We start from the raw sequence: 57671 nt of genomic DNA on the forward strand, positions 1-57671 counted from the left end.
GAAATTACAGGGATTGGCTATGAACCATGGCATTTTCGTTATGTCGGTCTGCCTCATAGTCAAATCATCGCCAGTCAACAGTGGACCTTGGAAGAATACCATCAATACCTTGAACAAACTGCGAGGCAGTTCGCATGAAGAAGAATCAAGGAATCGAGCAATTCCGGGTGATTTTGGCGATGATGGTGGTGGCGATCCACTGTCTGCCTCTTCACCGCTTATGGCCTGACGGCGATATCCTGATCACGTTGACGTTCTTCAGAATTGCCGTTCCCTTCTTTTTTATGATCAGCGGATATTACGTGTTCAGCGACTTAGCCACCCAAAACAGCTATCCTGCCAGACAGCGTGTCTGGCAGTTTATTAAAAAGCAGCTGCAAGTCTACCTCATAGCCACACTGCTCTTTTTGCCGCTTGCTTGGTACAGCGGCATGCTTGGGTTGAACATGCCGCTGGGCACCTTTATCCAAACATTGTTGGTCACTGGCATTCTTTACCATCTTTGGTATTTTCCTGCGATCATTACCGGCAGTCTACTAGTGATGGGCCTCTTGACACGGCTTTCTTTCAAGCAAGTGTTTTTCATTGCTGTCGGTTTGTATGTGGTTGGTTTAGGTGGGGACAGTTGGTCTGGCCTGGCTGCACAAACACCCATTACGCCACTCTATTCACTGATTTTCCAACTATTGGATGGAACTCGCAACGGCATTTTTTTTGCTCCTTTGTTTTTGATCTTAGGGGTACTAGCCAGAAGATTTTCCAAGAAACCAGTTTCTCCCCATCGCTATAGTTATCTGCTGATCAGTCTGATTTGCTTGCTTTTGGAAAGTTACCTTTTGCATCACTTTACCACGCCGAAACATGACAGCATGTATGTTTTTTTGCCCTTCGTCCTGTTGTTTTTATTTCCGATCATCCAGCAATGGCAAGCACCCATAATCTGGAAACAAGCGGGTCGACTGTCCGTTTGGCTCTATTTGCTCCATCCTTATACCATTGCAGTGACCCATTTTCTTAGTCAAAAGCTGCCCTTGCTGCAAAACAATCTGATCAATTTCTTCGTGGTCTTAGGACTGACCATTGGGGTGGTGCAAGGTCTCTTTGCTTTGCAAAAGCTGTTCCCGTTTTCGAAAAAAACGCCGCTTCACTTGCAGCGAGCAGCCAAAGAATTTTCCGCCCCCGCTTTGTTGCACAACTTGCAGGAAATCAAGCGATTGATCCCAGCAACAACAAAAGTGATGGCGGTGGTTAAAGCGGATGCTTATGGTTGTGATGCGAAGACGGTCGCCAGTATCCTAGAAAGAGCCGGCGTCGATTTCTTTGCCGTTGCTACCCTTGAAGAAGCCATTGAATTACGGCGAGCTGGCATCAAAAGTCGCTTACTGATTTTAGGGTACACTTCTGCCCAACGTGCCAAAGAGCTGAAACAATATTCCTTGATTCAAACCATCGTTAGCGAGGCCCATGGGCATGCTTTAGCCCAAACAAGCATTCCGATCGAATGCCATTTAGCGGTAGATACTGGTATGCACCGCTTAGGCGTTGCACCTGATCTTGAGACAGTTACTGGACTTTACGCCTTGCCATCTCTCAAGATCACAGGCATTTTTTCCCATCTAGGCTCTTCAGATCAGCTGGATACGGCAAGTATCTTGCGGACACAAGCCCAAATCACTTGTTTTGATGATCTGTTGGCTGGCTTATCCGCTAGAAATATCGCCTATGGGCTGACACATCTGCAAAGCAGCTACGGAATATTGAATTACCCAGAGAAACACTATGATTATGTACGCCCAGGTATTCTTCTAACTGGTTCATTGAGCGTCCCGAACGAACCAACGAAGCAGAAGATAAACGTACAACCGATTTTGACACTCAAAGCCTTACTGGTAGACAAAAAAACAGTTGCCGCTGGTGAAGCGATCGGCTATGGATTAGGCACTGTTTTTGATCGACCAGCCACCATCGGGATCGTTAGCATCGGCTACTGCGACGGGGTTCCACGTGCCCTATCAAACCAAGGGTTCCAACTTTCTTATCAAGGTGCTTTACTCCCGCAGATTGGGTTGGTTTGTATGGATATGCTCTTGATCGATTTAACGGACTATCCAGAACTGGCGGTCGAAAGTTCGCTCGAAGTAATCAGCGATTGGACGACTACGGCTGATCAAGCACAAACCATTACCAATGAATTGATCAGCCGCCTAGGTTCCCGCATCACCTCTAGTTCAAAGTAGAAAACGAATGCATTCGCTTACCGATTACGGTATGATGGGTGTAGAGTAAATGGTAGTGTAAATGAAAAATGATTGTAGATAATAGTTGGAGTGAATCAAGGATGGCAGAAAAAATAATTGTTGTTGATGATGAAAAAGAAATCGCGGAGTTAGTCACGACGTTTCTAAGGAATGAAGGCTTCCAAGTAGAACCTTTTTATGATGGAACGAGCGCTTTGGCCTATCTTGAAAAAGAAACGGTCGACGTGGCGGTTTTAGATGTGATGCTGCCGGATATCGACGGCTTCCAGCTGTTGCAGCAAATTCGTAAGACCCACTTTTTCCCAGTACTGATGCTCACGGCAAAAGGGGAAGACTTGGATAAAATCACCGGTCTAAGCCTTGGGGCAGATGATTATGTGACCAAGCCCTTCAATCCTTTAGAAGTCGTTGCTCGGGTCAAAACGCAGCTGCGGCGATACCAGCGTTACAACCAGTCAGCGAATCCCCAGAAGATTGAAGAATACGAAAAGGAAGGCTTACTGTTGAAAATCAACAGCCACCAATGTTTTCTTTATGGCAAAGAGGTTTTCTTGACCCCCATCGAATTTAAAATCTTGCTTTACTTATTTGAACACCAAGGATCGGTCGTTGCCTCGGAAACCCTTTTTGAAGCAGTTTGGAAAGAAAAGTATTTAGACAACAATAACACAGTGATGGCACATATCGCCCGTTTGCGGGAAAAACTGAACGAACAACCCCGCAAACCGAAATTAATCAAAACCGTATGGGGGGTCGGCTATATCATTGAAAAATAGAAGTCCATTGATCCGCAAGCTCTTGACCCAATACTTTATCACCACGGGCATCTTGATGGCGATCTTGATCATCATTCCTTTCGCAGTACGCTTCGTTGCTGGAATGAGGGTCTGGTATGGCTATGAACCCATTTATCAAATTTTACGTCTTTTTGCTGACTATTGGCTTCTTTGCTTAGCCATCGGGGCCTTACTGATTTGGGTGAGCACAACGATTTATTATATGAGTAAAGCTATCAGTTATTTGAATGAAACGATCCAAGCCACAAACCAACTGATTGCCGAACCCACGAAGCGAATCGTTCTTTCCAGCAATATGATTGATGTGCAAGAAGAAATGAACCAGTTGCGGGAGAAAAACTTACAGGATCAACGAGCCGCCAAAGAAGCGGAACAACGAAAAAATGATTTGATCGTCTATCTCGCACATGATTTACGAACGCCTTTGACCAGTGTGATCGGCTATTTGACGCTTTTAGAAGAGGAACCGCAGCTTTCTACCGAACTACGCGCACGCTATACGAAGATCGCCTTGCAAAAAGCCCAACGGCTGGAACTATTGATCAGCGAATTTTTCGAAATCACCCGCTTTAATCTTACAACGATCGCCCTGCAAACTGAAACCACGGATCTGAGCTTGATGCTGGAACAATTGACGTTTGAATTTTTGCCGCTGTTAGAAGAAAAAAACCTCCATTGGCAACTTCAGCTACAGAAAAAAGTCTTTGCGACCGTTGATACGGAGAAAATGGAACGCGTTTTTGATAACTTGATCCGCAATGCCATCAATTATAGCTATCCTAACTCCCCTTTGCGATTAGCCATCAGCGAGTCTGATGATATCCTGATTCGTTTGACCAATCAAGGAAAAACGATCCCAGCTGAAAAGATCGGCTTGATTTTTGAGCCTTTCTACCGCATGGATGCTTCCCGAGCAACAGCGACGGGTGGGACGGGTCTTGGTTTGCCGATCGCCAAAGAAATCGTTGAAGCATTAGGTGGAAAGATTTGGGCGGAAAGCCGTGATGAAACCATCGTCTTTTCGATTCGCCTACCGAAGGCAGCAATGGAAAAAAATGAACAGCTGTCAAAGCCCCATCCATCTGAACCAACCGCTTAACAGGCAAACAACCTGAGCATTTCGCTGCTCCCCTTCTAATTCAGAAGGAGGAATAGCTGCTCAGGTTGTTTTTTATTGATTGCTTATTGATACACCAACGATCGTAACGCTTGATCGACTTTTTCTGCCGCTAAGCGTCCTTCACGAATCGCCCAGATGACTAAACTCGGTCCTCGTTTGGCATCTCCTGCGACTAACACTCGTTCATTGTTCGTCGTGTAATCATCGTACACTTCTCGCACACCAAAGGCATCGAAGAGTTGGGTCTCTGCACCAACAAAGCCCATTGCCAGCAAGACCAAATCCGCCTTGATCACTTGCTCTGTGCCAGGGATCGGCTGAAACTGTTGATCTACTGAGACCGTTTCGATGGCGATCAACTGGCCGCGTTCGGCGCCGATAAAGGCCGTTGTGGACACTCCATGATACGTCACTTGTGTTTGTAGCACTTCAGCCGCTTCTTCTTGCCCATATCCTGTGCGAGCTGTCATTGGGTATTCTGGCCAAGGATTGCTGTCGGTCCGTGTCAATGGCAGTTGGGGCGTGATCTCCAATTGACGCACAGAGGCGGCTCCTTGCCGAATCGCTGAACCAATACAGTCATTTCCAGTGTCGCCGCCACCAATCACGATAACATGTTTGCCAGCAAGTTTTTTACTTGTTGCCGCTTTGCCATGCTTTAACACATCTTTGGTTGCTTCCGTCAGATAATCGACTGCAAATTGCACCCCAGTCAATTCACGACCTGGAATCTTCAAGTCACGAGGAACACTAGCTCCTGTTGCCAAGATGACCCGATCATACTGAACGGCCAATTCTTCTGCTGACAAGTCACGACCGATCTCCGTATTAGCGACAAAGGTCACGCCTAGCTCTGCCATCAAGTCAATCCGTCGCTGAACGACGTCTTTATCTAATTTCATATTTGGAATACCGTACATCAGTAAACCGCCAAAGCGATCACTGCGTTCATAGACCGTCACTTGATGCCCTAGTTGATTCAAGCGCCATGCAGCGGATAAACCAGCTGGTCCGCTGCCGACGATGGCAACTTTGAACCCAGTCGCTTCTTGAGGCAATCCCGAGGCTTTGACCCAATCATTTTCAAAAGCAGTATCGATAATAAAGCGTTCATTGTCGTGGATCGTGACACCTGAGCCATTCAGTGCTTCGGTACAGCCTTTTTCACAAGGAGCTGGACAAACACGACCAGTCATTTCAGGTAATGGGTTGGTTTTGGCAAGACGCTCAAAAGCGGCTTGGAAACGCCCTTGATAAACCAAGTCATTCCATTCAGGAATCAGGTTGTCATTGGGACAACCTGAAACCGCTCGTTGCCCCCCGTAAAAAGAACCGGTATGACAAAAAGGAATCCCGCAGTTCATACAGCGTGCTGCTTGCTCTTGACGCTCATTTTCAGGCAATGGCGTCTGTAATTCTTGCCAGTCTTCGATTCGTTCTGCCACTGGTCGGGTAGGATTTTCTACTCTTGGGTACTTTAAAAAACCAAATGGATCTGCCATATTAGTCACGCTCCTTTCCTGGGATGGTCAATTGTGGACCGACGACAGCTTCGAAGGCTTTCGTCACAAGTTCATCTCCGACAAACCCTTGGTCCGCCAAGGTCTCCGTCGCTTGGATCATCTGATGGTATTCTGTCGGATAGACTTTGATGAAATGGTGCTGCTGATTTTCCCAATCTTCTAGGATCTCAGCCGCCTTCAATGAATCTGTATAGGCGAAATGCTGCTGGATCATCTCTTTTAGTTGGTGGTCATCGCCGCTTTCGCCAATCCGATATAAATCGACCATTTCCCGATTGCATTTATCGGCAAAGGTTTGATCGGGGTCGTAAACATACGCCACGCCACCGGACATTCCAGCACCGAAGTTGCGGCCGGTTTTTCCTAATATCACCACGACACCGCCAGTCATGTACTCACAGCCATGATCGCCAACACCTTCGACAACGACATTGGCTCCACTGTTACGAACACAAAAGCGTTCGCCAGCAATGCCTCGGAAATAGCCTTCGCCTCGATTTGCCCCGAAGCACGCTACATTACCAACAATTGGTGAATGCTCTGCGTCATAAGAGGCATCTTCAGGTGGCACAATGATCAAGCGGGCACCGCTCAACCCTTTGGCTACATAATCGTTGGCCTCACCGATCAGTTTCAACTGGATGCCCTGGGTGGCAAAAGCCCCAAAGCTTTGTCCAGCAATACCTCGATACGTAAACTGTAACAGACCTGGCGTAACTTCATAATTGCCAAAACGTTCCGCGATCCAGCCTCCTAAACGCGCGCCGACTGAGCGTTGAACATTATTGATCGTATGATTCGTCACGATTTCTTGATTGTTTTCGATAGCAGCTTGTGCAAAAGCATCTAATTCTGGCCATTGACGTTTCTCAAGGAATGGATCGGTCACTTTGCGTTCGATTGGGATCGTCGTCCCAATCATTTTCGAAAAGTCTAATGATTTTGCTTTGCCTTTAGCAACGAAGCGTGGTGTCAACAATTCCGCATGTCCTACCATCTCATCGATGGTACGAAAGCCTAACTCAGCCATCGTTTCCCGTAGATCTTCTGCTAAAAAGTACATCGTGTTGATGATGTGCTCAGGTTTTCCAGCAAAAAATTTTCGCAACGCTGGGTTCTGTGTAGCAATGCCAACAGGACATGTATTGATACTGCATACCCGCATCATGACACAACCAATCGCAACTAGCGCTAAAGAGGCAAAGCTATATTCTTCTGCTCCTAAAAGAGCAGCAATGGCGATGTCCCGACCCGTCATCAATTTTCCATCTGTCTCTAAGGTCATTCGCTGCCGCAAATGATTCATAGCTAACGTTTGATGGGCTTCTGCAAGCCCCATCTCCCAAGGCAAGCCGGCATCACGGATCGAATTTCTCGGAGAAGCACCAGTCCCACCGTCATAGCCTGAGATCACGACTACGTCTGCGCCAGCTTTGACGACACCGGTAGCGATCGTACCCACGCCCGTACTAGAAACCAATTTGACATTGATCCGTGCATACGGATTGATGGCTTTTAAGTCATAGATCAGCTGGGCTAGATCTTCAATCGAATAAATGTCGTGATGTGGTGGCGGTGAAATCAATCGAACACCAGGCGTAGACCCTCGAATCTCGGCGACCCACGGGAAGACTTTATTGCCTGGTAATTGGCCGCCTTCTCCAGGTTTCGCCCCTTGCGCCATTTTGATCTGGAGTTCATCTGCACTCATTAAATATTCGGCGTTGACACCAAAACGGCCAGAAGCTACTTGTTTGATACGACTATTATAATTAATGCCCTCCACTGGTTTGAAACGATTTCGGTTTTCGCCACCTTCTCCACTGTTGGATTTTGCCCCGATCGCATTCATTCCTTCAGCAATACAGCGATGCGCTTCTTCACTTAGTGAGCCATAGGACATCGCCCCGACTTTAAATCGTTTGACGATCGTTTCGACAGGCTCCACCTCAGCTAACGGAATACTGCGTCTTGTGTTCGCAAAGGTCCACATAGACCGTAACGTCGTTGGATTGTCCAATGCCTCTTGATTCATTTCCGCCGCATATTCTTTATAAAGCTCATAACTTCCTGTGTGAACGGCTTTTTGGAACCCATAGATCGTTTTTGGATTGAACAAATGATGCTCCCCATCGGCTTTGTACTGGAAACTACCGCCAGAATCAAGATAATCCATTCGTTTTTCACCATATGCGGCCTCATAACGCGTCAGATATTCTTGCTCGATTTGCGCTAACGAGAGACCACCGATACGGGTAACCGTGCCGGTAAAATATTCAGCGATGACTTTCTCAGAGATGCCAACCGCTTCAAACAATTGTGCCCCGTGGTAACCGGCGATCGTTGAGATTCCCATTCGTGACATGATTTTGACAATGCCCTTTTCACATGCCTTGCGGTAACTTTCGATCTTCTCTGAAAGCTCAAAATGCGCCAATGTCTGGTAAGCCCCATAAGGATGGACCCCACTTGCTCCGTAGCCGACTAACATGGCATAATGATGGACCTCACAGACTTCCGCTGTATCCGCAACGATCGATGCCAAGGAACGTTTGCCTTTTCGCACCAAATAATTGTGCAGGCCTGATACCGCCAAGAGAATCGGAATCGCCACTTTTCCTTCTTGCGCTTGGATGACTTCCCGATCACTTAAAATGACGATCGTTGCCCCAGCATCGATTTTTTGCTCCGTTTCTTTAAAAAGCGCTTCTAACGCTTGTTGCAAAGCTACCCCGTTTTCTGGTACATAATCATAAAGAATCGACTGTAAAACCGCTTTTTGACCATTTTGATTTAACTGTTTGATCTTTTCATATTCACTCGTTTTTAACACAGGACTAGCAATCTTCAGCTTATTACAATTGATTCGGATGTCCTTTGAAACATCCCCATCTCGACCTAAAAACAGCTCGGTACCGATTACTAATTTTTCGCGAATCGCATCAATGGGTGGATTGGTCACTTGGGCGAATTGTTGCTTGAAGTACGTAAACAAGGATTGGGGACGTTCGCTCAAAATTGCTAAGGGTGAATCAAACCCCATGGAGATCACTGGTTCTTCTCCCGTTTGAGCCATTGGTAAAATCAACGTGCGTATGATCTCATCCGTGTAGCCATTTCGTTTCCAAAGGGTCTGAATCGCATCATCTGCTGTTTCTTCCTGCTTCTCAGTCCCAGGAAGCAGCTCTGGTGTCAATAGGTGTTCCGCTAGCCACTCCTGGTAAGGATGAGCATTCGCATAATGCGCTTTGATTTCTTGATTTCGTAAGATCATCCCTTTTTGGGTATCCACCAAAAACATATTTGCTGGTCCAAGCACCCCTTTTTCAATCACTTCTGACGCTGGCAGATCCACCACTCCTGACTCAGAGGCCACGACAACAAAACCAGCTTTCGTGATTGAGTAGCGAGATGGTCGCAATCCATTACGATCAAGGGCAGCTCCCACCATCTCCCCATCGGTAAAGCATAAAGCTGCTGGTCCATCCCAAGGAGCCATAAAGCTTGCATTGTATTCATTAAAAGCCGTCAGTTCTGGCGTCAAGCCAGCTTCTTTAGACCACGCTTCTGGCACCATCATCAGCAGTGCTTGGGGAATGTCTCGACCTTGACGATACAAGTATTCCATACAATTTTCCAGCTTCGCAGAATCGGAGTTTTCGTCATCGTAGACTTCGATCTGATGTCCATGCATCCAATTTTCCGCCCCGCGTAACGTGTTGATTTCGCCATTATGGGCTAAGAAACGAAAAGGTTGCGCCCGACTCCAGCTTGGAAAGGTATTCGTTGAAAAACGAGAATGAGTCAAAGCAATACTCGAAGTCATTTCTGGGCTTTGAAGATCTTTGAAAAACAAGCCAACTTGATAGGCATGCAGCATCCCTTTATAAACAACTGTCTTACTGGACAAGCTGCAGATAGACAGCTCATCGGTATGATATGTTTTTTCCAGTTTACGCCGTAGCCGATAAAGCTGATCTTCAAAGGGACGGCCAGCAGCTACATCGACAGGCTTTTCAATAAAGACTTGCACAAAAGATGGCATGACTTTTTGCGCCCCCGGCCCACACTGATAATAATCATATGGAACGTCGCGCTGCCATAAAACCGTAAAACCCATTTGTTGAATGTCTTTAGTTACTTCTTCTTGGACCTGTGCTGCTCGGAGCTTTTCTTTCGGTAAAAAAAACATCCCAACAGCATAGGCGTCTTTTTCAGGCAATGGGATTCCTGCCTCTTTTGCCCGCTGCTGAAAAAAAGGATCTGGCATCGCCATCAAGATTCCTGCTCCGTCCCCCGTGTCAGGTTCAGCGCCAGTTCCCCCTCGATGATTCATCCGTTCTAACATCGTTAAGGCATTTTGGACGAGCTCTCGGGAATAATGACCATTTTTCTGAGCAATGAACCCCATCCCACAAGCATCTTTTTCAAAAGCGGCATCGTACATCGTTTGGTTCGTTGTTTTCATCATCTCTAAATCACTCATGGAATCACACTTTCTTTCAATTTTCTGAATATTCCGATTTTTAACAGTTTACAACCTGATTTTCTATCTGGCAAGTTTTTTTTACTTGATCCGATCTCGTTGCTTTCTTCCTTCAAGGGTTACTTAGATCCATTGAACAAGTAGTTACTTGTAAATCACAGGCAGGAATCTTCGTCTAATAAGGTTTTTTTATTATACAATAAACTATCGTAAAATTATTGCAAACAAATGAGAATCGTTATCAATTAACGCGGATTTTCTCATTTGGATGTCACAAACAGCTGCTTATGTCCCATTTTCAAGGAACAAGCTTAATTGATTTCAAAAAAAAGATGACCCACAATAGGATCATCTTTTTCCGTTTTTTTATTTTTCAAAGCCTTCTGCAACCGCTTCAGGATAGTTTTCTTTGACAATGGCTGCGCAATGGCCGCAAAGTGTTGGTAGCTGCTCTTCTACACCGACATCCACACGGACTTGACGACAACGTTCGCAGACTTCACCTTCGGCTTTTTCCACTAAGATCGCCACGTCTTCGAACTGATAGGCCGCTTCTGGTGCTGCTTCACCTGCTTCTTTGATCGTTAAGAAGTCCGGTGAAATGATCAGCAACTGAGCGATATCTGAATCAATGGCTTTTAGTAATGCCGCAACCGGTTCGGTTGGATAGACAGTCACTTTTGCTTCAAACGATTTCCCGATCAGCTTTGCATTACGCGCTTCTTCCAATGCTTTTAAGACATTGTCACGGAAATCAAGGAAAGCACGCCATAAATCAAGCAGCTCTTCTTGGTTAGCAAATGTATCATAGCCAGGGAACTCCGCTAATTGGACATATTCCTCTTCTTCTTTCAAATGTGACCAGATTTCTTCTGCCGTATGCGGAATGATCGGCGTTAGTAATTTCGTCAACGCAACCGCTGTTTGATAAAAGACGGTTTGCATGGCGCGACGTTGGAAATCATTTTCAGCTTCGATATAAACGACATCTTTCGCAAAATCCAAATAGAAGGATGACATATCGACTGTCAAGAAGTTGATGACTGTTCGGTAAATATGCAAGAAGTTGTATTTTTCATAACCATCTTCTCGGATCGTTTTGATCGTTTGATTCAAACGAACCATCATGTATTTATCAACAGAACGCAAGTTTTCAAATGGTACGCTGTCTTTTGCTGGATCAAAATCATTCGTGTTAGCTAATAAGAAACGCATGGTATTGCGAATTTTCCGATAGACTTCTGATACTTGATTCAAGATATCCATAGACACTCGAACATCCGCTTCGTAGTCAACACTGCTGACCCAAAGGCGCAAAATATCCGCACCCATTTGGTTGATCACTTTTTCTGGTGCAATGGTATTTCCAAGAGATTTACTCATCTTACGGCCTTCGCCATCTAAGGTGAAGCCTTGAGACAAGACGGCTTTGTATGGTGCGACTTCATTGATCGCCACACTAGTTGTGATACTTGAGTTGAACCACCCGCGATATTGATCTGAACCTTCCAAGTACATGTCAGCTGGGAACGTCAATTCTGGACGTTGACGTAACACGGCTTCGTGAGAAGAACCTGAATCAAACCAAACATCCATGATGTCAGTTTCTTTCGAGAATTTACCGTTTGGTGAGCCTGGATGCGTGAAGCCAGCCGGCAGCAATTCTTCGGCTTCTTTTTCAAACCAAATCGTTGAACCATGTTCAGCAAACAAGTTTGCCACATGCTCGATCGTTTCAGGCGTGATGATGGCTTCGCCGTTTTCTGCATAAAAAATTGGCAATGGTACACCCCACGCACGTTGACGAGAGATCACCCAGTCGCCGCGATCGCGAATCATATTGTATAAACGGGTTTTGCCCCATGGAATGATCCAATCTACTTTTTCGATCTCATCCAAAATGTTTTGACGGAACTTATCAATTGAAGCAAACCATTGTGGCGTTGCCCGATAGATGACTGGTTTTTTCGTCCGCCAATCATGTGGATAGCTGTGAGTAAAGAAGTTTAGTTTTAATAGCGCCCCTTTTTCTTCTAAAAGCTCAGTGATCATTGGATTAGCTTTGTCATAAAAAACCCCTTCAAATCCTGGTGCTTCTTCTGTGAAGACCCCACGGCTATCGACTGGTGATAAGACATCCAGCCCATATTTTTTGCTGACGATGTAGTCATCTTCCCCGTGTCCTGGTGCAGTGTGGACCAAACCAGTACCGGCATCCAATGTCACATGATCCCCTAACATCAACAGAGACGTACGGTCATAGAAAGGATGTTGCGCCGTCATTTTTTCTAATTGATCGCCTGCAAATTCTTGCAATACTTCGACAGATTCCCAACCAATCTCATTCGTCACGGTTTCTAATAAATCTTTTGCCACGACAAATTTACGACCATCAGCCAAGATTTGAACATAGGCAAAGGTTGGATTCACAGAGATTCCTAGATTCGCTGGCAAGGTCCATGGCGTCGTCGTCCAGATAACAAAAGATGTATCTGAATCAAGCAAATCTTTGCCATCTGCGACTGGGAAAGCAACATAGATCGATGGTGATTTCACATCTTTGTATTCGATCTCGGCTTCTGCTAGTGATGATTCACTAGATGGTGACCAGTAGATTGGTTTTAATCCTTTGTAGATATAGCCTTTTTCTGCCATTTTTCCGAAAACGCGAATTTCTGCAGCTTCATAATCGGGCGTCAGTGTGATGTATGGGTGCTCCCAGTCACCAGAAACCCCTAAACGTTTGAAGTCAGCTCTTTGTGTATCCACTTGTGTCAAAGCATATTCTTCACATTTTTTGCGGTATTCTGCCAAGCTCATTTCTTTGCGCTTGATTCCTTTATTTGTCAACACTTGCTCGATCGGCAAACCATGGGTATCCCAACCAGGTACATAAGGGGAACGGAAACCTGACATTGATTTGGAACGTACGATAATGTCTTTACTGATTTTGTTCAATGAGTGTCCGATATGGATGTTCCCATTTGCATAAGGAGGACCATCGTGTAAGACAAAGGTTGGCTTGCCTTCATTTAATTCTTGACGGCGTTGATACAATCGATTTTCTTCCCATTCTTTTTGCCAATCCACTTCGCGGTTCGGCAAGTTGCCTCGCATTGGAAAAGCGGTTTTTCCAAGATGCAGTGTTTCTTTCATTTTCATTCTTGTTTCGCTCCTTTTCGTCTCACTACGTTTCCGTATAATTTCTAAATCCATTGACTCGACCAATCAATTGCTTCTATTGAACGTATCAAAATGGATTGGTTGCCATGACTTCCTTGTGTTTAGGTCTCACTGATTTTAAAAATCAATCCTAGTGATTCCTCGTTTGGTTACTACGCTCCCTATGGTCGCCTAGTACTGTTCATCATCTATTCTGTCTTGCTTCGCAAGCCAATCATAGTGATTCCTAGTAGGGTTACTACGCTCCTTATGGTCGCCTAGTACTGTTCATCATCTATTCTGTCTTGCCTCGCAAGCCAATCATAGTGATTCCTAGTAGGGTTACTACGCTCCTTATGGTCGCCTAGTACTGTTCATCATCTATTCTGTCTTGCCTCGCAAGCCAATCATAGTGATTCACAGCAAAAAACACGTCCGTCCCTGGCAAGGGACGAACGTGTTCGTGGTACCACCCAAATTTTTATTGTCGTTAGACAATTCTTTGATGATCGGTAACGGGATCAGGCGTCGTTCTCTACTTGAGTCTTTGGATAATCGGCTCTTTAAAGAACGCAACTCACAGATGATCTGATTTCTTACAGGGTTTTATTTGGCTTCCACTCTCCCAAACTCGCTTGAAAAATATAAGAAATTTTTCTGTTCTGTGTCTTAGTTGTTATCTGTTTTGTTCAATTCGTCTAATAAGTTTCTCGCATCATCTAATGTTTTCACTTCAGGGCTTTCGCTTACATCAACGATTTTTTCATCTGCTTCAACAACGTCCACATCAAATGTGTCCACTGCTTCTGAGTTTACTCCAGAACCATTTTCACTGTCAAGTTCTTTTGATAAAACTTCTCTGATTACTTGATGGGAATCTTGCACGTAGCTTGAAAATGGCGCCAAAATCTCTTCCCACTCTGGGCTCTTCACTTGTTCTAATTGGGTTTGTAACATAACCAATAAGTTGTTGTGGAAGACTCTGGTTTTCTTCTTCAAGTCATTTGTTTCTGTTGCCAATTGACGGGCATTGTCTGTTGCATCCGTTAAAATCTCTTTGGCTTTTTCTTCCGCTGAGGTCATCAAGGCATGGGCATGTTTTTCTGCAGTAGCAACCATTTCATCCGCACGGTTTTGGGCAGACGTAACGATCACTTCTGATTCTTTGCTTGCGCTTGTTTTTACTTTATCCGCGGTATCTTGAGCCACGATGATGGATTGGTTCAAAGCGTCTTTCAGTTCATTGAAATACTCTAGTTTTTCTTCGGCGTGTTTCAATGATTTCTCTAACTCGCGATTGCGTTGAACCGCTTCTTCATAATCGCGGACGATCATATCCAAAAAGTCATCGACTTCGTCTTGGTTGTATCCTCTCATTTTTACTGAAAAGTTTTTATTTTGAATGTCTAATGGAGTTAATGCCATATTCTATACACCTCTTTGATTTATTTACGTAATACACCTAATAACAATCTAACTTTTTCTTTTTTCGTGGTTCCTTCTAACCCCTGTATTTGAATCCGACCAAATCCTCTTACTGAAACGATATCCAGTAAATCCAGAACAAAATCTGGTCGTAGTGCTTCTGTCCAGTTTACTTTTACTTTTCCTGATTCGATCAACTGTTTCGAACGCTGACGTGAGATGTTATATACGGCAGAGATCACTGTATCAAGACGCAATGAACTAACCGTTTCTCTTTCCTCGGTCCAGCCATCTTTAGGAACGATCAACTCGGTGTATTTTGTTTCTTCCAAGCGCACCGAGATGTTTCCGATTTTATCCACTTGGAGTTGGATAAAATGACTGACTTCAGTAGCAACGAATACTTGCCATATTTCACCATCGGAAAGAATGTCTCCAAAGTATTCCCTCTTGACTCCAGTCCCCATTAACGTGCCTAAAACTTTTCCATGACTCAACACCGTAAATTTTTTCGGGTATTGAATCGTAAACAAAGTCATGTCAAACTCATCGGTGGTGGGCTCATAATAATCGGGATAAATCAAACAACGTCGTCTTTCAGCAGCTTCGTAACCACCAAAAAAGCGGAAGCTTAAATCCGTTGATTGACGAATCAAGCTTTCTAAAATATACGCTTGTCTCGGATCTAAAAAATCAGTTAAGTAAGGCGCATACTGCATTTGCACTTGTTCGATCCATCCTTGAGCGGAATCAATAAAAGGGCGTTCATCGTTTCGAAAATGTTGATAGACATTTGCGTTCACCGATAACCACCCCTTACGTTAAAATAAAATTGATTGTAAGATCAATATCAATGCTTGTGATGCTAGCTGTAAGACGATAATTGCAAACGCAATCGTAAAATCAATACCAGCAAAACTTAATTTCAATCGATCAAATAAACTCAAATACGGTTCACACACTTTTGCTAAGAAACGGCCAAAAGCGGATTGATACCCTCCTGGAAACCAAGACAAAAGTGCATAGATCACTAATAAAATGGTATACAGATAAACAGCATCACTTAGTAATTTAACGAATCTCAAAAATAAAATTGGCGTTCCTCCTCACTTTAGATATCAAAAAAATTGGTATCTGCTAATGTTTGGGCAGTGCCTTCAATTTCCATACCCTTAGGCGTGCAAAGAAAAATTTCATCGCCAACACGCTTGATATCACCATCTTCAGCGTACACTGTTCCTGTTAAAAAATCAACTATTCGACGAGCTTGGTACTCTTCAATTAAATGAAAATTAACAAGTACAGCATCCCCATTGATGACCTGCTTGGCAATCCCCATCGCTTCAGAATAGACGCGTGGCTCTACGATCGTTATTTTACCAGCTGCTTGTGCGGGTGTTTCTTTTGCTTTTGTTTCTTTGACTCTCGTATTGCTTCTTTGTTGTGCCATCGGAACGACTTTTTCTTCCGTCTTCGTCACCGGTCTTACCCGTTCAGCCGCAGCTGAGGCTTGTTGATAGACAGCTGCTTGTGGTTGCTGTCTGTATTGATAGGCTTGATTTTGTGGTTGACTTGTTGTACGTGTTGCCGCTTGGCCAGATGCATACGTATTCGTGGTTGCTCTGGGGGCTGTAAAAGCTCCTCCTTGGTTCACAGCTTGTTTAGACGCTGTGCGTGCCGGTTCTTCCGTGGCAAATGTTTCTTCGTAGTAATCTTCTTCGTCAGTCAATCCAAAAAAATTGGTCAGTTTCTCTTTGAGCGACATCGGTCAACCTCCTTTTTTATTGAAATAATGCTGTTCCTACACGAATAAATGTTGCACCTTCTTGAATCGCAATGGGAAAATCATTACTCATTCCCATACTCGTTTCTAAGCAAGGGGCATGTGTAAGATGCAGGTCAGCGATCTGTTGTTGAATCCTTTTTAATTCTTTAAAAATCTGATGCTGCTCGTCTTTGGAAGCAGTGAGCGGGGCCATCGTCATCAATCCAACAACACGAATTTTGTCGAACGAAGCAAGTGCTTCAATAAAAGCCATTACCTCTTCAACAAAAATCCCTTGTTTCGTTGCTTCCTGCGAAACATTCACTTCCACAAAGCAGTTGATCGGATGCTCTGCTCGTTTTTGAATTTCTTGTGCCAGTTTGATTGAATCTAACGCATGGAAAAAATCAATCTCATTTATAATTGATTTTACCTTTCTGCGTTGCAAATTGCCAATAAAATGCCAACGGACATCTGGATAATCCTTTAGTGCTGCCTTCTTTTCAAGTAGTTTTTCTACTCGATTTTCTGCACAATCCCGCACACCATTTTCTAAAAGGACTCTTGTTGTTTCTGTATCGACGGATTTTGTCACAGCTGTCAAACAGACATCATTGGCATTTCTAGAAACAAGAGCACAGGAATCCTGTATCTCTTGCTGAATCTTGTGCAAGTTCTCAGAAATCATGTGCTCTGCCCCCTAGCGTTTACGACGGAAAAATGGTGGTGTGCTTAATTCGTCGTCATCATTCGAACGTACTTCATCACGGCTGAAGGTATCGAATTCTTTCTTTTCTACATTTTCAAATGTGTTTTCTTCTACTTTAGGTCGTACATTTTGTTCTTTGCGGATATCCCAATCACCAAAGCCATTGCTTTCTTCTGCTTGCGCTGGGCGTGCTTGATCCATATCTAATGTTGGTTTTTGAGGGATAGAATGAATTTGACCTTGGCTTTGTCTGCTAGAGCGAGAACCCCGTTCTTTTTTTGAAGGGTCAATGCCGGTTGCAATGACAGTCACACGGATCTCATCGCCTAAGTCTTCATTGATTGATGTACCTAAGATAATGTTTACGTCGCCTGTTGCCGCATGAGCGACGATATCAGAAGCATCTTGTGCTTCAAATAAAGTCATATCCAATCCGCCAGTGATGTTCAATAGCACTTGTTCTGCGCCATCGATCGACGTTTCTAGTAATGGTGAAGAGATCGCTTTTTTCGTTGCTTCGATCACACGTTCTTCCCCGCTAGCAACACCGATTCCCATCAAGGCTGTGCCTTGATTTTCCATTACTGTTTTCACATCAGCGAAGTCTAAGTTGACATAGCCAGGTGCAGTGATCAAGTCTGAGATCCCTTGAACCCCTTGACGCAAGACATTGTCTGCTTCACGGAATGCTTCAAGCATTGGCGTTTTCTTGTCAACAACTTCTAATAAACGGTTGTTTGAGATGATCAATAAGGTATCGACATTCTCTTTTAATTTAGCGATGCCTTCAGCCGCAAAACGGCCACGTTTTGGTCCTTCAAATGTAAACGGACGAGTAACGACACCGACTGTCAACGCGCCGATTTCTTTAGCGATTTTCGCTACGATCGGTGCAGCACCTGTTCCGGTTCCGCCACCCATACCAGCGGTAATGAAAATCATGTCTGCGCCTTCTAATGATTCGCGAATAGAATCTTCACTTTCTTCCGCTGCTTTTTGACCAACTTCTGGTTGAGAGCCAGCACCAAGTCCGCGGGTATATTTAGGGCCTAATTGAATGACTGTTTCTGCTTTTGAGTTTTTTAACGCTTGAACGTCAGTGTTGGCTGCAATAAATTCTACGCCCTTGACATTTTCTTCGATCATACGATTAACTGCGTTGCCGCCACCGCCACCGACTCCGATGACTTTGATCACAGCGCCGTCATTGATGTTATTATCAATTGAAAATTCCATAATTTATCTTCCTCCTGAGAATCGTTTTAGATTATTCAAAGATATTTGAGAAGAAATCTTTTACTCGGTTTGTGATCGACTCACCTTTTTTCTCTTCTTCTGCTTCTTCATAAGTTTCTTCTGGCGCTTCATATTGTTCATAATGCACTTCTTGTTGTTGAATAGCAACGGGCTGTTGCGCCACTGTTTTTTCACCAGTGATCGCACTTTTGGCAAGCTGGTACACTTCGCTTAAGTTTGCCGAATAGTCAACGATACTGATCACATTCGTGAAAACAGGATTTCTAAGTCCCATATGATTAGGAACGTAAAGCTTGACGTTTGTTTCGAATACTTCTTGAGCAAGATCTACGACACCAGGAAGACTTGCAGCGCCACCAGTCAAGATTACGCCACCCGGTAAATCAAGTCCATCGATTTCGTCTAGGACTTCTTTTGATTTGGTGAAGATTTGTTCCATACGGGCTTCAATGATTTCTGATAAATAGCGTTCATCGATTTTCACTGGTTCTGATTTTCCGATCACATCAACCGGAAATTCTTCGCTGGCTGAAGTGCGTTCAGGATACGCATCCCCATAATTGATCTTCAATGCTTCTGCATTGTTGAAAGAGGTATTTAAAACCGTCGAAATGTCTTTTGTGACAAATTCGCCGCCCTCTTGGTTCACATGGGTGAATTTCAATTGCTTGTCGTGCATCGCTGCTGTGGTTGTTTGGCCGCCACCAATGTCGATGACGATCGTACCAAAATCTTTTTCACCGTCTGATAAAATCGATTCCGTTAGTGCTAATGGCGTAATGACTACTTCATTAACAATCAGACCAGATTTTTCAACACATTTGCGAATGTTGTGAATGATGGTTTTTGGTCCTGTATACACAACACCAAACATTTCTAGGCGAACCCCGATCATGCCACGAGGATCTTTGATTCCTTCAAAACCATCAACGGTAAATTCCTGCGGTAAAATAGCAATGATCTGTCTTTCAGGAGGGGTAGAACGAACGAGTGCTGCGGAGGCAACATTACGCACGTCTTCGTCGGTGATCTCTTTTGATTCACTATTGACAGCGATCATTCCTTGACAATTTTCCACTTCAAGAAGATTGGCTGGTACACCAACACTTACACTGCGAATTTGAATTCCTGCTTTTTCTTCTGCTTGTCTTACTGCTCTTTGAATGGCTTGTACCGTTTTATCGATATCTACAATGATCCCACGGTTGATTCCTTCTGATTTTGCATTACCTACACCAATGATATTCATTTGGCTGTCAACGTATTCGGCTACTACAACTTTTACAGATGTCGTACCGATATCAAGGCCAACATACATTCCCGTTTTTGCCATGGATGGGGTTCCCTCCTACTTAAATTGGATATATAGCGAACCATCACAGTCCGTTTTTAGAGTTCATTCGAATAATTTGTTCACTGTTACCAATTCTACCATATAATGGCGCTTTTTAGAAACAAGTTAATGAAAAAAACTCTTGAATTTTTCCTAAGAATCACTATCAGCTGTTTGATTTTCGTCTGCATCGTCTTCTTGTGTATTTGAAATTGGGTAAGTAAAGATTCCAACTTCCATATCCACAATACTGTCCTCGGTCAAATCTTTGGCAATTTGCGGATAATACTGCATTTGACTCACCATATTCGAAATGTTGACGATCACTTGATTGCCATCATTCATAAAGAGAGTCAGCAGCTCATCATTGCTGTCACGGGGGGTATATTTGATTTGAGAAACGCCATCGCGAATTTCTGAACTTAATTCTTGATAGGCACTAAGTGTTGCTTTGATTTTATCTTCAGCCGAAAAATTTTCTAAAACCGGCAATCCTTCCACTGGCTGCTCACTGATTTCATCTAACACAACGCCATTTTCTAAAACCGGCGCATAGCCACCATCTTGGGCTAGTAAAGCAACTTCTTGAAATTCAGTGACAGTGATATCGAAGCGATTGATACCAGATAGAGAAATTGAGGCATTTTTTATACGTGGCAATTCTTTTTTGATGGCAGACACGCTTTGATTACGTTCGAAAAATTGCGGCCACATCTCTTCATTGACGGTTAGATCCGAATTTTCGAGAATTGCTTCTGCGGATACTTCATGATTGCCTTTGACGACCACATTCGCCAAACGACTAAGGGGCGAAACGAAATACAAAACAATCAATAAAGGAATCATCAACAATCCAATAATCAAGGCTAAACGGCGAATCAACACTTGGTTGCGGTACGCCTTTAGGTTAGGCAGCCGATCAGCAAAGGAGCGGGCCTTATTTTCTGGCTCTGGCAATGCTTCCTTCTCATCAACAGACTCTTCCATTGCTTCATCTGCTTCAAAAAATGTTTCTTCTTGCTCGTCTTCATGGTCTTTGGACGTATCTTCTGTTTCTTCAGGAGCAGGAGAAGACCAAGCTGGCTGATTGCCTTTTTCTTGCAAATACTTTAGATTTTCTTTTTGCCAAGGGGTCAACTCTTCCGTTGACGAGGGGGTTTGATCATCATGAGGTGTTTTGTCTTTACTAATGATAATCGCTCCTTTCTATCCCACACATTGTACTATTTGATTACCTCTTGCACAAGTCGAAATAATCGTTCTGAGGCATCGCTGATCCCTTGTTCTTTTGAGGCTTTTGCCATCTTACTACGAAGGGCTTCATCTTGCATGATACTGTCTACTGCTTCCACGAGGTTTTGACTGTTTAGTTCATGATCGGCAATCATTTTGACTGCTCCTGCATTGGCTAAACTTTGGGCGTTCTTCGTTTGGTGGTCATTGGTCACATAAGGACTAGGAATCAAAATCGCTGGAATCCCTAATGCAGTGAATTCTGCGATCGATGTGGCTCCTGCTCGTCCAATCAACAAATCACTATTTGCCATCACTTCCGCCATCTGATCAATGTAAGGGCGAATACTGATATTAGGAAAGGCATCTTTTGACATGCCGATTTTTTCTTCGATCTCTTTGTAATACCGTTCACCTGACGCATAGAGAAGCTGATACTCTTTTTGAGCAAACAGCGGCAGCGCATCAATGATCGCTTGATTGATTTTCAGTGCTCCTTGACTCCCACCAAAAACCAAGACCGTCTTTTTCGCCGGATTTAAATCGTAGGAAGACAAGATCGCTGACTTTTGACTGTTGCGTACTTCTTGACCTCTGGGATTCCCCACCAGCACCGTTTTCTTCGCTGGAAAGTACTGGGACGCATCGCGAAAGGCAATGGCGATTTTGTCCACATATTTGGTTAGAAATTTATTCGTGATCCCGGGAACACTATTTTGTTCATGAATAATTGTAGGAATTTTCAACTTCGCTGCAGCAAAGACCACCGCGCCAGAAACGTAGCCGCCGGTCCCGATCACCACATCCGGTTGAAACTCCTTGATGATTTTTTTGGCTGCGTAATAACTTTTCATGAAAAGTTGGATCGTTTTTACATTATCGAAGGACAACTTACGCTTAAAGCCTTGGATTTCTAATGTTTTAAAAGGAATACCTGTTGGAGGGACGATTTTATTTTCCAAGCCCCTTGTTGCACCAATGTATAAAAATTCGGCTGTCGGGTCAATCTCTTTTACATAATCGACAAAAGACAACGCTGGATAAATATGTCCGCCAGTACCGCCGCCAGTCACAAGTATTTTCATATCCGTCACTCATTTCTATTTAAGTTCTGCTACGGCCGCCATAAATTTGTCGCCGCGAACTTCAAAATTAGGGTATTGATCCCAACTTGCATTCGCAGGTGACAATAAAATCGTATCTCCAGCAGCACTTAAAGAAAAGGCTAATGGGACGGCTGTTTCAACATTGTCTGTCATTTCAATTGTTTTTACCCCTGCTGCTTGAGCAGCAGCGGCTAATTTTTCCTTTGTTTCACCAAACAACACGATGGCTTTTAGCCCTTTTAGTGCGGGAACTAAGTCATCAAAGCTGTTCCCCCGATCCAGACCACCTGCCAATAAAATCAGTTTCTCATTGTCAAAGCCGCCTAATGCCATTTCTGTGGCTAGAATGTTTGTTGCTTTGGAGTCATTGAAAAATTTCACCTGATTGATGGTGGTGACATACTGAGTCCGATGGGGCACGCCTGTAAAGGTTTGTAACGCTTGCTTAATGGCTTCGTTTGGCATATCGCAAAGTTTACCGACAGCAATCGCTGCTAATGCATTTTCAATATTATGATCTCCTGGCACGCCAAGTTCATCAGCTGCCATAATCACTTCTTCTTTATAATAGAGGATACCGTCAAGCATGTACGCGCCTGCTACTTTTTCCTTGGTGGAAAAAGGAATGATTTGCGCTTTTGATTTTGCCGACAGTGCTTCTAGTTCTGGCTGGTTCCAGTTGATCACCAAATAATCATCTGCAGTCATTCGCTGTTGCAACCGCCACTTTGCTAGGACATACTCTGGACGACTGCCATGGTAATCGATATGGGCTTCATAAATATTGGTGATCACGGCGATTTTTGGTCGCAAAGTATCGATCCCCATCAATTGGAAGCTAGACAATTCCATGACTAATCGGTCTTCCGCTTTGGCCGTTTGAGCAACGGAACTTGCAGGAAACCCAATGTTCCCAGAAAGCAGTGCCTGCCCTTTTTGCATCCCTGCGTTTAAGACATTGGCGATCATGGTCGTTGTGGTGGTTTTTCCGTTCGTACCAGTAATGCCGATAATCGGAGCCTCAGAGATTTGATACGCTAGCTCCACTTCCGTGATTACAGGAATTTTTTTCTCTAAAGCTTTTTGAACAAGGGGCTGTGAATAAGGGATTCCTGGATTTTTCACAACTAACGAAAAGCCTTCATCCAATAATTCGATTGGGTGGCTGCCAGTGATCACTTTGACCCCTAACGCCAAAAGATCTTGTGCTTCGGGATTTTCAGCAAATGGCTTGCCGTCATTAACGGTCACAAGTGCGCCCAAATCATGTAACAATTTGGCCGCACTGAATCCACTACGCGCTAATCCTAGCACAAGAACTTTTTTATTTTGATATGTTTTAATTTTTTTCATTTTCTTCATCTCCTACCATACAAGGGCTATTGTGAGCAACGAGCAACCTAACGCAATACACCAAAAAACAGTGTCGATCTTCCACTCAGACCATCCGCTCATTTCAAAATGATGGTGGATGGGTGACATCTTGAAGATTCGTTTGCCCGTTAATTTGAATGAGGCAACTTGCAGCATCACGCTTGCTGTTTCACAAACATAGACCAGTCCGACAAGCAAGAGGGTCCATTCTTGGTGTAAAAGAATCGAAATTGCTGCCAGCAGACCGCCTAAAGCCAGTGAGCCGACATCCCCCATAAAAATTTTAGCCGGTTTGCGATTGTACGGAAAGAAGCCGATCAATCCGCCAATGATTGCTAGACAAACGATCAATACATCGATTTGATCTTGCCGCCAAGCAATCAGTGCGTAAGTTGAAAAAGAAATCGTGCCCAGTCCTGCGACCAGACCATCGATACCGTCGGTCAAGTTGACTGCATTTGAAAAACCGACCAGCCAAAAGATGACGAACAATCCGTAAAAGATCGACAGTGGCACATCGATCCCAAAGAAATTTAACACGTCTGCATTGCCTTCCGCTCGAAAAACAAAGTAAAAGACGAGTCCACCTAAAATTTGTCCAATCAATTTTTGCAGCGAGTTTAAGCCCATATTTCTTTTGCGGAAAATCTTGATGAAATCGTCAAGAAATCCTAATGCACCATAAACCAAGGTAATGAACAAAAGAATGAACAATGAAGCAGTCAGTTGATTTTGCCATGCCCCTACCCAAATTGCAGTGATCATTGCAGAAATCAAAAATACAAACCCACCCATCGTTGGTGTACCAGCCTTTACGTTATGCCATTTAGGGCCGTCACCACGTATTTCCTGTCCGTATTTCTTCATTTGAAAATAGCCGATAAACAAAGGCATTGCGGCTGTTACGATCGCAAAGCCACTTGCCAAAGGTAATATCATCTCTGTCCATTCCATATCGTTCTCTCCTATTATTCTATTCGTTTTCGCTTAGTGTAAACTTGATCGATTGTCCCGATAACTCAGTATAAGGCTCCACGCTCTGTTTGGTACAATAGCCGTCCCCTTCAAAACTGATGTCCACATTCAACAGACTGCCAAATTTGATCAAATCTGCTTTGGACCAGGAGGTCGTATCAGGCATGTAATACTTGTCGCTATCCGTAATCAGCAGTACTCGTCCGCCAGGCATGATCGAAGTGCCACTGTCAACGGACTGTGCGATGACCTTCTCGCCATCACCGATGACAACAGGGGTCAACCCAGATTTTTGAACGTCAGTTGCCGCTGATTCTGTATCAAGATTACGATAATCCCCTACAGTCGTTTCACTACCTGAGGTTGTACTATCTTCTAATGCAGAATTTTTCAGATCCATGACTCGTTTCATCAATGGATTGGCAATTTCACCCAACACGGTGCTTTCGTGCTTCTCTGGCAATTTGATCGTCAAATACAAAATATATTCAGGTTCTTCTGAAGGAAACATCAAAACAACAGAATACAGATAATTGGTACCCCCAGACAAATACTTACCGGTCGTTGGATCGGCTACTTGGGCTGTCCCCGTTTTCGCGGAAATATTGTAGCCCGGTAGTTCATAGACACCATAAGCACTTCCGTAATTTTCACTTTCGACAACATCACGCATATATTCCCGTACTTTTGTTGCCGCTTCTGCTGTGATGGGATGGCCAACTTCTTCTGGTTGTGTGACCGTTTCTTCTCCTGTATTGCCATCAACGATTTTACTAATAAATTGTGGTTTCAACATCGTTCCGTTATTTGCCACCGACGTAAAGGCCTGCATCATTTGGAAATTCGTCACACCAATCGCTTGACCAAATGACGTCATCGCTTGGCTGACAGGGTTATCCTCTGGTGTGATCCCAGTATTTTCGTTAGGCAATCCTGAATAGGTACTGCGACCAAAACCAAATTCTTTTAAGTATTGCTGCCAACGATCTGCCATTCGCTGTTCCAAGGTCACCATTCCAATATTACTCGACCATGAAAGTGCTTGGCGCATCGTCAGTGTTCCTTTTTGACCGAAGTCCCAGTCGTTGATGGTTGCATCATAAAGTTTCATTCCATCAGGGCTTGGGGTAAAAGTTTCGTTTTCATTAAAGATCCCTTGATCGATCGCTGCTGCCGTCGTCAAGATCTTCATGGTTGATCCTGGCTCGTAGTTGTCCTCAACTAATAGGTTTTGCCAATCATTGATGGAATCCAAATTTTCTGGATTATAGGTTGGCCGCTGCGCCATCGCCACGATCTCACCCGTTTTTGCATCCATCAAGTTCGCTGTTAAGTTTTCTGGTTTGTTTTCTTTAAAGACACTGTCCATCAGCGTTTCCAAGTAGCTTTGGATTCGACTATCGATGGTCGTATAGACGTCTTTTCCATCCACCGCTGCAACAGTTTCGGCTACGGTTCCTGGCAACGGATTTTGATTGTTATCTTTTTGATAAACGATCTCGCCATCGGTCCCAGAAAGCACGTCATTGTACGCAGCTTCTAGTCCCGTTTTCCCAACTAGACCAGTATCGTCATCATTGGCAACAGCATACCCGATAAAGTGAGAAGAAAAGACACCATTCGGATAAAGACGAGCTGGATGACTGTCAAAATGAAAGCCAGCAATCCCTTCTTTTTCCATTGCATCTTCAATCGCATTCTTTTGTTCTAATGTAATATTGTTCCCTTTGCTTCCAAAAGAAACACGCCATAATTGTTGCTCAAGCCCTTCTTCTAATGTATTGACTGCTGTTTCTTGGTCGATGGACAATACATCCGACAAGATTTTGCCCAATTTATTGAAGTTTGCTTTTTCTGCAAAAAGATTCTTTTTGCCATCTTTGTAATTTTGGTTCAAAACAGCGTAAATTGAATAGGAAGTCACATCTTCAGCAATTGGAATCCCATTGCGGTCATAGATCGTTCCACGTTTCGCTTTGATGACTTCACTGCCTTCATAAAGATTTTTCGTTTTTTCAGCTAAGGAAGTCCCAGCGACATCTCCGACAATGACGATGTAGCTCAAACGCGTGACAAACAAAAAGAACAATCCAATACTCGTAGCAAAGAGAATAATACCTACTTTTTTGCGATTGTTCGTTGTAGTTTGATTGTTCTTTTTTAAGTATTGCTTGAATTTATCTGTTAACTTCATTTAGTCCACTTTCCTTAAATTGCCGTCATCGATCGACAATCCATTATCCTCAGCAATCTTTTGGATGCGCTCGGTTTTAGAAAGTTCATTTTTCTCTTGTTCCAACTGTTCTGCTTGTGTTGTTTTTTCATTGATATCCGATTGGATCAAAGAAATATCGTGTTCGACTTGACTGATATTGGTTCGAATATTGATGGTCAAGATCGCCAACGTCAATACAGAGATGATCACAAAGGCAGCGATCAGTTTTTCCAGAGTAGAAATGCTTTTTAACCGACGAGCCGGAGATGCTGGTACGCGGATGACCTCAGGACGCTGGGGATCAGTAGGCAGTTTTTCAGTTGTCGGTTCAGAGTGTTCCATAGGTTGTGATTCAAGTGGTTCTCTGAATTCATAGTCATGAACTTTTAGTTCTGCCATAGTTGTTACCCTTCGCTTTCCTTGATTTTTTCCGCGATTCGCAGTTTCGCACTGCGAGAACGATTATTTTCAGCTACTTCTTCCTCAGTTGGAAGTAGTGGTTTTCTTGTTATAAGTTTAAGTGTTGGTTGGAATTCTTCTGGTATCATCGGCAAACCTGGCGGCATATCCTTCGGTGTGCTGTATTCCTTGAACATCGATTTCACGATGCGATCTTCTAAAGAGTGAAAGGTGATGACACTCACACGTCCGTTGACTGCTAAAAGATGAATCGCTTGTTCAAGTGATTCTTCAATCACACCTAGCTCATCATTGACTGCAATGCGAATGGCTTGGAAAACCCGTTTTGCAGGGTGTCCGCCTTTTCTTCTTGCTGGCGCCGGAATGGCTGTTTTGATGATATCGACCAACTCACCCGTTGTTTCGATTGGATGATCTTGTCGCACCCGCTCGATTTCACGAGCGATTTGTTTCGAGAATTTTTCTTCTCCATATCGGAAGAAGATTTTGACTAATTGGTGGTAGTCGAATTGATTGACTACTTCATAGGCAGTCAATGCTGCAGTTTGATCCATCCGCATATCCAGCGGTGCATCTTGGTGGTAGCTAAAGCCGCGTTCGGCTTCATCTAATTGGGGTGAGGAAACACCTAAATCGTACAAAATCCCATCGACTCGGCTCACACCGTGTTGATGCAATGCTTCCTTTAAATAGCGGAAATTACTTTTAATGAACGTAACCATTCCTTTAGCAACATATGGTGCTAAACGTTCTTTCGCATGATCGATAGCAGTTTGGTCTTGATCAAAAGCAAAGAGATGTCCCTCTTCAGACAGTTGCGACAATAAATATTCACTATGACCGGCTCCACCTAATGTACAATCGACATAGACGCCTTCTGGACGAATCTTTAACCCATCAACGGTCTCCTGTAGCATAACGGTGTAGTGTTGAAAATCTGCCATGTGTTTTTTCCTCTTCCTATCAAGCCTATAAGCCAAAATCAATCATTGTTTCAGCAATTTCATCAAAGTTTTCTTCTGCTTCTTCAGAGAATGCTTGCCAACGCGTTTCATCCCAAATCTCGATTCGGTTTGAAACGCCGATGATCACACAGCTTTTGGTAAGGTCTGCATGATTTCTCAATGTAACAGGGATATTGATTCGTCCTTGTTTATCGATTTCGCACTCTGTTGCAGCAGAATAAAAGAAGCGGACAAATGTCCGAGCGTCCTTTTTCGCTAAAGGCATTTCGTTTAGTTTTTCTTCAAGTTTTTCCCATTCAGATAAGGGGTAGCCAAATAAACAGCCATCTAATCCACGTGTCACAACAAATTTTTCTCCGAGTTTTTCTCGTAGTTTTGAAGGGACGATTAGTCGGCCTTTTGCATCTATCGAATGTTGAAATTCACCCATAAACATCGATAAATAACCCCCGATCTCCACCTGATATTCACAGTCTACCACAATCCCCCACTTTCTACCACAAATTATATGAAATTTGAAAGGGAAGTTGTTTGACTTTTCTTTACCAAATGAGGAAAAAGAGGAAAACCGACTACTTAAAGTTTTTAAAAAAACTTTAAGTGAAAAAATGGGCGTTTATCAAGAGTCAAAACACTATAAGTAACTAACAATATTTAGAATGATCAAAACGACATGAAAAATGATCGTAAATAGAAAAATACTACGCCAATACATCTTTAAATAGCGACCATATTGGATCTCCTCATAGTAATATGCCTGAAAAACTGCCAGCAGAATCCCTAATAAAAAAATGGAGATCAAATAGTACAATGTGATCGCTTGATCAAAAGTATACTTTGATAATTGATGAATCCCGACCAACAAAAACGGTACTGCTAAATCCGGTGCCTTCACGTGGTAACGATCATTCAAGGACAACGCGGAAACAATGAACCGACAGGCGAAATAGACGAGCACAGGGAAGATATACCAAAACAAAACGATTGGATTAAATCCAGACATACAGCAAAATCCTTTCTAACAACTAGTGTCACTATACTTTATTTTCTTTACATCCGTGTTTCAGTTCTTTTAAAAATCTGAGCTGGAATAAGACAGTCATGAAATTTTTTAAGGAGCCTCTTTGTTCACCAGCTGACTTTTGAAAGTCTTGAAGAATGCATTTCTTTACCTATTAAAACAGAAGGGCGTATCTTCAACAAGTCTATCTTGCCATTCTAATGATTTTTTTGTCCTGAAATTGAAAATTTCTTAATTTCTCCTTGGTTCAACTTGAGTTCTTGTGTATTTGAGGGTAAACTGTCACTAGAATAACTCTAAAAGGTGGATTAGAATGAACGAGAAAAAACCAAAAAGTACCTTTGCAAAAATCACGCAAGTCGTGATCTGGACCATGCTTATTCTCACTGTTGGCTCGATTTTCTTAGCAGCATACACAAGTATTATGGGTTAATCCTATTAAAAAAGTGCCCTTTTCCAAAATGATGGCTTCCATCTTTTGGAAAAGGGCACTTTTTTTACAGCAAGGGTGACACAAGGCGTGCCAAGCCTTCTTTGATTTTGATCGTCAGCTTTCTTTGCTGATACGCTTCGATCGTTAAGTGCTTAGAATCGATCGAATCCGCCAGAAACGCTTCTTTCGTTTGCGTCGCGAGTTGTGCATCATAGATGATCGTATTGACCTCAAAGTCTAAACGAAACGAACGAACATCGATATTTGCTGAACCAATCGAAACGAGCCCACTGTCAATGATCATCGTTTTTGCATGCATAAACCCTTTCTCATAAGTTTCGATGACTGCCCCAAAATGCAGCAGCTCAGCCGCAAAGGAATAGGTCGCCCAATATACCAAGGGATGATCCGGTTTGTTAGGGATTTGTATATGGACTTTCACCCCAGAAAGCAGTGCCAACTTCAAGGCATTGTGAATGGCTTCATCCGGAATATAATAAGGTGTTTGGATCAAGATTTCCTTTTTGGCTAAGTTGATCATTTTCAGATAGGTCATTTTGATTTCTTCATGTTCCGTATCAGGACCACTCGTAATGACTTGGGCTGCAACTGTCCCGACTTGTTTGATTTCAGGAAACAAGGAAGGATCATATTTGATCTCCAACGCATGTTGTGAATTCCAATCCATCAAAAACCGATTTTGCAGCGAATAGACAGCTGAACCGGCAATTCGCAAGTGATTGTCTCGCCAATAACCGAATTTTTCCACTTGCCCTAGATATTCATCTCCCACATTAAAACCGCCTGTATAGCCAATTTCTCCATCGATCACCACGATTTTCCGATGATTTCGATAATTGATTCGCGGATTGACATAAGGAACGAATAAAGGAAAGAAGAAGGCAATTTGACCGCCATGTAGACGCAACTCATCAAAAAACTTCAATGATACTTGGGTGCTGCCCCAAGCATCTAATAAGACTCTTACTTTTACGCCCCGCTTCGCCGCGCGCACCAGTGCCTCTTTGACTTCATTTCCCAATGTATCACTGCGATAAATGTAATATTCCATATGAATGTGATTTTTTGCCTGTTCGATATCCGCGATCAAGGCATCAAATTTCTGCCGTCCGTCGGTATAAAGCGTCATACTATTCGCTGTCGTATACAGGGATTGCCCAAAGACTGTCAACAGGTAGACCAGCTGCTGCACTTCTACCTGCGCGGTCGGCGGATGCGGAAACAGCTGACGAGCGAGGGCTTGTTTTTGTTCTTCTAATTCAACATTCAGCCCCACCTTTGCCTGTGAGCGCATATCAAAGATCTTTTCCTTAGAGATCCCTCTACCAAAGAAAAAGTAAAGCACAAAGCCAACGATTGGAATGAACATCAAGACCAAAAGCCAGGCCCACGTTTGAGCAGTCTGCCGCCTTTCTCTGAAAATGATAATGATTGATAACAAAATATTGACTATAAATAAAATGGTCACCAAATTATCCATTACAACCATTTCTCCACCTCTTCCCCGATTTCCCGCTACTAAAGCATATCAAAAAATAGTACCTAAAGTAAAGAAACACTGTGATGAAACAAAAAAAGCCGATCTTGACGATCGACTAAAAAAACATCGGTTTAGAATTTTAAGAAACGGCGCATTGATAAGACGGAACCAAGTGAACCGATCACGATCCCAATCAGCGCCATTACACCGCAAACTTGTAATAGAAACATATTTGGTGCAATTAAACTGTAATTTGAACGCAGTAAGGATGGATTGACCATTGCATAAACTTGGTGGTAGCCGAAGTACATTAATGCAATCGGAACGATCGAACCTAAGAGTCCGATCCAGCCGCCTTCAAGGAAGAATGGCCAACGAATGTAGCCGTTTTTCGCCCCCACCAGACGCATGATCTGAATTTCTCTTTGACGAGACAAAATCGTGATCCGAATCGTATTAGAGATCAGGAACATTGCCACAAAAATCAATAAGACAGCAGCAGCTAAGCCCCAAGTCCGCACAGCAGCAGACAATTCAAAGATTCGGTCAGAAGAATCTCCGCCGTAATCGGCTTTGAAAACATTTGGCAATTCGCCAGCTTGCTCAGCGATCTCTGTCGTATACTCTGGATCTGTTGCACTGACGACAAACACGTTATACAGCGGATTGCTGTCGCCTTCGAACAAGTTCCATGAATCCCCCATTGCATCTTGGATCTTCTGCAATTCTTCGTCTCGGCTAGAAAATTTCACTTCTGAAACGTTCGGCAGATCATTTAAAGACTGTTCCAAAGCATCCATGTCTTCTTGTTCCGTACCAATATCAACGAAAACCGAAACGTCCACATTCTCGCGAATGTCTTCGGCTAGTTTTGTTGCATTTAAGATTACACCTAGAAAAATACCGACTAATGTCAGTGTGATCGTTACCGCACTCAATGACGCAATAGTCATCCAGCCGTTACGCTTTAAACTTTTGATACTCTCCAGGAGATGACGGAAAAATGTTCTAATCATCGTAACCATATTCTCCTTCCGCTTGGTCGCGAATAATGCGGCCATTTTCAATCGCGATCACGCGATGACGAATCGTATTTACGATCGTACTATTATGGGTCGCCATAACGACCGTTGTTCCTTGGGCATTGATCCGATCAAGCAGCTTCATGATTTCCCATGAGTTTTCAGGATCTAGATTCCCCGTTGGTTCATCCGCAATCAATACTTTCGGCGTATTTACGATGGCACGAGCGATCGACACCCGCTGTTGTTCCCCACCGGAAAGCTCACTTGGAAATACCCGCACCTTATGTTTCAGGCCGACCAAGTCTAACACTTCCATCACCCGTTTTTTGATATCACGAGGTTTGCGGCCGATAACTTGCATTGCATAAGCAACATTTTCAAAGACCGTTTTCCGTGGTAAAAGTTTATAATCCTGAAAGACCACGCCGATTTCCCGACGCATCAATGGGATCTCGCGGTTTTTCATGCCGACCAAATCATATCCTGCGACATTCAAAACGCCTTTAGTTGCTTTTTCTTCCCGATACATCAATTTGATAAAGGTTGATTTACCGGCACCCGATGGGCCCACGACATAAACAAACTCTCCTTGATCAATTGAAATCGAAAGGTTACGGATAGCAGTCGTACCATTAGAGTACTTTTTCATTATATCTTTCATTTCTATCATACAGCTATCTCTCCATCTCAAATTTTCATTCTGGCTTATTATAGCATGAATATATTTCACCTTGCTTGCAACAGATTACAATTATGTTTCAATCTGTTTAAGTCACACAAGGTTATTTTTGATTCAGTTTCAGCTTCAAATACGCGTCGATAAAGCCATCCAAATCGCCATCCATGACCGCCTGTACATTCCCAGTTTCGAAATTCGTTCGGTGATCTTTGACCATCGAATAGGGATGGAAGACATAAGAACGGATTTGCGAGCCCCAACCAATTTCTAACTGCTCGCCTCGCAAAGCTGCTGCCTCTTGCTCTTTCTTTTCCACTTCTAATTGATACAGCTTGGCTTTCAACATCCCCATCGCTTGCTCACGGTTTTTCAATTGTGAGCGCTGGGCTTGGCTAGCAACGACCGTTCCTGTTGGAATATGGGTGATCCGCACAGCAGATTCGGTTTTGTTGATGTGCTGTCCACCCGCACCACTTGCGCGGTACGTATCGATTTTCAAATCATCTGAGTTGATTTCCACATCGATCGCCCCATCTAATTCTGGCATCACATCCACCGAGCAAAATGACGTGTGCCGTCTCTTGGCTGAATCAAAAGGTGAGATCCGAACTAAACGATGAACGCCTTTTTCCGATTTCAAATACCCATAGGCGTTGTGGCCTTTTACAAGTAAAGTGACACTTTTGATCCCCGCTTCATCACCAGCTTGATAGTCGAGGGTCTCTACTTGATACCCGTGTTGTTCGCAAAAACGAGTATACATCCGTAACAGCATGCTGCCCCAGTCTTGTGATTCGGTACCGCCTGCACCAGGATGAAGCTCGATGATGGCGTTATTTCGATCATAGGGTTCATCTAACAGCATCGACAATTCATAAGACGCCATTTTCTCGTTTAGCTTCGTGATCCGTGCTTCAAGTTCTGCTTCCATTTCTGGGTCTGCTTCTTCTTGAATCATTTCCAACATCACTTCCAGCTCTTCCAATTCTTCTGCTAACTGATTGAACTGATCGTAGGTCTCTTTGTTGGCATTGTTTGCGTTAATGACTTGTTGAGCTTTTTCTGAGTCATCCCAAAAGGTGGGATCTGCCATTTGGTGTTCCGCTTCCGCAATGTCCTCTTCTAACTGATCTAAGTCAAAGAGACCCCCTAAAACTGATTATTTTTTCATTCATCTGGGTCAATTGATTCCGAATATCTGCGATTTCCATTAAAATTCCTTCTTTCTTTTTTTCTTACAAACGAAAGTAGACTGGACAAAAACGTCTGCCAGCCTACTCTCAACTTTTTCAAAACGTGTTACATATTTTTCCCGTGGCAATTCTTGAATTTTTTCCCGCTGCCGCATGGACAAGGATCGTTACGACCAACGTTTTTGAAACTTGGTGCTTGGGCAGCAGGTGCTTCTTCTACCCCTTGTGCTTCCCCTTGAGCAACTTGTTCCCGTTGAACGTTTTGACGAATCTCTGCCTTCATAAAGAGACGAGTTACTTCATATTCGATCGCTCCAACCATGTTCTCAAACATATTGAATCCTTCTGTTTGGTACTCAACTAATGGATTGTTTTGTCCATAAGCCCGTAACCCAACCGATTGACGCAGCTGATCCATAGCATCGATGTGGTCGGTCCACTTCGTATCGACAACTCGTAAGATGACGACTTTTTCAAATTCCAGTAATTGTTCTGGACTATTAAGTTGTGCTTTCTTTTGTTCAAAGACTTCTTCTGCCCGTTGGTTTAGGTAGTCTTTGATCTCTTGAGCTGATTTGCCCTTGATGTCCTCGATACTGATAGTATCTTCATGAACAAGTGCATTCGCCGCAAAATCAACGATTCCTTCGTAGTTCCAATTGCTTTCTTCTAATTGCGTATGACTGTCGACGACTCGGCTGATGGAACGTTTCACCATATTCATTAATTGTGGTGAAAGATCCGTTTCTTCCATGATCACTTCTTGACGTTGTCCGTAAATAACTTCCCGCTGTTCTCGCATCACGTCATCGTATTGCAAGACGTTTTTCCGAGTATCGTAGTTATTGCCTTCCACTCGTCGTTGGGCAGATTCTACTTGTTTTGAAAGCATCTTGCTTTGGATCACGGCGTCGCCTTCATCGATCTTCATCCGATCCAAGAACACTTTGATTCGTTCAGAACCAAAACGCTTCATTAAATCATCTTCTAACGACAAGTAAAATTGCGACATCCCTGGATCTCCTTGACGTCCCGCACGTCCCCGCAACTGATTATCGATCCGTCGGGATTCATGACGCTCAGTACCGATAACTGCCAAGCCGCCTAGTTCTGCAACACCAAGACCTAACTTGATATCCGTTCCCCGACCAGCCATATTGGTCGCGATCGTTACAGCACCTTTTTGTCCCGCATTCAAAATGATTTCTGCTTCTTTAAAGTGATTCTTGGCATTCAATACTTCATGAGGAACTTTCTCACGATCAAGCATTGATGACAGTAATTCAGAAGTCTCAACAGCGACCGTCCCTACAAGCACGGGTTGTCCTTTGCGGTGACGCTCTTTGATGTCTTGAACGACTGCTTGGAATTTGCTCGTAAGCGTTGGATAAAGCAAGTCCGCACGATCATCCCGTAAGATTGGTTTGTTCGTTGGAATCTGAATGACTTGCATGTTATAGATTTCTCGAAACTCTTCTTCTTCCGTTTTTGCTGTACCAGTCATCCCAGACAGTTTTTTGTACATCCGGAAGTAGTTCTGGAATGTGATCGTCGCCATCGTTTTGGTTTCATCTTCGATTTCGACACTTTCTTTCGCTTCGATCGCTTGATGGAGCCCATCAGAATATCGGCGACCATCCATGATCCGACCTGTAAATTGGTCAACGATCATTACTTTCCCATCTTGCACGACATAATCGATATCGCGAATCATAATGTAATTCGCTCGTAGTGCTTGATCCAAGTGATGGGTCAATGCCGTGTTTTCAATATCATACAAGTTTTCTAAGCCGAAGGTCTCTTCCGCTTTTTCGATCCCACGTTCTGTCAAACCGATCGTTTTTGATTGGATATCGATTTTGTAGTCTTCTTCTTCCGTCAAGCGTTTGACAAAATTGTCGACCCGATTGTATAGCGCAGTTGATTTTTCTGCTTGTCCTGAAATGATCAACGGTGTTCTCGCTTCATCGATCAAGATCGAATCGACCTCATCGACGATGGCATAGTTTAATGGACGCTGTACCATTTGATGACGGTAAACCACCATGTTGTCCCGCAAATAGTCAAACCCTAATTCATTGTTTGTACTATAAGTGATATCACAAGCATATGCCGCACGTTTTTCTTCTGCTGATTTTGAGTTGATGTTCAAGCCGACCGTCAACCCTAAAAAGTTGTACAGCTCCCCCATCTCAGTCGAGTCACGAGTTGCCAAGTATTCATTGACAGTTACGACGTGGACACCTTGACCGCTCAAAGCATTCAAATAAACAGGTAATGTCGCCGTCAAGGTTTTCCCTTCACCCGTACGCATCTCTGGGATATTCCCATCATGCAAGACGATCCCACCCATTAATTGGACGTGGTAAGGATAAAGGCCCAAAACGCGTTTTGCAGCTTCACGTACTACTGCAAAGGCTTCAGGTAATAATTTATCCAAAGTCTCTCCCTCTTGGAAACGACGACGAAATTCATCGGTTTTCCCGCGTAATTGTTCATCAGATAAAGCGGCCATTTCATCCGCATGTGATTCAACTTGATTCGCAATATGGTCAAGACGTTTTAATTCTTTTTTGTCGTTTTCGATTAATTTTCTAAAAAAATTGGCCATACCTTAATAATTCTCCTTTTACTTCTGCATTATCCTAGCTGGAAACTCTCCTAACTATTTTAGCACTAGTTCACCATAAATGAAATATTTTTCGATAGAACTATCGCATCAATCTTGCGTGATAAACGGATTCTTAACCTTTTTTCACAGATTTTAAAGAAACGCGGGAAAAAAAACACGCAACAAGCCATTGATCGGCGCTGAAAGTCCAGCACACGCCCAAACGTCTTGTTGCGAAGGTTTGCAAATTATGCCGTTTTAAAACGGGTTTTTAAGAAAGCTAAGAAGAGCATCAGTAGCATGCCTAAAGACTGAATCCCGATCATCAAGACGATATCAGCGCCAATAAATCCTGCCAACATCGCAACGAGAGAGCCTGCCCCCAGTGCATTTAAAATCACGTTCGTACTTTCTTTGAAGCTGCCGATTGTCGATAGTCGTGATTTTTTCGTCAACCAGAGGAAAAACGCTGCGCCTATGACTAGAATACTATTCATTGCCACCAATAAAAATGCCACTGTGATCGTCTGACTGAAGAAAATCGCTGTCTCGTTGTTGCGATAGAAGCCGTCTTCGATTGCTTTTTGAAACGAAGCCGCATCATCTACTTGATCAGGTGCCATTTCCGCCGTGTAACGCATTTCATAGTGATAAGTTTGTCCATCGATTTCTTCTTTGATGGTCCATTCTGTTTCCCGAAAATTGATGGCGTATTTTGCTTTTTCAAGAGCCGCTTCTGAAAGCGCAACGCCTATGATCCCCGCTTCTGTTTGGGAAAAGACTTGTGACTCATCCGCTAAAAGTTTGCCATCTTCCAGCTGCAACTCATTGTATTTTGCTGCCGTTTCTGCCGTCACGAGTGTTTTTGCATGGGGAAAAAATGCCGCAAAGGCTTGATCCGTTTGCTTGCTGATCATTAAGGTCAACGGGATCATCAGCAAGGACATCAAGAAAACATAGACGAACACTTGCTGCCAGCGATTTAATTTTTTACGCCATGCATAGACTTTTGTTGGAGAAAAAATGGCCCCAAAGTACGTTAAGGGAAATCGTTGTTCAGACATCCTATCATTCCTATCCTTTTGTTCCGCCAGAGGTCAAACCTGAAACAAAGTATTTTTGTAAGAAGAAAAACAGTGCAGCGATCGGTACGGCGATCAAAATCGCCCCTGCCGCAAAGAGTGCGACCCGTTGGTTACGGGCATCATTGATAAAGGTTTGCAGCCCGACTGCGACGGTCAAACGCTCTTGTGAGCGAAGCAAGAATCGCGCCAGCAAGAATTCGCCGAATGGTCCCATAAAGGCCCACAATGCTTGGACGGCAACCATTGGTTTTACGAGGGGCAAAACGATTTGCCAAAAGATACGAAAATGCCCTGCACCATCAAGTTTTGCTGATTCATCCAAGTCGATGGGTACCGTATCAAAGTACCCCTTCATCAGCCAAGTATTCATCGGAATCCCACCACCGATATAAATCAGTGTCAAGAACCAGAAGCTATCTAGACCGTTTGCTAATAAGCCCATAACATAAAAAGCGGTCAACGCCGACATTGTCGGTACCATTTGAACGATCAAGAACACCATCAGACTACTTTTACGACCAGCAAAACGGTAACGACTGTAAGTATACCCTGCTAACGTTACGATCATTACTTGAATGATCATCGTCGAAACGGCCACGATCAAGGTGTTTTTATACCATGTCAAATACGGGGTTTCATTGAATAAACGTCGAAAGTTGTTCAATGTCCAATCCGCATCAAAATCTAAGCGAAAAGCGATCATGTTCCCTGCCTTGAAGGCTGAGGTTGCGGTAATCAACAAGGGATAGATGATAATGATCGATAACGCGATCATAAACAAGTAGGTAAATAATTTGCTGAAAGAAAACTTCTTCTTTTTCATCCTCAATCCTCCATATTAAATGCATTCGTCTTTTTAAACACCAGTAATGAAATGGAGATCACCACAAAGGAAATGATCAAGGTCAATGCAGAAGCAATCGAATATTGTGGTGAGCCGCCGGTCGTCAGTTTGTAGATCCATGAAATCAAAATATCTGTCGATCCAGCATTTCCGCCTAAACTCCCTGGTCCACCTTCGTTAAATAGATAGATCATCGAGAAGTTATTAAAGTTCCCTGTATATTGCGTAACGAAGGTTGGGGCTGCTACCAAAAAGATTGCCGGCAGCGTAATGTTCCGAAAACGCTGCAACGCATTGGCTCCATCCATTTTTGCTGCTTCATACAAATCTTCGGAAATGGATTGTAAAATCCCCGAAACCATTACATAGATGTAAGGAAACCCTAACCAACCCTGAATCAAAATAATCGCCGTTTTCGTCCAAAACGGATCAGTCTTCCAAGCAATGTTCCCAATATCCACAAAAGGCAGATTGTTCAATAGCGGGATCACCTGCGTATTGATCGCTCCTGCGGTATCATTAAACATATTTGAAAAACTCATGATTGTGATAAACGCTGGCACCGCCCAAGGAAGCAAGAAAATCACCCCAAAGACGCGACGAAACTTCACAAATTTTTGGTTGGCAACAACTGCTGTCAGTATGCCGAGTGTAATTTGCAAGGTGGTTGCTAAAACGGTCCAAATCACCGTCCAACTGAATACTTTTACAAAGGTGTCACGGTAAGAACTTAAGGTGAAGATATTCGTGAAATTCGAAAAACCGATCCAGTCGATTAAGTTTGCTGGCGGAATGTGTCGAAAATCATAGTTGGTAAATGCCATAAAGAGCGTCACCATTACTGGAAAAATAATTGCTACGATCATTACCAAGTAGGCAGGGATCGTCAGTAAGTACGCGAACCCATCTTCGTATAATTTTTTGAAAAATTCTTTTCTCGTAACAGCTACCGGGAAGCCTTTTTCAATGCTTTGCCGAACCTGATAAGCATCTTTGATATTTAAAACCCAAAAGATAATGAAAATAACGGTAACGATGACCTGCAGTGTTCCTTCAATCAACAAGAACAAAGAGTTGTCTTCCATCGGTACTGATCCGAGTGTGACAAAGTTATAAAGTGCTTGTCCACCAAACAAAAGCATTTCGACCAGAAAAATCAGAAAGGCTGCAAAAAAGAGACCCGCTTTGAATTTCTGACCATTTTTGAATTGTCCCCCACCAGGGATGATTGAAAGAAGCGCTGTCTGCATGGCTTGTGAATTCGTCCTCATATGTATCCTCCTTAAAATCGAAAGTCTGCCAAGCGGCCGACGATCGATAGAAAACAGTCTCGTCAAGCAATTTCTTGCGTGCTACGTTGCAAGGAATCCTTTTGACAAACATCCTCTATAGAATCGTCGACATGAATGACAGACCGTAATCGGCTAATTATTAGTATTTCTGCTCAATCGCTTCTTCGATTGTTTTGGCAGCATTATCCGCTGCTTCTTGAGGAGTCATATTGCCTGAACCTGCATCAAACAGCATGTTTTCAGCCCCTACCCAAACCTCAGACATTTCAGGGATATTTGGCATTGGTTGTGAAACACTGTATTGCTCAATCACTGCTTTTGCTACTGGATCATCAGAAGCAGCGACTGTTTCTTGAGCCATAATGTTCGCTGGAATATCATGACGCATGTCATACAATTTCTCTTGATTGGCTTCGTTGGTCAAATACTCGACAAATTGTTGCGAAACGTCTTTGTTTTGTGAGTAGTTAGATACCACCCACGCTTTTCCGCCGCCAAATGTTTCATAGTCGTTGCCGTTGTTTAGCGTTGGGATTTTCGCTACTCCATAGTTGATGCCTGCTTCTTCAAAGCCGTTCACGCCCCATGGTCCATAAATGATAGCTGCTGTTTTGCCTTGATTGAAGTAATCCAACATCAAGTTTTCGTTGGCTGATACATCAAGCATTCCTTGCGGCCAGACATTTTGGAACCAATCAGTTGCATACGTGATTGCTTCAACAGAACCTTCATTGTTCAGCCCTAGATCAGATGGATCTGTTCCTTCATCACCAAAGACATACCCGCCATGCCCCGCTAATAGACCATACGTATAATAAAAGTCCGTCCAACGAGCTAAGAAACCAACATTGTCATCGCCTTCTGCAAAACGATCATCTTTTGCTAGTTCTTCTAAATCAGAAAAAGTTGCTGGTGCTTCATCGATCAAGTCTTTGTTGTAGAACATGACAACCGCTTCGATCATTGCTGGTGCGCCATAGATCTTATCATCGATGGTCACTTGTTGCTTGTCTGTATCGCTGTACCGTCCATCATCTGGCAAAGTCATTTCTGCCAAATGCCCTTGGGAGCCTACTTGACCCACACGGTCATAAGGAGACATCGTAACATCTGGGCCTTTCCCAGCAGGACCGTCTAGTTGAAGCGCATCCATTTGATCGAACATGTCCATTTCCACAACGTTGATGGTGACATCATTTTCAGATTCAAAGTCAGATTTCACTTCATTGATATAATCAATATAGTCTGCACCTACAGAGACCGTGATCGTTTTTTCATCGCTACCTGAACCTGCATCTGCATTACTACCATCGGTACTACCGCCGTTGCCGCCACACGCTGCAAGCGTTAACAACGCACTTCCTGAAACTAATCCTAGAGCTGCCTTTTTCCAATTCACTTTCATCCTGTTTACCTCCTGCAATTTGTAACTCTATTATGCAACCGGTTTCTTAAAATGGCAAACATTTTCTAAATGTTAGCGATAACAAAAATTGAAAAAGCCTTTAAATTAAGATATTGAGGAATTGAAAAGAAATTGCGCAACCATTTGCTTAATTTTTCACCTTGTGGATTCACGAACCACGAGTTGCGGTAAAAAGCGCTGTTGTCGCAGGCTCGTATCGTTCTGTTCAATTTTTTGAATCAGTAATTCACCACAAGCTTCGCCCATCTCAACAATGGCTTGCTTCATAGTCGTCAACTTGGGCGAGCTGACCTGATCCAGGAATACCCCATCGTAGCCGACAATCCCAAAATCCTTTGGTATCTGCGCGCCAATCGACTGCAAGCCTTGATTGATGCCTAGTGCCAAACGATCCGTCGCACAAATAAAACAAGTATTTTCCGCAAATTGCTCCTTCTGTGCTGTGATAAAGGTGCGGGCTGCGGAAGAACGGTTCTCAAAACGATGGATTTTTGGTGCTTGTCCTGTTTTTGTGACTGTATCTATGTACCCTTTTTCTCGGCTTTTCGTAAATGCTTCTTCCAACTCTAAACCAATATAGACCAAGTGTTGATAGCCAGTATCGAGGGCGTGTTTACAAGCAGAAACGATCCCTTGGTAGTTGTCACTATCAACAAAGCTGAATCCAGCTTCATTTTCACCAAATAGAACGACGGGTTTCTTTAAATTTTTTATCCAGTCCATATCCTTTTGGCGAAATCCCGTAATGATACAACCATCTGCTGGGCCACGATCCACCCCATCCGTCGTAACCAGCTGCAACGAATAATGCGCTTTGCCGATGGAACGAGCGATCCCCACTAATAAATTCATATAGTATGGCTCCGTCGTGTCCATCTCCTCTAAGATATACACTTTGATGATATGGGAACGCTTGGAAACTAATGATTTGGCAGCAATATTCGGTTGATAATCCAGTTCTAGCATTGCTTGATGAACGAGCTGCTTTAGCTCTTCGGTCACTTTATCTGGATGGTTGATCACTCGAGAAACGGTCATTGCGGAAACATTTGCTTTTTTGGCGACATCTGCTAACGTAGTCATGATTCACTCTCCCTGTATTATTTCATCTATAGTATAACACAATAAAACAAAAGAGAAACAAAGCCAACTTTTATATAGAAAGATTTCTTGCTTCATTCCAAAAGATAAAAAAACAGAGCAGCTTCTCAGCTACTCTGTCAAAAAAGACTTTTTTTTGGGGTGTCGCCAAAAGGATCCCACACGTGTTAATCCGTTTCGATCAACCCGTATTTACCATCTTTCCGACGATACACAATGCTCGTTCCATTCGTTTCCGCATCTTCAAAGATAAAGAAGTTGTGTCCAAGCATGTTCATTTGTAAAACAGCTTCTTCACTATCCATTGGTTTTAAAGACAAACGTTTTGTACGTACGATGTCTAAATCAGAACCATTGGTTTCTTCATCGTTTGCTTCAGTTGTGAACAAATCACCATCTGTTGGCGGAACCAACGCTGTCTCACGAGATTTGCGATTGATTTTTGTTTTGAATTTGCGGATTTGGCGTTCCAATTTGTCAACAACCAAATCGATACTAGCATATAGATCAGGTGAAGTTTCTTCCGCACGTAGAACTAGGAATGGTAAAGGAATCGTTACTTCTACTTTTGCAGTTTTTTCTGTATAAACTTTCAAATTAACGTGTGCTGTTGCTTCTGGCACATCATTAAAATAACGTTCTAATTTACCTACTTTTTTCTCGACGTAATCACGGATCGCTTCTGTTACCTCGATATTTTCGCCACGCACATTATATCTAAACATAAAAATTACCCCTTTCGTCTACCAGTAAAGAAGGAAAAGGACCACTCTTTTCTTCTTCTTAACTCTATTATATCGAACTCTTGGTCATTTGCCTAGTAAATCGAACAATTTTCTTTAAGCGTTTTCAAAATAACGTTTCAACGAGCAATAGAAAAAGAACGAATCGACTGGGGGCCAAAGGACTGCAGTGCTTCAGCTGCATGATATAACGTTCTACCGGTAGTATACACATCATCGATCAACAATAATTTTTTCCCTTTGATTTCACACGCTACATCTGGCTTCACTGCAAAGGGTTGCGCCTCTACTAATCGTTGCCTGCGAGAACGTTGTGCCTGTGGTGCGGTATCAACAACTTTCTCCAGTAACTCTTGAAATCTGACTCCGGCGGCTTCCAGCACAGCGGTGACTTGATTAAACCCTCGCTGTTGGTAACGCTCTGCCGATAGTGGGATGGGAATCAAACACTCATAGTCAAACCTGTTGAGTTTCTGTTTGATCACAGGCGCAAACGTCACCCGCAACTGATAGTTTCCCATCAGTTTGTATTCGTGAAGCCAATCCTTCATTCCTTGATCGTAAGCAAATAGCGCTCGGTGCTGCAATTGTATCATGGGACACGTTTCTTCCCAATAGAGACAATCGCTGCAGAACTCAGTTTCTTTTTTTCCACACGAAGGGCAGCAGGTTCGCCAATCGATCACTGAAAACTGTTGGGCACATTGCGGGCACAATTCATTTTCTGGGATACGCCAAGGAGCCAACACCTCAATGATCATTCGTTCTCTAGGAAAAGTCCTTTTACACCAACTACACACCATCGGTCAGCCAGCTTTTTGCCAATTGGTTCATTTCCTTGATTTCGTTGAGTGCTTTTCGGATCGCTTCCGTCATTTGGTCGTAGAAAAAAATGACCTCCCCTTCCGTATAGGCCCCTTTACGATCGACACGACCAGCAATTTGCACGAGCGCCGATTTTGTAAAGACTGGATGATTAGCACCCAATACGATGACTGAGACGTTTTCAAACGTCACCCCACGCTCTAAAATCATCGTTGTAAACAACACCTTGTAAATCTGTCGACGAGCAGACGCTACTTTTTCGCTCCGTTTTTGATCTTGCGACGAAACGCTAGTCAAAGACCATGACGTGCCTTGTCGGCGGACAGCCGCTTCTACTTCCTTCATCAGCGCAATGCTTGGACAAAACACCAAGACAAAGTTTTTTTGAAGCAGCCGCTGCAACTGCTGCAGCAATGGTCGCAGCCAACGTTTTCTGCGATAAGCCTGCGCCCAGTGACTATAATGAAACAGGTTTTGGAACGATCAATGGACGCTGATGAAACCGCAGCGGCATTCTCAAGACAGCGAATTTTCCACGAATTTCTTGCAGCAGTCGTTCTGAAGGCGTCGCACTTAAATAGATCAGACACCCGTTTTTGGCTAAGGCATTGTATAATCCGTAACGCAGCTGCGCATCGCCCTCGTAGGGAAATGCATCTACCTCATCCACCACGATCAGTTGAAAGCTCCGATAAAAATGCAGTAGCTGATGGGTGGTGGCAATAAGGATGTTTGTGTAGCGATACGGCTCTTCTGATTTTCCATAAAGGAGCAAGCTTTCCTCTTGTGGAAATGCTTGCTGAATCCGCGGAAACAATTCACGACAAACATCGATCCGAGGTGAGACGATCGCCACTCGACCACCTTCTTGCCGAACGTAGCGGATCGTTTCAAAGATCATTTCGGTCTTCCCTGAACCCGTGACCAACCAAACAAGCGAGGATCGCTTTTGTCGACAATTAGACACCAATTGCTGGGAAATTTTTTGCTGAAACTGCGTCAATGCTCCTGGCCAGACGATGTGGTGATCAATGGCTGGACTATCCGTAGGTTGAATCACCAGTCGCCCATTTGATGTGATCCGACCATAGCGAATACAGGTTGGACAATAATAGCTGCCTATCGGTAATTGCACCGACGGCTTGCGGTGGGAAGAACCGCATCGCTGACAAACGATTCTCTGCCCCTGCTCGAGCATTGCCGGTCGAGAATCAAAGGGTTTTCCTACATTCATTGTTTCATCTAAAACAAAAAATTGTCTTCCTTTTTGATTGGTCATAACATACACCTCAGTTTTAAGTACGCAAAAAAATCGGTTCAAGTACTTTTTGAAAAGTACTTGAACCGATTACAGGTTTCTTGTTTGCTTCAACAGCAGGTCTTGCTTATTCGCCGATCAATGTCAAAGCTTGATCTAAGACTTTTTCGCCGTTCATCATGCCGTAATCTGCCATGTTGATTACTTCTAAAGGAATTCCTTTTGGCGCTAGACGTTTCTCAAAATCGCCTTTCATGAAACGAACTTGTGGTCCTAATAATAAAACATTTACGTCTTTGCTTTCTAAATGTTGATCTGCTTCTGAAGCGGAAACTGCAAAAATATCTGCTTCTAATCCTTTTGCTTCAGCTGCTTTTTGCATTTTTGTTACTAATAAGCTTGTACTCATTCCTGCAGAACAAACTAACATAATTGTTTTTTTCGCCATATCGAACACTCCTTGAATTTTAAGAATAAGATAACATTTCCTATCTCTAGTATAGAACAAGTTTGAAATTTGTCAACGCTTTCTATCCAGCAGCCAGTTTGATTTTACTAAACGGTTAAAAACGACATACTCTTTTTTTAAATTGACGTGGACTACCTCATAGCCGGCATTCAGCCACGCATAGGCCCCGTTTTCAGGATGTCGGTAATCATTTGCCCACCAATCCGTACTCGTGCGGGCACTTTTGGGCAAGCCAGATGCTGGGAAAAGAAATTCATCAAACTGGGTAAAGGTTAACGTAATTTGTGAACCGCCGTTGTTTTTTAAATAGTGCGTGATCGTATCGTACTTTTTGCGTCTACCCAAAGCAACTGCCTCCTCTTTTTCAGGTCTGTGTTGGTGCCTTTTTCTTTCTTCTATTTGTAACTTTCCTTCCGATTGCCTATACTAGAAACATAAAGGAGGCGATCGTACGCGTGACTTATCGAACGATCCGACAAGATGGAGAAACGGAAATAGAAATCAAAAAATCGCGTTTCATCTGTTCGTTAAAACGAATCCAATCAGAAGATGAAGCCAAAGCGTTTATACAAGCCCTCAAAAAAGAACATTGGAAGGCGAATCATCATTGCAGCGCCTATGTATTGGGTGAAAACCATGAGATCCAACTCAGCAGTGATGATGGTGAACCTAGCGGCACCGCTGGAGTACCGATTTTAGAAGTATTGAAGAAAAATGACTTGATCAATATGGTCGCTGTCGTTACCCGCTACTTCGGTGGAACGAAACTTGGCGCTGGCGGATTGATCCGCGCTTATTCCAGTTCAGCTTCCGCTGGCATCAAGGCGGTGGGAATCGTCGAAGGCGTTTTGCATCAAGAGCTTGCATTGACCATTGATTATCCCCTTTTAGGTAAGCTGCAAAACTATTTAGAACTGCAGAACATCTACGTAAAAGACATTGCTTATACCGAGAAAATCGTTGTTACCTTAATGATTCCCGAAGCAACGCTTGCCGACCAAGAAGCCGCTTTGATTGATTTGTTGCAAGGGCAAGTGCAGCTAAACAAAGGCAAGACCGAATATGTAGAGCGCCTCATCGAGGAGCCAACCGAGTAACTATGCAGGACAAGCACCTGTCAGGTTTGCTCTTTTCCTCAAAGCACGGACTCTAATGCCGCTTGCTGCAGCGAATGCAGGAACGCCCAATCGTTGAAAAACCGAATTGACCGATGCGGAGCAACAGCACGTATGCTCGCAGTGTCCTTTCGGCTTTTTCGCGTCTTTTTTGTTTCCAGCCGTCTCAGGCAGCTTATTTTTCCATATAAAATTCGAAACGATTGCCGACATATTGGGTGCGCACATATTCAAATGGTTGCCCATCTTCAAATGAAGTGATTTGCCGCATACGTAAAATCGCATCGCCGCGTTTGATTTGTAAATAATCAGCAATTTGCTCGGAAGCGACCATAGCTGAGATCGTTTGCGAAGCGCCGCCGATTTTCCGCTGTCCTTTTTCTTCCAACACTTTATAGAGGGAAGAGATGATCTCCTCCTTGCTAAAGTCATGAATAAACTTTTCAGGGATACTCGCTACTTCAAAACAGATCGGCACATCATCCGCATACCGAATCCGCTCCATCCGTAAAATCGTTTCGTGTCCTTCTAATTGCAGCTTTTCCATCTCACTGGAGCTAGGTGCAGTCAAGAAATAAGCGACCGCTTTGCTGGAAGGCTTACGACCAAGAGAATTCATAATTTCGGTAAAACTCGTCGTGCCCGTCATTTTCTCTTGTACTTTTTGGCGAGCCACATAAGTGCCAGAACCGATTTTGCGCTCAAGAATCCCCTCATCCGCTAAGGTTTGGATCGCTTGCCGCAACGTCATGCGACTCACGCCGAATTGTTTTGACAACTCCCGTTCTGAAGGCAGACGATCCCCGATTTTGTATGTATTGTTTTCGATATTGGCTTTAATTTGATCATGAATCTGGATATAAACAGGTAATTTTTCCACCACTACACATTCCTCCGTTCCCCTCCTATTATAACTGGTATATACCTAAATAGCTAATAAAAAAAGCAAAAACTGCTCAGTTTTTCTCCATTTGTGCGAACTCTTTCCCCATTTTATAGGCAGAAAAAGAAGTTATCACAAATTGTCCAAACAAGAGCAGTCTCTTTGCTTTTAAATTGGTTCGGTCGCTGGCTTGAGAATTTATTCAGCCAACGCTTTATTGGCAGTTGCCATCAGCAAGCGAATGCGATTCAATTGATTGACGATCGAAACACCTGGATCGTAATCAATCGCTGCAATGTTCGCCTGTGGGTATTGACGACGTAATTCTTTCATAACACCTTTTCCTACTACATGGTTAGGCAGACAGCCAAATGGTTGCAGACAAATGATATTGTTGACATTATTTTCCAACAGATCAATCATCTCACCGGTCAAGAACCAACCTTCTCCCGTATGATTGCCGATGGAAACAATCTCGCTCGCTTGCTCGGCAAGCTGATGGATCGAATGAATGCCCTCAAAGCGCGTTGACGCCCGCAACGCTTTATCCATTGGTTTTTGGAGCCGTTCAATCGCCATGATCGCAAAATCAGCGATCATTTTGCTTTTCTTCGCCATCCCCAAATGCTCGTAGCGCCAAATTTGATTGTAGAGGGAATAATTCATGAAGCCGACAATATCTGGTACGACCGCTTCCGCTCCTTCTGCTTCTAACAGGCGAACGACATCATTATTGGCAGTCGGTGAATACTTCACTAAAATCTCTCCCACGACACCGACACGCGGCTTCTTGATATCTCTTATCGGCACTTGATCAAAGTCTTGAATGATTTTCTTCATATTGCGATTAAAGAGGCTGAAGGAGCCATTGCGGACATTTTTGGCAATTTTTTCCAGCCATTCTTGGTGGAACCGATCGACAGCCCCTGCTTCTTGCTCATATGGACGGGTGCGATAAACGACTCGTTCAAAGAGATCCCCGTATAAAAATGCCACCGCCAAGCGTTTCATCATCGGCAAGGTAAAGCGAAAGCCCGGATTTGATTCAACACCAGTATTCCCCATCGAAATAGATACCACCGGTACTTGCGGAAATCCTGCATCGTTCAATGCTTTACGTAACAAGGGAATATAGTTCGTTGCGCGACACCCACCGCCCGTCTGGGTCATCAGTACGCTGGTGTTTTCGACGTCATATTCCCCGCTTTGTAACGCTTCTACCAGCTGTCCAATGGAAATGATGGCCGGGTAGCAGGCATCGTTATTGACAAAGCGCAAACCGACATTGACTGCTTCTCGATCTTCACTGGGCAGACAGACCACTTGATACCCGGAAGCCTGCAAAGCGACATCTACTAATCCGCTTTGGTGGATGGGACTCAACATCGGCAATAAGAGCGTGTGCTGCTTGCGCATTTCTTTGGTAAAAATAATCTTTGCTGGTTCCTCGTATTGCTTTTTAGGAACAAAGTGCTGTTTATCCCGTTCGTTGACTGCTGCTTTCAAGGAACGCAACCGAATCCGAATCGCCCCAAGGTTTGCACCCTCATCGATTTTCAACACCGTATACAGCTTGCCATATTGCGCCATGATCTCTTCGACTTGATCGGTGGTCACTGCATCGATCCCGCAGCCGAAGGAGTTTAATTGAACCAATTCCAACTGCTTGTTTTTCGCCACCACTCGTGCAGCCGCATACAACCGTGAATGATAGACCCATTGATCCACGACCCGCAGATCGCCGACATTTGCTAAATGAGCAATACTGTCCTCGGTCAGTACATGAAAGCCTTCTTGGGTAATGACTTCCGCTATCCCATGGTTGATTTCAGGGTCCAAATGATACGGTCTTCCAGATAAAACGATCCCTTTTTGGTTGGTCGTCATCAGCATTCGCAGCGTTTCTTCTCCCCGTTGCGCAATATCTGCTTTGAACTGATCTAGTTCCTCGAAGCCGCTGCGCAGCGCTTGGGCAATTTCGTCTTCAGAAAAACCAAAATCTTGAAACGTCCCCATTAAGGTTTTGACCATTGAGGCTTCATCTGCCAGATTTAAAAATGGACAGCGGTAGTCAACCGCCCCTTCACGAATCGCATCGACGTTGTTACGAATCACTTCTGGATAGCTTTGTACGATTGGACAGTTAAAATGATTTTCAGCGGCAGTGTTCTCTACTCGCTCAAAAATGACTCCTGGATAAAAGATCAACGGTATGTTTTGATCGATCAGTGCTTGGATGTGTCCATGGGCTAGTTTGGCTGGGTAACAAACGGTATCGCTAGGAATCGTTTCGATCCCTTGCTCATATAGTTCTTTATTAGAACGCGGCGACAAGGTTACCCGAAACCCTAACTGGGTGAAAAAGGTATGCCATAGCGGATAATTTTCATAAAGATTCAACACTCTTGGTAAGCCGATTTCCCCATGGAGGGCATCTTTTTTACGCAAAGAACGGTACTTGAACAAGCGGCGGTATTTTTCATCCACGAGATTGACTTTGCGGTCTTCTTTTTTGATTTTGATCCGCGCACCACGTTCGCAGCGATTCCCCGTAATGAATTTTCGACCGTCCGAAAAGAGGGTCACGGTTAATAAACAATTGTTTTCGCAAAGACCGCAATTTGTAAATGCTTTTTCTGCTTGAAAATCGGCCATTTCTGCAGGAGACAACAACGTACTGACATCGTCGATCGCCGCTTCTTCTAACGCGATCAACGCCGCCCCATAAGCGCCCATCAAGCCAGCGATCGATGGTCGTACGACTTCACGGCCGCTGATCAATTCAAAGGCGCGCAGAACCGCTTCATTATAGAAAGTCCCTCCTTGGCAGACGATTTTCTCGCCAAGATCTTCGGGGCGCCGAACCTTGATCACTTTATAGATAGCATTCTTTATGACCGAGTAAGACAAGCCAGCCGAAATGTCGCCAACAGAGGCTCCTTCTTTTTGGACCTGTTTGACTTTTGAGTTCATAAAGACGGTACAACGCGAACCCAGGTCAACCGGCGCTTGGGCTTTTGTCGCTGCCAGCGCAAATTCTTTGACATCCTGATTCATAGATTTGGCAAAGGTCTCAATGAACGAGCCGCATCCTGACGAACAGGCTTCATTTAGCTGAATCGAAGAAAGTGCACCGTCTTTGACTGTCATCGCCTTCATGTCTTGCCCACCAATGTCCAAGATAAAATCAACCCCTGGCTGGAAATGTTCAGCAGCTTTGTAATGGGCCATCGTTTCGACTTCACCGATATCGACCTTCAGTGCATGTTTGATCAGATGCTCACCGTACCCTGTGATCGTTGACTTTGCGATGTAAACGTCAGAAGGCATCTGACGATAAAGCTCTTGTAAAACCGCCATCGTTGTCGCTAACGGCTCGCCTTCATTGTTGCCATAAAAAGAAAACAACAAATCCCCTGCATCATTGATCAAGACGACTTTCGTTGTCGTTGATCCAGCATCGATACCCAAATAAGCAGCACCTTTATGCTCCGACAAAGGTTTTTCTGCAGCAATCGCTTGGGCATGGCGGGCACGAAAAGCAGCCAGTTCTGCTTCGTCTTTGAATAAAGGATCTAGCGTATCTGTTGGCGCAAGTGTGCCGTCTTCTTCATTGGCTAAGCGGTCGCATAGTACAGAAAGCTGCTGCGCTTCTTCTGCATACAGTGCAGCCCCCATCGCCACAAACAGTTCTGGATTCTCGGGAAAAATGATATCTGCTTCTTGCAGGTTCAACGTATCGATAAATCGTTGACGCAATTCCGACATAAACGTCAGTGGACCGCCTAAGAAGGCTACCTTGCCTTTGATTTTACGACCAGCAGCTAAGCCAGCAATCGTTTGATTGACCACCGCTTGAAAAATACTCGCAGCAATGTCCGCTTTTGCCGCTCCTTCATTGATCAGCGGCTGCACATCAGTTTTGGCAAAGACCCCGCAGCGTGAGGCAATCGGATAAAGGGTTTGGTATCCCTTGGCTAGCTCATTGACCCCATTGGCATCCGTTTTCAATAAAACCGCCATCTGATCAATAAACGCACCGGTCCCACCGGCACAACTGCCATTCATCCGCTGCTCCAACGCACCTTCAAAAAAGGTGATCTTCGCATCTTCACCGCCTAATTCGATCGCCACATCCGTTTCTGGGATCACTGTCTCGACTGTTTTGGTACAAGCGATGACCTCTTGGACAAAAGGGATCCGCAAAACTTCTGCCAGCCCCATTCCGCCTGATCCGGTAATCGCCAGCGCAACTGGCTGATCTTGGATTACTGCTTGCGCTTCTTTAATAATTTTTTCCGCTGCCTTTTGGATGTCTGCATAGTGTCGTTCATACCTTGAAAAACACGTTTGATTGCGTTCATCTAACAGAACCATCTTGACCGTTGTTGAACCGACATCGATGCCCGCCTTATATTTTTTCATTTGTTGCCTCCATCTAAACAACACTTTGTTGATTATCTAACAAGCCGTTTGTTATAATACTTATGTTCATTGTAATTCTTTTAATTGATAATTCAACAAACAATTCCAACGAAGGTGTGGGATAAACAACAATTAGACGTTTTTTGTCGTTTATTTTGAAAGGAAATTCACAATATGAAAAAATTGGATTTACGTGTCAAACGAACCAATAAGTACATTATTGAAGCCTTTATTCGCTTAGTTGAAGAAAAAGGCTTCGAGCAAGTGACTGTCCAAAATATCGCAGACGAAGCCATGATCAACCGCGCGACCTTCTATGCCCATTACAAAGACAAGCAAGACTTGTATGAAAAAATATTTGACTTGGCCGTCGAATCTTTTACCTCGATCCTTGACTTTGAAGATTTCGTTCAAGGCAATCGAATCAAGATCCGTAAAATCGAAGCGGCCATGACCGAACTTTTTATACACATTCAAAAGAATCGCTCTTTTTATTTGACGATCATGGATGCCTCTGCCATTGAGATCATTCGTAAAAAACTGGGGCTGATTTTAACGGAACGGTATCAAGAGATCTTTTCAACCTTGAAGATCACAGAAGGCGATCTTGAAGTGCCCTTAGATTTCATCATTGATTATATGACCTCAATATTTGTTGGCACGCTGCATTGGTGGCTAACGGCAGAAACAACGATGCACGCCGACCATTTAGCAAAACTCGTCATCAAACTAGTGGCAAACGGTCACCTAACTGTCTTGGGGATTGAAATTGAGGAATAACTGCTAAAGAAAAGTTACCCATCACCATTCCCTTCACTGACTATCTCACTCGTGTAAAAAGCATTAAATCTTCCCTCGATAACATACACATGGTCTTTTCTTCCTCCACAGAAAAACCCGCCCTGATCATCAGCTCTCAGGGACGGGTTTCTTGTAATTTTTCACGGTTCTTTTTTACTGATTTACGTTCGATCAATTCGAAAGGGATGATCTCTGAGGTGATCGTTTTCCCATTAAGTACACAATTAAGCAGTTTCAAACAAGCCCGTTTTCCCATCTGATGAAAGGGCTGTGAAATGGTAGTCAGTGGCGGACTGACCATTGCGGCAATACGGGAATTATCATAACCAACGACTGAAAGATCATCTGGTACGACGATATGGTTTTCGTAACAAATGGAGATGATTCCCAATGCTGTTTCATCACTTGCACAAAAGACCGCTGTAATCGGTTCTTTTCTTTCCAAATACGCACTCATTGCTCGTCGCCCAGATTGAAAACCAAAGTACCCATACTCAATAAATTGTTCTTTAACGGGGATCTGATTCTTCTCTAAGGCATCAATATACCCCTTGATCCTCGGTACACTCGTATTCTCATCATCATAGCTTAATCCTGCCAGCCCAATATTCGCATGTCCCTGTTTGATCAAATAGTCAACCGCCGTATACGCTGCCAAATAATCATCCACTTTTATGGAAGGAATTTTGTTGTTTGTGTCCGTACTTGAGACGAGTACAATCGGGATATTCAAGCTTTCGATTGGTGCCAAATCGTACTTTGATAAAAAAATGGAAAACACAATAATGCCGTCCACTCTACGTTCAGCCATGAGATCCAAACTCTTCTGGAAGCCTTCTCCCCCGATCCCTGCATGGGTCACGATCACGCTAAATCCTCTTGCGTGTGCTTCTTCTTCAATTCCTTCAATGATTTTCACATAAAAAGAAGTATCAGAATTTGGCATAATGATTCCCACCGTCTTAGTTGTTTTAGTCACTAAACTGATGGCAGTCTCATTTTTGCGATATCCTAGCATTTTAACTGCCGAAAGGACTCGCTCTTCAACTTCTTTGCTATACCCGCCAATATTATTCAGTACTCTCGAAACAGTGGCAATCGAAACGCCTGTCTCTCGAGCAATATCTTTTATAGTCGCAGCCATCTCAAATCTCCTTTTGTGTGCTTTAGTATCCGTTGCTTCTGATCAAATGAAAAAGCTTGCTACTTTTATCTCATTAGCATTCATAGCCATTTATTTCTCTTCTATTCTAACAAATATTGAAGAAAAAACGATAGTTAGAAGAAGTAAAAACGTCCTCTAGCTATCGTCAAAGCAAGAATAAAAGGGAAAATAGAGCTACGATTACCGCTTATTCTCCCGTGATTCCTGACTTGTCGATACTTTCCACAAACCATTTCTGAACAAAAACATAGAAGAATATCAACGGAAAAATGCTCAAGATCGTTCCCGAATATGCCACTGCCTCCGTATAACTAAGATTTGGATTGGTTCCCGGATCGCCTAGGGTCGCCGTGTTATTGACGACATTGTTAAATTGACTCTCCAATGAATTGAGTAGCATAGGTGTGGTTTGAATATTTCCTTCAAGATAAAAAGAAGTCAACAACGTTTCATTCCAATACAACGCAAAAGCATAGATCCCGACAATTACAAATGCAGGTCTCACCATCGGTAAGGCAATCTTATAAAACGTCTTAAAGGCTCCCGCACCATCTAGAAAGGCGGCTTCTTCTAATGCCGTTGGAATCATTTTGAAAAACTGATAGAAGATCAAAATAAATAGAGCTGCTTGTTCCCCTTGCCCCATTAGAGCTGGGAAGATCAACGCACCCATATTTCCACTTAACCCAAACGTAGTAAAGAGTTGGTATCGCGGAATAAAAAACAATACTTTGGGTGCTAGATAGGTAAATAAAAGCAATGAAAAGATCAGAAATTTGAAGGGAACTTGAAAGCGAGCTAAGCCATACGCAATCAGAGCAGATGAGAGCATCAAGCACACGGTGGAGACCCCTGCAACCAGCACAGTAGTGAAATAACTCCCTGGCAGTCGCAACGCTCGCCAGGTCAGACGAAAATTTTCTAAATAAAATTCTGAAGGGATCCATTCGATCGAGTGATCTGCCAAATCTAAATTTGACATCAATCCAACCGTTATCATATTGATCAAGGGAAAGATAAAGACAAAACTCAGCACGATCAAGATTGCATATATGGCGATTTTCCCTAGTAAACCATTTGTAACATTCGTTCCCAGTATCATTATTTTCATTCTATGGGTATTTCCTCTTCGTCGTATCATCATGTTCTTAACCCGCCTTACTTTTCTTGCGCTCTTTTATGATCGTATACAAAATACCAATCATTAAAAATTGGAACAATGTGTACAATATAGCGATCGCTGATGCATAGCCTTCTCTTCTAGCCCCGTCATAAGTGGATTCTAATATAATGGAAACTATCGGATTTGCTTCGAAATTTGCTAAAAAAACGACTATAAACACGACAGCGACATTGATCAACGGAAAAATGATCGGTAAAGTGATTTTCCAAAAACTGACCCAAGAAGAGGCGCCGTCGATCGATGCAGCTTCATAGATACTCGGGTTGACATTTTGCAAGGATGCTAGAAAAATCAATACTGGAACTGCACAATACCATAGCAGTTGCGCAATCATTTCAAATAGTTCTGCAATCAGTAGAACAACCGCTTGTGAAGGAATAAAAAGTTCTAAAATATCGAGAATCACGAGATTCGCCACAATTCCTGTTCCACCATACTCACTGATCATGGTCATCAGTTTGCCGCTTAAGATGATAATAGGTAGAAAAAAGATCAGACGAAAGAACCAATTACCACGGATTTTTTGGTTCAATAGCATGGCGATAATCACGGATAAGGCGATGATCACGGGTACCTGAAATAAGGTAGCCACAAAAAAGTCTTGCAAGGCGATCACAAAGTCAATATCTTGAAACAAGATTCGGTCATAATTCTCCCAACCGACCCAATTATAACGCCAGCCTGAACGAATCCCGTAGGAGACGTTATGGAAGCTAAAGAAGATCGTTCGACTAAGCGGATAGGCGACTAACGTCAGAAACCCAATAATCCAAGGACTGACAAAAAGCACCCCTGTTAACTTCTTTTTCTTTTCCATGGATAATTTCATCGAACAACGACCCCCTTTCCTTCTACTGTGACTTCCCCTGTATCAAAGGTCGTTTCATTATAATTGATCGTTAGTGTCTTTTGATTGGCATAGGTTACTTGAACGACCCCCTCTGCTAAGCGTTGATGGCCGATCATCTCACTTCCTCTGACACCTGCCAAGGCTTCGTTCATTGCCTCATAATAAAAGGTGATTCGTTCTGCTAAATACTCATATTCAGAAACAGTGATTGCACTCGCACCGGTACCTTTCATTTTGTATGCTGGTTCCCCCGTCAAGACGAATGCAGGATAAACACCAAATTCGATCAGTCGCAAAAGGGTATCTTGGTCATGGGAAACACTATTCAGATAGGTGGCATACATCTCAACTTGTCCACTTAAAATCAGTTGCAACAATGGAATCGTTTCATCAATAAAAACAAACCCTGAAGAATAGATAGGCGTATCATAATAATCATCGAGGTAAGGGAAAAGATACGCATTTGGTCGATACATATTCGCTGCTACCTCAGCTTCCTCCAATCGCTCAAGCAACTGTTTGACACTTGTCATCGTCACCAGGCTGCTATGGATCTGACGGTCTTCAAAAAAAGTAAACAAATTGTGATCGAATCCAGCCAAAGCCAGACTCACGCCCTCAAGCTCAGCGAGTGTCGTTAAGTCCTTCTCTAATGATGAAGCATAGGAGTAAGGACTATTCATATAATTGAGGGTTGCCTTTTCTGGATCAAAAAACTGAAAATCGTTCCTATTTAATTTATACGTTTGCTGATTGCTTGCATTATGATAAGATTTCGTATAATCCACATAAAAGTTAAAAGCGATCTCATGCTCATCAAAGGTTGCCAACAGCGCTTGAAAGTCTTGGTTATTCTTTAGGTCTTTTTGCGGGCCAATGCCATATGCCCAGCGATCTTGTAAAAACGATTTAGCAGTGACCGTTAACTGATCGATGCCACTTTCTAGTAATTGCTCTGTGATTGCTTGTGCTTGCAGATGATCTGTCAGCGCTACCTCCTCAATCCCCAAATTTCCCAGCTTTACTTCATTCATTAAGAAATCAATTTTCACAGGCATCGATTGAACAGGTGTCGCTTTTTCTTTGGTCTCTCCAACCTGTTCAATAAAGCTTCGATAACTTTTTGCCAGACCAACATAATTCGCCTCATCTTCTCGCAAGAAAACATAGCGTTGCACGACATCAAAATCATTGGGAAGTTCTTGAAAGCCTAAGATATGTTGATCTTCATTGATCCGACTTTGAAATTGTGAATAAGCGGTACGATAGGTATAAGTAAAATAGGATTGATAAAAATGCGTATCTGTATTTTTGGGTCGATAGTTATACGTGGCATAGCTTTCTCCGTTTTCAGAAATAACTAACACGCCAGCGGTGTTCTCTTCTTTAATCACTCCATAGATCGGTAACGTCAAAAGCTCAATTGGCTTTGACGGGTAGGCACCTCCTCGAGGATTGTCTTCATACCCCTGATCTAAGCCATAAACAGGGGCAGAATACCCGACCAGAGATCTTGGGGTCTCATCTAGGCGAATGATTGCCCCTGGACCATCGGGTACAACTAGATACCCTGTTTCTTCACCTTCTGTACTAGCGAAAAATGGATACAAGATCAGTTGA

At 43.4% G+C, this 57671-nt stretch carries 45 protein-coding genes and 3 pseudogenes (2 of these 48 running past the window's edge); 7 read left to right on the forward strand and 41 right to left on the reverse strand.

The annotated features are described in order from the left end of the window. The 4 genes from IGI73_RS11610 to vanS form a co-directional block, all read left to right on the forward strand. Positions 1-138 carry the 3' end of a D-Ala-D-Ala dipeptidase/D-Ala-D-Ala carboxypeptidase VanXY-C gene (locus tag IGI73_RS11610; protein WP_010749757.1) on the forward strand. It extends 435 nt beyond the left edge of the window, so 138 of the gene's 573 nt are visible here — the last part of the coding sequence; its start codon lies off the left edge, out of view; the stop codon is at positions 136-138. Then, positions 135-2237: a membrane-bound serine racemase VanT gene (gene vanT, locus IGI73_RS11615; protein ID WP_438759225.1), complete on the forward strand. Its 2103-nt coding sequence runs from the start codon at positions 135-137 to the stop codon at positions 2235-2237. The genes IGI73_RS11610 and vanT overlap by 4 nt, the downstream gene beginning before the upstream one ends. 101 nt (positions 2238-2338) lie before the next feature. Beyond that, entirely contained in the window at positions 2339-3034 is a 696-nt protein-coding gene (gene vanR-C / locus IGI73_RS11620) for a vancomycin resistance response regulator transcription factor VanR-C (RefSeq protein WP_005228837.1), read from the forward strand. Next, positions 3024-4154, forward strand: coding sequence for a vancomycin resistance histidine kinase VanS (gene vanS / locus IGI73_RS11625; protein WP_015510159.1), 1131 nt, complete (start codon positions 3024-3026; stop codon positions 4152-4154). The genes vanR-C and vanS overlap by 11 nt, the downstream gene beginning before the upstream one ends. A gap of 83 nt (positions 4155-4237) precedes the next feature. Here the strand turns inward: vanS and IGI73_RS11630 are convergent, their stop codons facing one another. The 19 genes from IGI73_RS11630 to IGI73_RS11720 all read right to left on the reverse strand — a co-directional run bounded on the left by IGI73_RS11630 (position 4238) and on the right by IGI73_RS11720 (position 29126). Then, a complete protein-coding gene (locus IGI73_RS11630) occupies positions 4238-5677 on the reverse strand; it encodes a glutamate synthase subunit beta (protein WP_159160850.1) in 1440 nt (479 codons plus the stop codon). A gap of 1 nt (position 5678) precedes the next feature. Next, a complete protein-coding gene (gene gltB / locus IGI73_RS11635; RefSeq protein ID WP_428206570.1) occupies positions 5679-10184 on the reverse strand; it encodes a glutamate synthase large subunit in 4506 nt (1501 codons plus the stop codon). Between the two features lie 366 nt (positions 10185-10550). Beyond that, positions 10551-13346, reverse strand: a complete 2796-nt coding sequence (gene ileS / locus IGI73_RS11640; RefSeq protein WP_201690126.1) for an isoleucine--tRNA ligase — start codon at positions 13344-13346, stop codon at positions 10551-10553. A gap of 669 nt (positions 13347-14015) precedes the next feature. Then, a complete protein-coding gene (locus IGI73_RS11645; protein WP_428206571.1) occupies positions 14016-14771 on the reverse strand; it encodes a DivIVA domain-containing protein in 756 nt (251 codons plus the stop codon). Between the two features lie 20 nt (positions 14772-14791). Next, positions 14792-15574 carry an RNA-binding protein gene (locus tag IGI73_RS11650; protein WP_438759227.1) on the reverse strand — a complete coding sequence of 261 codons (783 nt, stop codon included), beginning with the start codon at positions 15572-15574 and terminating at the stop codon, positions 14792-14794. An 18-nt stretch (positions 15575-15592) separates the two neighbouring features. Next, entirely contained in the window at positions 15593-15856 is a 264-nt protein-coding gene (locus IGI73_RS11655; protein WP_005228822.1) for a YggT family protein, read from the reverse strand. A gap of 26 nt (positions 15857-15882) precedes the next feature. Then, entirely contained in the window at positions 15883-16536 is a 654-nt protein-coding gene (locus IGI73_RS11660) for a cell division protein SepF (protein WP_010749764.1), read from the reverse strand. A gap of 16 nt (positions 16537-16552) precedes the next feature. Beyond that, on the reverse strand, positions 16553-17224 hold the full coding sequence (locus IGI73_RS11665; protein WP_074536072.1) for a YggS family pyridoxal phosphate-dependent enzyme: 672 nt from the start codon (positions 17222-17224) through the stop codon (positions 16553-16555). Positions 17225-17236: 12 nt separating this feature from the next. Further along, the gene (gene ftsZ / locus IGI73_RS11670; protein ID WP_005228816.1) at positions 17237-18481 is read right to left on the reverse strand and encodes a cell division protein FtsZ; all 1245 of its coding nucleotides are present in this window, start codon (positions 18479-18481) and stop codon (positions 17237-17239) included. A 31-nt stretch (positions 18482-18512) separates the two neighbouring features. Further along, a complete protein-coding gene (gene ftsA / locus IGI73_RS11675) occupies positions 18513-19835 on the reverse strand; it encodes a cell division protein FtsA (RefSeq protein ID WP_005228814.1) in 1323 nt (440 codons plus the stop codon). A 153-nt stretch (positions 19836-19988) separates the two neighbouring features. After that, entirely contained in the window at positions 19989-20972 is a 984-nt protein-coding gene (locus tag IGI73_RS11680; RefSeq protein ID WP_081116377.1) for a cell division protein FtsQ/DivIB, read from the reverse strand. 86 nt (positions 20973-21058) lie between these two features. Then, positions 21059-22153, reverse strand: coding sequence for an undecaprenyldiphospho-muramoylpentapeptide beta-N-acetylglucosaminyltransferase (gene murG / locus IGI73_RS11685; RefSeq protein ID WP_225000553.1), 1095 nt, complete (start codon positions 22151-22153; stop codon positions 21059-21061). 15 nt (positions 22154-22168) lie between these two features. Further along, positions 22169-23527: a UDP-N-acetylmuramoyl-L-alanine--D-glutamate ligase gene (murD, locus tag IGI73_RS11690; RefSeq protein ID WP_128431585.1), complete on the reverse strand. Its 1359-nt coding sequence runs from the start codon at positions 23525-23527 to the stop codon at positions 22169-22171. Between the two features lie 12 nt (positions 23528-23539). After that, entirely contained in the window at positions 23540-24502 is a 963-nt protein-coding gene (gene mraY / locus IGI73_RS11695) for a phospho-N-acetylmuramoyl-pentapeptide-transferase (RefSeq protein ID WP_428206572.1), read from the reverse strand. 19 nt (positions 24503-24521) lie between these two features. After that, positions 24522-26717, reverse strand: a complete 2196-nt coding sequence (locus tag IGI73_RS11700; protein WP_428206573.1) for a penicillin-binding transpeptidase domain-containing protein — start codon at positions 26715-26717, stop codon at positions 24522-24524. Further along, positions 26718-27137, reverse strand: coding sequence for a cell division protein FtsL (ftsL, locus tag IGI73_RS11705; protein WP_005228796.1), 420 nt, complete (start codon positions 27135-27137; stop codon positions 26718-26720). A 5-nt stretch (positions 27138-27142) separates the two neighbouring features. After that, positions 27143-28102, reverse strand: a complete 960-nt coding sequence (gene rsmH, locus IGI73_RS11710) for a 16S rRNA (cytosine(1402)-N(4))-methyltransferase RsmH (protein WP_005228794.1) — start codon at positions 28100-28102, stop codon at positions 27143-27145. Positions 28103-28127: 25 nt separating this feature from the next. Further along, positions 28128-28559, reverse strand: coding sequence for a division/cell wall cluster transcriptional repressor MraZ (gene mraZ / locus IGI73_RS11715; protein ID WP_005228792.1), 432 nt, complete (start codon positions 28557-28559; stop codon positions 28128-28130). A 198-nt stretch (positions 28560-28757) separates the two neighbouring features. Next, the gene (locus IGI73_RS11720) at positions 28758-29126 is read right to left on the reverse strand and encodes a DUF3397 domain-containing protein (RefSeq protein ID WP_428206576.1); all 369 of its coding nucleotides are present in this window, start codon (positions 29124-29126) and stop codon (positions 28758-28760) included. 331 nt (positions 29127-29457) lie between these two features. On the opposite strand from IGI73_RS11720, the gene IGI73_RS11725 reads away from it, so the two are divergent. Then, positions 29458-29577 (forward strand): DUF4044 domain-containing protein, encoded by a 120-nt coding sequence (locus IGI73_RS11725; protein ID WP_005237290.1) that lies wholly within the window; start codon positions 29458-29460, stop codon positions 29575-29577. A gap of 64 nt (positions 29578-29641) precedes the next feature. On the opposite strand, the gene cls is transcribed toward IGI73_RS11725, so the two are convergent. The 16 genes and pseudogenes from cls to IGI73_RS11805 all read right to left on the reverse strand — a co-directional run bounded on the left by cls (position 29642) and on the right by IGI73_RS11805 (position 45974). After that, positions 29642-31087: a cardiolipin synthase gene (gene cls, locus IGI73_RS11730; RefSeq protein WP_005228785.1), complete on the reverse strand. Its 1446-nt coding sequence runs from the start codon at positions 31085-31087 to the stop codon at positions 29642-29644. A 122-nt stretch (positions 31088-31209) separates the two neighbouring features. Then, entirely contained in the window at positions 31210-32094 is an 885-nt protein-coding gene (gene ftsX, locus IGI73_RS11735) for a permease-like cell division protein FtsX (protein ID WP_010749773.1), read from the reverse strand. Further along, on the reverse strand, positions 32087-32773 hold the full coding sequence (gene ftsE / locus IGI73_RS11740) for a cell division ATP-binding protein FtsE (RefSeq protein WP_005228783.1): 687 nt from the start codon (positions 32771-32773) through the stop codon (positions 32087-32089). The genes ftsX and ftsE overlap by 8 nt, the downstream gene beginning before the upstream one ends. A 112-nt stretch (positions 32774-32885) precedes the next feature. After that, positions 32886-33993 (reverse strand): peptide chain release factor 2 gene (gene prfB / locus IGI73_RS11745; RefSeq protein WP_100214389.1). Its coding sequence is split into 2 segments (ribosomal slippage): positions 32886-33920 and positions 33922-33993, totalling 1107 coding nucleotides; the frame shifts between segments, so codons are not numbered across the junction. 88 nt (positions 33994-34081) lie between these two features. After that, positions 34082-34156: pseudogene (locus IGI73_RS11750) on the reverse strand (SEC-C metal-binding domain-containing protein); the annotation flags it as partial. 45 nt (positions 34157-34201) lie between these two features. Continuing rightward, positions 34202-36586: pseudogene (secA, locus tag IGI73_RS11755) on the reverse strand (preprotein translocase subunit SecA); the annotation flags it as partial. Positions 36587-36834: 248 nt separating this feature from the next. Further along, entirely contained in the window at positions 36835-37650 is an 816-nt protein-coding gene (locus IGI73_RS11760) for a DUF1189 family protein (RefSeq protein ID WP_428206578.1), read from the reverse strand. Positions 37651-37660: 10 nt separating this feature from the next. Further along, on the reverse strand, positions 37661-38494 hold the full coding sequence (locus IGI73_RS11765) for a sugar ABC transporter permease (RefSeq protein WP_016608756.1): 834 nt from the start codon (positions 38492-38494) through the stop codon (positions 37661-37663). Between the two features lie 2 nt (positions 38495-38496). Then, on the reverse strand, positions 38497-39786 hold the full coding sequence (locus IGI73_RS11770) for a carbohydrate ABC transporter permease (protein WP_010749778.1): 1290 nt from the start codon (positions 39784-39786) through the stop codon (positions 38497-38499). 160 nt (positions 39787-39946) lie between these two features. Continuing rightward, positions 39947-41212, reverse strand: coding sequence for an extracellular solute-binding protein (locus tag IGI73_RS11775; protein WP_317722779.1), 1266 nt, complete (start codon positions 41210-41212; stop codon positions 39947-39949). A 156-nt stretch (positions 41213-41368) separates the two neighbouring features. Then, complete coding sequence (locus IGI73_RS11780) at positions 41369-42316, reverse strand: LacI family DNA-binding transcriptional regulator (protein ID WP_005228774.1); 948 nt, start codon at positions 42314-42316, stop codon at positions 41369-41371. Between the two features lie 185 nt (positions 42317-42501). After that, positions 42502-43059, reverse strand: coding sequence for a ribosome hibernation-promoting factor, HPF/YfiA family (gene hpf / locus IGI73_RS11785; protein ID WP_005231866.1), 558 nt, complete (start codon positions 43057-43059; stop codon positions 42502-42504). 137 nt (positions 43060-43196) lie between these two features. Next, on the reverse strand, positions 43197-43880 hold the full coding sequence (locus IGI73_RS11790) for a ComF family protein (protein WP_428206580.1): 684 nt from the start codon (positions 43878-43880) through the stop codon (positions 43197-43199). Further along, positions 43870-45181, reverse strand: a pseudogene (locus tag IGI73_RS11795) (DEAD/DEAH box helicase). Before IGI73_RS11795 ends, IGI73_RS11790 begins: the two are co-directional and overlap by 11 nt. 106 nt (positions 45182-45287) lie before the next feature. Next, positions 45288-45608 (reverse strand): PTS sugar transporter subunit IIB, encoded by a 321-nt coding sequence (locus IGI73_RS11800; protein ID WP_005228768.1) that lies wholly within the window; start codon positions 45606-45608, stop codon positions 45288-45290. A gap of 72 nt (positions 45609-45680) precedes the next feature. Beyond that, the gene (locus tag IGI73_RS11805) at positions 45681-45974 is read right to left on the reverse strand and encodes a DUF7662 domain-containing protein (protein ID WP_010749784.1); all 294 of its coding nucleotides are present in this window, start codon (positions 45972-45974) and stop codon (positions 45681-45683) included. 110 nt (positions 45975-46084) lie between these two features. Here IGI73_RS11805 and IGI73_RS11810 point away from each other — a divergent pair, with 110 nt between their 5' ends. After that, entirely contained in the window at positions 46085-46726 is a 642-nt protein-coding gene (locus IGI73_RS11810) for a YigZ family protein (protein ID WP_428206582.1), read from the forward strand. 193 nt (positions 46727-46919) lie between these two features. Here the strand turns inward: IGI73_RS11810 and IGI73_RS11815 are convergent, their stop codons facing one another. Together IGI73_RS11815 and IGI73_RS11820 are read right to left on the reverse strand one after the other, a co-directional pair. Continuing rightward, the gene (locus IGI73_RS11815; protein WP_005228765.1) at positions 46920-47627 is read right to left on the reverse strand and encodes a GntR family transcriptional regulator; all 708 of its coding nucleotides are present in this window, start codon (positions 47625-47627) and stop codon (positions 46920-46922) included. 198 nt (positions 47628-47825) lie between these two features. Beyond that, on the reverse strand, positions 47826-52052 hold the full coding sequence (locus IGI73_RS11820) for an acyl-CoA dehydratase activase-related protein (RefSeq protein ID WP_438759228.1): 4227 nt from the start codon (positions 52050-52052) through the stop codon (positions 47826-47828). 174 nt (positions 52053-52226) lie between these two features. Here IGI73_RS11820 and IGI73_RS11825 point away from each other — a divergent pair, with 174 nt between their 5' ends. Then, positions 52227-52832: a TetR/AcrR family transcriptional regulator gene (locus IGI73_RS11825; RefSeq protein WP_086337982.1), complete on the forward strand. Its 606-nt coding sequence runs from the start codon at positions 52227-52229 to the stop codon at positions 52830-52832. A gap of 136 nt (positions 52833-52968) precedes the next feature. On the opposite strand, the gene IGI73_RS11830 is transcribed toward IGI73_RS11825, so the two are convergent. From IGI73_RS11830 to IGI73_RS11845, 4 genes are all read right to left on the reverse strand, one after another. Further along, positions 52969-53997, reverse strand: coding sequence for a LacI family DNA-binding transcriptional regulator (locus IGI73_RS11830; RefSeq protein ID WP_375817976.1), 1029 nt, complete (start codon positions 53995-53997; stop codon positions 52969-52971). A 208-nt stretch (positions 53998-54205) separates the two neighbouring features. Next, entirely contained in the window at positions 54206-55129 is a 924-nt protein-coding gene (locus IGI73_RS11835) for a carbohydrate ABC transporter permease (RefSeq protein ID WP_428206585.1), read from the reverse strand. Positions 55130-55166: 37 nt separating this feature from the next. Then, the gene (locus IGI73_RS11840) at positions 55167-56030 is read right to left on the reverse strand and encodes a carbohydrate ABC transporter permease (protein ID WP_289229854.1); all 864 of its coding nucleotides are present in this window, start codon (positions 56028-56030) and stop codon (positions 55167-55169) included. Then, positions 56027-57671: the 3' portion of a DUF5696 domain-containing protein gene (locus IGI73_RS11845; protein ID WP_428206586.1), read on the reverse strand. Its footprint extends 611 nt past the window's final position; the window shows 1645 of its 2256 coding nt (coding positions 612-2256); its start codon lies off the right edge, out of view; the stop codon is at positions 56027-56029. The genes IGI73_RS11840 and IGI73_RS11845 overlap by 4 nt, the downstream gene beginning before the upstream one ends.

This window comes from Enterococcus sp. DIV0755f (assembly GCF_051713725.1).
Classification (GTDB): domain Bacteria; phylum Bacillota; class Bacilli; order Lactobacillales; family Enterococcaceae; genus Enterococcus_D; species Enterococcus_D casseliflavus.

Bases quoted from the DNA above. Each gene is read 5' to 3' on its own strand.
- vanT (WP_438759225.1), top strand. From the start codon at position 135: ATGAAGAAGAATCAAGGAATCGAGCAATTCCGGGTGATTTTGGCGATG.
- vanR-C (WP_005228837.1), top strand. From the start codon at position 2,339: ATGGCAGAAAAAATAATTGTTGTTGATGATGAAAAAGAAATCGCGGAG.
- IGI73_RS11630 (WP_159160850.1), bottom strand. From the start codon at position 5,677: ATGGCAGATCCATTTGGTTTTTTAAAGTACCCAAGAGTAGAAAATCCT.
- gltB (WP_428206570.1), bottom strand. From the start codon at position 10,184: ATGAGTGATTTAGAGATGATGAAAACAACGAACCAAACGATGTACGAT.
- ileS (WP_201690126.1), bottom strand. From the start codon at position 13,346: ATGAAAATGAAAGAAACACTGCATCTTGGAAAAACCGCTTTTCCAATG.
- IGI73_RS11645 (WP_428206571.1), bottom strand. From the start codon at position 14,771: ATGGCATTAACTCCATTAGACATTCAAAATAAAAACTTTTCAGTAAAA.
- IGI73_RS11660 (WP_010749764.1), bottom strand. From the start codon at position 16,536: ATGTCGCTCAAAGAGAAACTGACCAATTTTTTTGGATTGACTGACGAA.
- IGI73_RS11665 (WP_074536072.1), bottom strand. From the start codon at position 17,224: ATGATTTCTGAGAACTTGCACAAGATTCAGCAAGAGATACAGGATTCC.
- ftsZ (WP_005228816.1), bottom strand. From the start codon at position 18,481: ATGGAATTTTCAATTGATAATAACATCAATGACGGCGCTGTGATCAAA.
- ftsA (WP_005228814.1), bottom strand. From the start codon at position 19,835: ATGGCAAAAACGGGAATGTATGTTGGCCTTGATATCGGTACGACATCT.
- murG (WP_225000553.1), bottom strand. From the start codon at position 22,153: ATGAAAATACTTGTGACTGGCGGCGGTACTGGCGGACATATTTATCCA.
- murD (WP_128431585.1), bottom strand. From the start codon at position 23,527: ATGAAAAAAATTAAAACATATCAAAATAAAAAAGTTCTTGTGCTAGGA.
- mraY (WP_428206572.1), bottom strand. From the start codon at position 24,502: ATGGAATGGACAGAGATGATATTACCTTTGGCAAGTGGCTTTGCGATC.
- IGI73_RS11700 (WP_428206573.1), bottom strand. From the start codon at position 26,717: ATGAAGTTAACAGATAAATTCAAGCAATACTTAAAAAAGAACAATCAA.
- ftsL (WP_005228796.1), bottom strand. From the start codon at position 27,137: ATGGCAGAACTAAAAGTTCATGACTATGAATTCAGAGAACCACTTGAA.
- rsmH (WP_005228794.1), bottom strand. From the start codon at position 28,102: ATGGCAGATTTTCAACACTACACCGTTATGCTACAGGAGACCGTTGAT.
- mraZ (WP_005228792.1), bottom strand. From the start codon at position 28,559: ATGTTTATGGGTGAATTTCAACATTCGATAGATGCAAAAGGCCGACTA.
- IGI73_RS11720 (WP_428206576.1), bottom strand. From the start codon at position 29,126: ATGTCTGGATTTAATCCAATCGTTTTGTTTTGGTATATCTTCCCTGTG.
- IGI73_RS11725 (WP_005237290.1), top strand. From the start codon at position 29,458: ATGAACGAGAAAAAACCAAAAAGTACCTTTGCAAAAATCACGCAAGTC.
- cls (WP_005228785.1), bottom strand. From the start codon at position 31,087: ATGGTTGTAATGGATAATTTGGTGACCATTTTATTTATAGTCAATATT.
- ftsX (WP_010749773.1), bottom strand. From the start codon at position 32,094: ATGATTAGAACATTTTTCCGTCATCTCCTGGAGAGTATCAAAAGTTTA.
- ftsE (WP_005228783.1), bottom strand. From the start codon at position 32,773: ATGATAGAAATGAAAGATATAATGAAAAAGTACTCTAATGGTACGACT.
- IGI73_RS11760 (WP_428206578.1), bottom strand. From the start codon at position 37,650: ATGTCTGAACAACGATTTCCCTTAACGTACTTTGGGGCCATTTTTTCT.
- IGI73_RS11765 (WP_016608756.1), bottom strand. From the start codon at position 38,494: ATGAAAAAGAAGAAGTTTTCTTTCAGCAAATTATTTACCTACTTGTTT.
- IGI73_RS11770 (WP_010749778.1), bottom strand. From the start codon at position 39,786: ATGAGGACGAATTCACAAGCCATGCAGACAGCGCTTCTTTCAATCATC.
- IGI73_RS11775 (WP_317722779.1), bottom strand. From the start codon at position 41,212: ATGAAAGTGAATTGGAAAAAGGCAGCTCTAGGATTAGTTTCAGGAAGT.
- IGI73_RS11780 (WP_005228774.1), bottom strand. From the start codon at position 42,316: ATGACTACGTTAGCAGATGTCGCCAAAAAAGCAAATGTTTCCGCAATG.
- hpf (WP_005231866.1), bottom strand. From the start codon at position 43,059: ATGTTTAGATATAATGTGCGTGGCGAAAATATCGAGGTAACAGAAGCG.
- IGI73_RS11790 (WP_428206580.1), bottom strand. From the start codon at position 43,880: ATGGTGTGTAGTTGGTGTAAAAGGACTTTTCCTAGAGAACGAATGATC.
- IGI73_RS11800 (WP_005228768.1), bottom strand. From the start codon at position 45,608: ATGGCGAAAAAAACAATTATGTTAGTTTGTTCTGCAGGAATGAGTACA.
- IGI73_RS11820 (WP_438759228.1), bottom strand. From the start codon at position 52,052: ATGAAAAAATATAAGGCGGGCATCGATGTCGGTTCAACAACGGTCAAG.
- IGI73_RS11825 (WP_086337982.1), top strand. From the start codon at position 52,227: ATGAAAAAATTGGATTTACGTGTCAAACGAACCAATAAGTACATTATT.
- IGI73_RS11830 (WP_375817976.1), bottom strand. From the start codon at position 53,997: ATGGCTGCGACTATAAAAGATATTGCTCGAGAGACAGGCGTTTCGATT.
- IGI73_RS11835 (WP_428206585.1), bottom strand. From the start codon at position 55,129: ATGAAAATAATGATACTGGGAACGAATGTTACAAATGGTTTACTAGGG.
- IGI73_RS11840 (WP_289229854.1), bottom strand. From the start codon at position 56,030: ATGAAATTATCCATGGAAAAGAAAAAGAAGTTAACAGGGGTGCTTTTT.